This is a genomic window from Enterobacter cloacae complex sp. 2022EL-00981, from assembly GCF_028737495.1.
GTDB classification, from domain to species: Bacteria; Pseudomonadota; Gammaproteobacteria; order Enterobacterales; family Enterobacteriaceae; genus Enterobacter; species Enterobacter cloacae.
Window position 1 is genome coordinate 1 of sequence record NZ_JAQZRK010000035.1, and the last position, 49897, is coordinate 49897.

The following is a 49897-nucleotide window of genomic DNA, read 5'->3' on the forward strand; positions in this document are numbered from 1 at the left end:
GTCCGAAGGATTTTGCGCTGAGACAAGGCGGCAAGCGAAGGAAAGGAAGGAGCATACTGAGGTATGTGACTGACTTTACGAGAGCAGCCAACGCAGTATCAGCCCAAAAGACACAGGACAGAGCACAGGAATTTGCCTGGCGGCTGTAGCGCGGTGGTCCCACCTGACCCCATGCCGAACTCAGAAGTGAAACGCCGTAGCGCCGATGGTAGTGTGGGGTCTCCCCATGTGAGAGTAGGGAACTGCCAGGCATCAAATAAGTGAAGAGGCCATCCGAAAGGATGGCCTTTTTGCGTTTCTGCGTTGCACAAACTAATCCCCCACAACGTACTGCTTATACGGTAAACTACCTGCGTTTTTGCATCAGGATAGCGCCTATGAACCACTCCCTTAAGCCCTGGAATACCTTTGGTATTCAACGGAATGCTAATCACATTGTACGCGCCGATACGGCCCAGCAACTGCTGGATGCATGGCAACGCGCAACAGAAAACAACGAACCCGTACTGATTCTGGGCGAAGGCAGCAATGTCCTGTTTCTCGATGATTTTGCCGGGACGGTCATTATTAACCGCATCATGGGAATTGAGGTCGAAGAGTGCGCCGATAGCTGGCGTTTGCGCGTAGGTGCCGGCGAAAACTGGCATCAACTGGTGCAATATACCCTCGAAAAAGGGATGCCGGGACTGGAAAACCTGGCTCTCATCCCGGGCTGTGCGGGATCATCGCCCATTCAAAATATCGGTGCGTATGGCATCGAACTCAAACACGTGTGCGACTATGTCGACTGCATTGAGCTGGCGACCGGTACGGCTCAGCGTTTAACGGCAGAGCAGTGCCGTTTTGGCTACCGTGACAGCATCTTCAAACATGAATATCAGGATCGCTACGTCATTGTCGCTGTGGGCCTGCGTCTGTCCAAAACCTGGCAGCCGGTGCTGACCTATGGTGATTTAACGCGCCTCGATCCGGCAACCGTCACCCCTCGCGATGTGTTTGACTCGGTTTGCCATATGCGCATGACCAAACTGCCCGATCCCAAAGTAAACGGAAATGCCGGCAGTTTCTTCAAAAACCCGGTCATAAGCAGCGAAAACGCGAAAGCATTGCTGGCTAAATGGCCTACTGCCCCGCATTACCCGCAGGCGGATGGCAGCGTGAAGCTGGCCGCAGGGTGGCTTATCGATCAGTGCCAGTTAAAAGGTACTGCCGTGGGCGGCGCAGCGGTTCACCGTCAGCAGGCACTGGTGCTGATCAATCAACACGATGCGACCAGCGACGACGTGGTGCAACTGGCGCACCATGTGCGTCAGCAAGTGGGTGAGAAATTTAACGTCTGGCTGGAGCCGGAAGTCCGCTTCATTGGTCGTACGGGTGAAGTGAATGCTGTGGAGGCTATCGCGTGAAGGACAATACCATCCCGTTAACCCTGATTGGCATCCTTGCCGACGGTGAGTTTCATTCTGGCGAGCAATTAGGTGAGCAGTTGGGCATGAGCCGTGCTGCCATTAATAAACATATTCAGACCCTCCGCGACTGGGAGGTTGATGTCTTCACCGTGCCCGGAAAAGGCTACAGCCTGCCGGAGCCTATTCAGCTCCTGAATGAAGAACTCATCCGCAGCCAGATAGGGCAGGGTAACGTGGCCGTATTGCCGGTCATCGATTCGACAAACCAGTATCTGCTGGAGCGGATAGGCGAGCTGGAATCAGGGGATGCCTGCGTTGCAGAGTACCAGCAGGCCGGGCGCGGCCGTCGCGGGCGTAAATGGTTCTCACCGTTTGGCGCAAACCTCTATCTTTCCATGTACTGGCGCCTTGAGCAGGGGCCTGCCGCCGCAGTGGGTCTGAGTCTGGTGATTGGTATCGTTATGGCGGAAGTTCTGCATGAACTTGGTGCGGATAAAGTACGGGTAAAATGGCCAAATGACCTTTACCTGAACGATCGTAAGCTTGCCGGTATTCTGGTCGAACTGACGGGAAAAACTGGCGATGCGGCGCAAATTGTCATTGGTGCCGGTCTCAATATGGTAATGAGAAATGTGCAAAGCGATGTGGTGAATCAGGCGTGGACCAACCTGCAGGAAGCGGGGATCACCATCGATCGCAACACGCTTGCCGTGCGTATGATAAAAGAGCTGCGTACCTCCCTGTCTCTCTTTGAACAGGAAGGGCTGGCATCGTTCCTGTCTCGCTGGGAAAAACTCGATAACTTTATCAACCGACCGGTGAAACTGCTGATTGGTGATAAGGAGATCTACGGTATCTCTCGCGGCATTGATGCACAGGGTGCCCTGCTCCTGGAGCAGGATGGCGTCATCAAGCCCTGGGTGGGCGGTGAGATCTCCCTGCGCAGCGCTGAATAAATGAGTATGCGCCCTACAGGATATTCCGCGAGCCTGAAAATGCTCGTCTGGCTCGCGGAACAATAATTCCCTCTCCCCGAGGGGAAGAGGGTCTGGAGAACTTACTGCGGATAAGGTACCCAGTCTCCGCCGTTCAGGCGAACGTACGGTTTGTTCTGGTACTGAATGACAACCGCATTCGCATTCTCTGACACTTCCGCGGTTTGCGGCAGATTGCTGGTGAGCTGATCCCAGTTCACGCTATCTTCCACAAACAGCTTACCATCGACCGCGCGGGCCACAAGCTCAGAGATGGCCAGATAGCTGACTGGCTGAGTGATCTCAATCGGTGCGCCCTGATGCGGTGCCTTCATACCAAAGAATTTAATCCCGGCAGGCACGTTGGTAATGGACGGGCTGGGGATATCGCGCAGGCCGGACACCTGCATTCTGTCGCCTTTCAGCGCCCCACCGTGCTCCGGAACGACAACCACCATCACTTTACGGCCAGATTTTTCCAGCTCAGTGAAGAACGCATCCAGCTCATCAAAGAACTTCTGCGCACGCACTTTGTAATCCGCCGTTTTGCTCACGCCCGGGAAATGGTTACCGTCGTGAAGGGGCAGGGTGTTATAGAACGTGGCGCTGCGCGGATTGCTGTCTTTTTCAATGGTCTGCAGCCAGCGCTGTAGCACGGCGGTATCGTCATAGACTGGCGAGCCGTCGAAGCCCAGCAGCGTGACCGGCAGCCCGGTTTGATCCATCAGCGGTGCCTGCATACCCCCTTCTTCACGTACCTCTTTCAGGAAGTTACCGAACTGACCGTTATGCCCCAGCATCAGATGCTGCGTAAAGCCCAGTTTCGCCAGGTTATCGAACAGATAACACTGGTTGCCAGCGGGCTGATACAAATTCTTGTGCGATGGCTGGCCGCAGCTTGCTCGCAGCAGGCGGATGGCCGCCGGGCCGCTGTACGAGGTGGCAGAGTTAAAGTCTTTAAACTGGATATCGAAATGCGACCACAGCGGGTGCGACATTAAACCAGCCGCATCAACGTCAGCCCAGGAGAGGGAGCAGATGTTAATTACCAGCAGTTCAAACGGCTGAGCATCCGCCGGGAGTGCATCCGGGAATTTAGTCTGACGCTTATCTTCCGCGGTGTAGAAGCTGGAAAGCCAGGCATTCAGGTTGGTTGAGGTCGGCGGTGCGGTCTGCGCTGGAATATCGCCCACCACCGGCGTGTCGCCAGCCGTGGCAACGGTTGCTGCCGCGCTTCCTCCGGTGGTGGTCACCGTGCTGGTCGGTTGACCGGCAGGCCACAGGGAAAAACTTGGCCCTGCCAGCGTCAGAACGTTCAGCCAGATCATAATGGCAACGACAAACACCGTGACGCGGATCCACTGTGACAGAAACAGCCAGGCAACCAGCAACACAAAGACCGCGCCAATCATCTGCCAGTTAATAAAGCGCTCGGTCAGGTCGAGGATATAGCTGGCGCTAAACCCGGCGACCTGCGACCCCTGGCTCATGATGCTGTCCGGCCCCGGCAGCCAGGTATCATGCCAGAACAGCGCAAAACCCAGCGGGATGGCAACCCAGTGACGCAAGCGATGCAGCCTGATATTGGGCAGCGGCATCAGCAGGAAGGCCATAAACACCAGGTTCAGCAGAGGATGGAAGTTCAGATAGCCAGCCCACAGCAGACCAAACTTCACCAGAAAGTAGAAGTTCCAGCCGGAAAGGCCGCGCCAGTATTGCCACAGAGGCGATGGTGACGAAGCGGTATAAGTTGAGTTAGTCATGTTTTCGGTCTGCCTTGACGTGTGTTGCCCGTGTCAGTGTTCCGGCTGGTTTGACATAGCGAGGTTTGCCAAACGCCATTCTGGCCGTATCGCGAATACGGCGCAGTGAATGGCGTGCATAATAACCAAGCGGGAAAAAGATCAGCGCACAGAATACAACCAGTTGAATGATATCGCTGATATTCATGATGGTGCGTTCTCCCCATTCTCAGTTAATAAGCGAAGGGGTTCCGGAACCCGACGCCAGATATGGCCGTCATGCCGTGCATTGAGGATCGGTTTGACATCGCTCGTGACAGGTAGCGGTTTCACCCAGTTTTCAGGCGCGAGGGCACGCATCTGCACCAGCTCAGCGCTGATCAGATTGTCTTCGAACCAAATCATACGGTTTGAGAAAATATCCCCGGTAGGCAGCGGGAAGATATGGTTCAGCGCGGTATCGAGATCGTTCACCCGACAAAAAGACAAAAACAGAACCAGGCGGTTGTCGCCAATCGTCATGATGTCCCCGGTACGGTTCGGGCGGCATAAGGTGAGCGCCTGTTCCACGCGGATCCCCGGTACAGGTCGCAGGGCAACCATTACCCCTTTCCCGTCTGCAGGAAGCAGCGTGTTGTTCATCATGTTGCCAACGGCATCGCAGAAGGTATCCCATTTCTGATAACCACGCAGTTTCATCGGCTGCGTCATGGAAAGCAGCGTGGAAATATCTTCCGGTACGTGGCGGTTGAACTGCTGCCCCTGGACACTTTCGATAAGCGTCAGGCAGCGTGACAGAGGGGCATTCCACGGGATAACCATGTTTGCGCCACAGCCCAAAAGCAGACGTTCGTCCGTGGCACGCAGGCTGGTATTGTTTTCGCGTACCACAATTTTTAACGCGCTGCCGCGTTGACGACGTAAGGTATGAATTTGTCGTGCCAGCATTTCAATCTGGTTGTTCTGCATCAGCGAGAAAACAAGGGTTGCCGCCTGCGTCGTGCGGGCTTCATGAAAAAGCGCTTCATTGGACTCAAACAGGGACCAGTTTTCAGACAGCGCGGGCGCCCCCTCCAGTACCGCAATATGGCTCAGGATCCGTTTTTCATCGCTGCGCGGTTGCACCACGGTTTCTTCTTGCTGGGCAAGGTGCCACTCGCCGTCAATATGTTTAAGCGTAAGCTGCTGTCTGGCGCTCACGCCTTTTTCATTACACCAGAATGCAATATCGTAGAGATAGCTGCCCGCCTGGTCGCGTAGACTCGCCAGGCCGAATAGCGAGCGATACTCCGCCATTAAAAGTGAGAACAGCTTATCGTTATTACTGCCGGGATTGATTATCAATAGCGTGCAATTTTGAAATTTTGCCCATTTATTGATTTTTTCCAGCCACTGCAGCAGTTTCTCCGTCGGGATATTTTGCAGGGCGTTATGTGAACATTTAAGAATCAATAAAAAGCGGTCTGGATTGATGGAACACTGAATGTCGCGGGACAAATAGTATAGACTATCTGCTTCCGACGGCATGGAAAACAAGCGTACCGTCTGTGGACCGCGGTCTCGCTCAAGCGTAATAATTTGCTTCGGGTCTTCGCCCATACTAATGACAGCGACCCGGGAGTCCTTACCCTGCGCGGCAATTGTCTGGTTTACCAGACTGATAGCATCTTCATTACGATCCGAATTAACCCACCAGACTCCTCCGACTGGCATGTGGCGCAATTCGTCCCATAATGACTGGATGCCAATAGAAAATATGGAGTCCACGGTGTCCCTCTTTTCGTCTAATTTATCTGTATATCAGTTTACTAGCGAAAGCGTAGAAATAAACCTAACATTGAAATTAAAGAGCATCAGATTTAGCATGTAAATGAAATTTCACAGGGCAGGAAGCCTCGCGACTTCAGAGAGTAAAACGATACTCAAAGGGATGGAAAAAAATGGATAATAACGAACCCGGAACCCCAGTCGATTCGACCCTGGGTTACACATTCCAAAACGATTTTCTGGCGCTGACGCAGGCCTTTTCTTTACCTGAAATAGATTACACCGATATTTCCCAGCGGGAACAGTTGGCTGCGGCTATTAAACGTTGGCCGTTATTAGCTGAATTTACCCAACAACAATAAGGGAGCCATTGATGGCCATACTCGGATTACAGGGCGTCCGTGGTGGAGTGGGTACAACATCCGTTACCGCGGCGCTGGCGTGGTCATTACAGCTTTTAGGTGAATCGGTGCTGGTGATTGACGCCTGCGCCGACAATTTGCTGCGTATGTCATTTAACGTCGACTTTACCCGTACAGAGGGTTGGGCCCGCGCGTTGCTTGATGATAAAGACTGGCGTGATGCGGGTCTGCGTTACACCTCCCAGCTCGATCTCCTGCCGTTTGGTCAACTGACCACGACAGAGCGTGAGAATGAAGCCGCCTATCAGCGTTTATTTTCGCAATTCACACTCGCGCTGCAGAGCCTCAAAGAAAAAGGCCATTATCAGTGGATCCTGCTGGATCTGCCGCACGGTGCCGGCACGCTGACCCGACAGCTGATTGCCCAGTGCGACCACGTGCTCTCCATTGTGAACGTCGATGCTAATTGCCATATCCGTTTACATCAGCAGGGGTTGCCCCAGAATAGCCATATCCTGATTAACGATTTACGCATTGGCAGCCAGATCCAGGACGATCTGTATCAGGTCTGGCTGCAAAGCCAGCGTCGTCTGCTGCCGATTGTGATCCATCGTGATGAGGGGATGGCGGAATGCCTCGCCTCCAAACAGCCACTTGGCGAGTATCGTAGCGATTCGCTGGCGGCAGAAGAGATCCTGACGCTGGCGAACTGGTGTCTGCTGCACTTCGCCCAAGAGGCGGATCTTGCCAGGGGTACGGTATGAGTCGACTCGCCAGCTGGTTACTCATCCCGCCGGTTAGTTCGCGTTTAAGCGACCATTACCGGCATTATCGCCGGCATGGTGCCTCGGCATTTAGCGCCGCGTTCGGCTGTTTCTGGATGATTCTGGCCTGGATGTTCATCCCCCTCGAGCACCCCCGCTGGCAGCGCATTCGTGCGCGACACAGTGAATTGTATCCGCACATTAATCCTGACCGTCCACGGCCGTTAGATCCGGCGCGGTACATCATTCAGGCCATCTGGCTGGTGGTTACGTCGCCGCGGCAGGAGAAAAAGACGCCGCACTGGCGCAGCTTCAGCCGGGTCCAGCTTTTACGCGAACGCTATCATCAGTGGCTGGACAGGCTGCCTGACCGCGTGGGCGATAAGACCAGCCATCTGGATAACCATAAAGAACTCGGGCATCTGCACCCGGGTTTACGGCGTTTTATTCTGGGCGTGATTGTTGTCTTCTCGCTCATTCTGGCGCTGGTCTGTATCACGCAACCCTTTAACCCGCTGGCGCAGTTCACTTTCCTGATCCTGCTGTGGGGCGTGGCGCTGCTGGTGCGGCGTATACCGGGACGCTTCTCCGCCCTGATGTTGATTGTGTTATCACTGACCGTCTCCTGCCGCTATATCTGGTGGCGGTATACCTCAACGCTGAACTGGGATGACCCGGTCAGTCTGGTATGCGGTCTGGTGCTGCTGTTTGCTGAAACGTACGCCTGGATTGTGCTGGTGTTGGGCTATTTCCAGGTGATCTGGCCGCTCAACCGCCAGCCGGTTCCGCTGCCAAAAGATACGTCGCAGTGGCCGACTGTCGATCTCTTTGTGCCGACCTATAACGAAGATCTGAGCGTGGTGAAAAATACCATTTACGCCGCGCTGGGTATCGACTGGCCCAAAGATAAGCTCAAAATCTGGATCCTGGATGACGGCGGTCGGGCCGCGTTCCGTGAGTTCGCGCAAGAGGTGGGCGTTGAGTATATCGCCCGTACCTCTCACGAACATGCCAAAGCCGGGAACATCAACAACGCGCTGAAGTATGCGACAGGGGAGTTTGTCTCCATCTTTGACTGCGACCACGTGCCGACGCGCTCATTCCTGCAGATGACGATGGGCTGGTTCCTGAAAGAGAAAGCGCTGGCGATGATGCAGACGCCGCACCATTTCTTCTCGCCGGATCCGTTTGAACGTAACCTCGGCCGTTTCCGTAAGACCCCGAACGAAGGCACGCTGTTCTATGGCCTGGTGCAGGACGGCAACGACATGTGGGATGCGACCTTCTTCTGCGGTTCCTGTGCGGTTATCCGCCGTAAACCACTGGATGAAATTGGCGGCATCGCGGTTGAAACGGTTACCGAAGATGCCCATACCTCGCTACGCCTGCACCGTCGCGGCTATACCTCGGCCTATATGCGTATCCCTCAGGCGGCCGGTCTGGCGACGGAATCCCTGTCGGCGCATATCGGCCAGCGTATTCGCTGGGCGCGCGGAATGGTACAGATTTTCCGTCTTGATAACCCGCTGTTGGGTAAAGGCCTCAAGCTGGCGCAACGTCTGTGCTACGTCAACGCCATGTTCCACTTCTTATCCGGTATTCCGCGGCTGATCTTCCTGACCGCGCCGCTGGCGTTCCTGCTTCTTCACGCCTATATCATCTACGCGCCCGCGCTGATGATTGCGCTGTTTGTTCTGCCGCACATGATCCACGCGAGCCTGACCAACTCGAAGATTCAGGGCAAGTATCGCCACTCATTCTGGAGTGAAATCTACGAAACGGTGCTGGCCTGGTACATCGCGCCGCCAACGATGGTGGCGCTGATTAACCCGCATAAAGGCAAGTTTAACGTCACCGCGAAGGGGGGCCTGGTGGAAGAGGAGTATGTCGACTGGGTGATCTCCCGTCCGTACATCTTCCTGGTGCTGCTGAACATTGTGGGGGTAATTGCCGGTATCTGGCGCTACTTCTACGGTCCGGAAAACGAAATCCTGACGGTGTTCGTCAGTATGGCATGGGTATTTTACAACCTGATTATCCTTGGCGGCGCAGTGGCGGTGTCGGTGGAAAGCAAGCAGGTACGTCGCGCGCATCGTGTTGAAATCAGCATGCCTGCGGCGATAGCCCGTGAAGATGGTCATCTCTTCTCCTGTACCGTTCATGACTTCTCCGACGGTGGTCTGGGTATCAAAATCAACGGACAGGCGAAGGTGCTGGAAGGGCAGAAGGTTAACCTGTTGCTTAAGCGTGGCCAGCAGGAATATGTCTTCCCGACACAGGTTGTGCGTGTGGCAGGCAATGAAGTGGGTCTGCAACTGATGCCGCTGACCAGGAAGCAACATATTGATTTTGTGCAGTGTACGTTTGCCCGCGCGGATACGTGGGCTCTCTGGCAGGACAGCTTCCCGGAAGATAAGCCTCTGGAAAGCCTGCTGGATATTCTGAAGCTGGGGTTCCGTGGCTATCGTCACCTTGCAGAATTTGCCCCGTCGTCGGTGAAAATAATTTTCCGGTCACTTACTTCGCTGGTTTCCTGGGTCGTGTCGTTCATTCCTCGTCGTCCTGAGCGGGATGAGGCGAAGCAGGCGGACCCGGTTATGGCTCAACAATGATGATAACGCGATGAAAACAAAACTTTCCTGGTTATGTGCAGTGGCAATGGGGATGAGTACGCTCCCTGCAACAATGGCTAACGCAGCGCCTGATAACGCCGCGGCCACGCCAGCTCCTACGGTGCCTGTGGTGTCGCAAGCGACCGAACCGGTTGTCACCGCGGCGCCCGGTCAAACAGAAAATCTCGTTCCCAACCAGCCGACAGCGGGAAATACCCTGCCGGCCGACGCGCAGGTTGTGGGGCAGGTGATGCCGGGCGTTCCGGGGGCTAATGCGCCTGTTGTCACGGAGAGTGCCCCGTCGCGGGACGTGAAGCTCACCTTTGCGCAGATTGCGCCGCCTCCGGGCAGCATGGTGCTGCGCGGCGTCAATCCTAAAGGCGGCGTTGAGTTTGGTATGCGCAGCGATGAGGTCGTGTCGAAGGCGGTGCTGAACCTGGAATATACCCCTTCTCCTTCGCTGCTGCCGACCCAGTCTCAGCTGAAGGTCTACCTGAATGACGAGCTGATGGACGTGCTGCCGGTCACCAAAGAGCAGTTGGGTAAGAAAACCCTGGCTCAGGTGCCGATCAACCCGCTGTTTATCACCGACTTTAACCGTATCCGTCTGGAATTCGTGGGCCATTACCGTGACGTGTGCGAAAACCCGGCCAGCAACACGCTGTGGATGGATGTCGGGCGTAACTCATCGCTGCAGATGACCTACCAGTCGCTGGCGCTGAAAAACGATCTCTCCGCGTTCCCGGTGCCGTTCTTCGATCCGCGTGATAATCGCCCGTTAAACCTGCCGATGGTCTTTGCGTCCTCACCGGACGTCACGGAGCAACTGGCAGCGACCATCGTGGCCTCCTGGTTCGGCTCCCGTTCCGGCTGGCGCGGGCAGAATTTCCCGGTTATGTATGACAAGATCCCTGACAGAAATGCCATCATCTTTGCGACCAACGCGAAGCGTCCTGCTTTCCTGCGTGAGCACCCGGACGTAAAAGCGCCGACCATCGAGATGATAAGCCACCCGGATAACCCGTATGTGAAACTGCTGGTGGTTTTCGGGCGTGATGAGAAAGACCTGGTTCAGGCGGCAAAAGCGATTGCGCAGGGGAATATCCTGTTCCGCGGCAGCAGCGTGGTTGTCGATGAGGTCAAGCCGCTGCTGGCACGTAAACCTTATGACGCGCCAAACTGGGTACGTACCGACCGCGCCGTCACCTTCGGGGAGCTGAAAACCTATGAAGAGCAGCTACAGTCGACAGGGATTGAGCCGTCTCCTGTCAGCCTGTCGCTGAACCTGCCGCCGGACCTGTATCTGCTGCGCACCACCGGTATCGATATGAACCTCAACTATCGTTACACCGCGCCGTCAACCAAAGACAGTTCGCGCATGGATATCAGCCTGAATAACCAGTTCCTGCAGTCGTTTAATCTGATGAATAATCAGGAAACGAACCGTCTGCTGCTGCGTTTGCCGGTACTGCAGGGGCTGCTGGATGGTAAAACCGATGTCTCCATCCCGGTGCTGAAGCTCGGGGCGGTAAACCAGCTGCGCTTTGATTTCCAGTACATGAATCCAATGCCGGGCGGTTCGGTGGACAACTGCATCACCTTCCAGCCGGTGCAGAACCACGTCGTGATTGGCGATGAATCGACCATCGACTTCTCGAAGTACTATCACTTCCTCGCCATGCCGGATCTGCGGGCATTTGCTAACGCGGGCTTCCCGTTCAGCCGTATGGCGGACCTGTCTGAATCCATTGTTGTGATGCCAAAAGCGCCAAATGAAGGGCAGGTGACGACTCTGCTGGACACCATGGCGACCGTAGGCGCGCAAACGGGCCTGCCGGCGATTAACGTTACCCTGACGGATGATGGCACTCAAATTCAGAACAAAGATGCGGACATCATGGTGATCGGTTCCATCCCGGATAAGCTGAAGGATGAGAAGCGTATCGATCTGCTGGTTCAGGCAGCCCAGTCCTGGGTTAACACGCCGCTGCGTCAGACCGAGTTCCCGAGCATCATGCCGGATATCAACGATCGTAAAGCCAGCGCGCAGACGGCTGTCACGTCTCAGGGGGCGATGGCGGCCGTGGTCGGCTTCCAGTCACCGTATAACGATCAGCGTAGCGTGATTGCCATGCTCGCAGACAGCCCGCGTGGCTACGAACTGCTCAACAGTGCGATGAACGACAGCGGTAAACGTGCCGCGATGTTCGGCTCTGTGTCGGTGATCCGTGAGTCGGGCGTGAACAGCCTGCGCGTAGGCGATGTGTACTATGTAGGGCATCTGCCATGGTTCGAACGTCTGTGGTATGCGCTCTCTAACCATCCGATTCTGCTCGCTATCCTGGCCGCCGTCAGCGTGGTGCTGCTGGCCTGGGTGCTGTGGCGTCTGCTGCGTATCATCAGCCGTCGTCGCCTGAATCCGGATCATGAGTAAGATGTGATGAAAGCCTTTCGCTGGTGTGTCATTGCGTTGATGCTGGCGGCGGCGCCTCTGCGCGCCGCCTGTACCTGGCCTGCCTGGGAGAAATTTAAACAGGATTACATCAGCGAGGGCGGGCGGGTCATTGATCCCAGCGACACGCGTAAAATCACTACCTCGGAAGGGCAAAGCTACGCGCTGTTCTTTGCCCTCGCCGCGAATGACCGTAAAGCGTTCGACAAGGTGCTGGCATGGACGCGGGATAACCTTGCCGGGGGGCATCTCGACGACACGCTCCCTGCCTGGTTATGGGGGCAAAAAGACAAAGACACTTGGGCGGTTATCGATACCAATTCCGCCTCGGATGCCGATATCTGGATCGCCTGGTCCCTGCTTGAAGCGGGGCGGTTATGGAAAGACGCTGACTATACCCGTACGGGCAAGGCGCTACTCGAGCGTATCGCCCGCGAAGAAGTGGTGAAAGTACCTGGCCTCGGTCTGATGCTGCTGCCCGGTAAAGTTGGCTTTGTCGATGAGAACGCCTGGCGTTTTAATCCCAGCTATCTTCCACCACAACTCGCAAGCTACTTCACGCGTTTTGGCGCCCCGTGGACCACCCTGCGTGAGACCAATCTGCGCTTGCTGCTGGAGAGTGCGCCGAAAGGTTTTTCGCCGGACTGGGTGCAATACCAGAAAAACAAAGGCTGGCGGTTACAGCAGGAGCCGCCGCTGGTGGGGGGATATGACGCCATCCGCGTCTATCTCTGGGTGGGGATGATGAACGATAACGATCCTCAGAAAGCCCGGCTGCTGGCGCGCTTCAGGCCGATGGCCGCCACCACAACAAAACAGGGTGTACCACCGGAAAAAGTGAATGTGGTGAGTGGAGCACGCACGGGCAATGGCCCGGTCGGCTTCTCTGCCGCCATGCTGCCTTTTTTACAACAGCGTGATGCGCAGGCCGTCCAGCGCCAGCGCGTGGCTGACCACTTTCCTGATAATAATGCTTACTACAGTTATGTACTGACTCTCTTTGGACAAGGATGGGATCAGCATCGTTTTCGTTTCACCACAAAAGGTGAATTAATACCGGATTGGGGCCAGGAATGCGCAAGTTCACAGTAAATCTACTCAGTTTATCGCTTGGCCTGGCGCTGATGCCGCTGGCTCAGGCCGTCAACTCTCCACAGCAGCAACAGCTGCTGGAACAGGTGCGCCTGGGGGAATCGACGCAGCGTGAAGATTTGGTGCGTCAGTCGCTCTATCGTCTTGAGCTGATCGACCCGAACAACCCTGACGTTATTGCGGCACGTTTTCGCTATCTGCTTCGTCAGGGCGACAACGCTGGCGCACAAAAAGAGCTGGATAGACTGAAAGGGATCGCCCCCGGTTCCAGCGCGTACCAGTCCTCGCGCAACACGATGCTACTTTCCACGCCGGATGGCCGCCAGCAGTTACAGCAGGCTCGCTTACTCGCCACGACAGGCCATACCCAGGAAGCGATTGCTGCCTATGACAAGCTGTTCGACGGCAACCCGCCGGGCGGCGACGTGGCAACGGAATACTGGAATGTGGTGGCGAAAGATCCCGCCCGCCGCAATGCGGCCATTAACCAGTTGAAAAAGATTAACAGCAGCAGCCCTGGCAATACGCAGCTGCAGTCGACGCTGGCCCAGCTGCTGTTCCAGACCGGGCGCCGTGATGAAGGCTTCGCGGTGCTGCAGGAGATGGCCAAATCCAGCAATGGCCGCAGCCAGGCGTCGGATATGTGGTATGCGCAGATCAAAGACCAGCCTGTCAGCAGTGCCAGCGTCTCCGCGCTGCAAAAGTACCTGAGCGTATTCAGTGACGGTGAGAACGTAACCGCAGCGCGTTCACAGCTTGAAGCGCAGCAAAAACAGCTCGCCGATCCAACTTTCCGTGCGAAAGCGCAAGGCCTGGCGGCAGTGGATGCCGGACAGGGTGATAAGGCGGTGGCGGAACTGCAAAAGGCGGTCAGCGCAAACCATGCCGACAGCGAAGCCATTGGCGCGCTGGGCCAGGCATACTCCCAGAAAGGCGACCGTGCTCGCGCGGTGGCACAGTTTGAAAAGGCGATCGCCCTCGATCCGCAGAGCGATAACCGCGGCAAATGGGACAGCTTGCTGAAGGTGAACCGTTACTGGCTGCTGATCCAGCAGGGGGATGCGGCGCTGAAAGCGAATAACCCGGCACAGGCGGAGCGCTATTATCAACAGGCGCGCACTATCGACAATAGCGAAAGTTATGCGGTGCTGGGGCTGGGCGATGCCGCAGCGGCACGTAAAGATAACGACGCCGCCGGGCGCTATTATCGCCAGGCATTACGCATGGACAGCGGCAACAGTAACGCGGTCCGCGGACTGGCCAATATTTATCGCGCACAGTCACCGGAGAAAGCCTCGCAGTTTATCCAGTCGCTCTCCGCCAGCCAGCGTCGCAGCATTGATGATATTGAACGTAGCCTGACCAACGAACAGCTCTCCGCCCAGGCCGAGCAGCTGGAGAACCAGGGCAAATACGCCCAGGCCGCCGAGGTTCAGCGTCGTCGTCTGGCGCTCTCTCCAGGCGACGTGTGGATCACCTATCGCCTGTCGCGCGATCTCTACAGCGCGGGCCAGCGCAGTCAGGCAGATACCCTGATGCGTCAGCTTGCCAGCCAGAAACCGACCGACCCGGATCAGGTGTATGCCAACGGGCTCTATCTTTCCGGTAACGACCAGGATCGTGCCGCGCTGGCCCATCTGGAGACGCTGCCGCGCAGCCAGTGGAACGGCAATATTCAGGAGCTTGCCGACCGCCTGCAAAGCAATCAGGTGCTCGAAACCGCCAATCGCCTGCGCGACAGCGGCAAAGAGCAGGAGGCGGAAAATCTTCTTCGTCAACAACCTGCTTCTACCCGTATCGATTTAACCCTGGCGGACTGGGCGCAGCAGCGGGGCGATCTCAGTGCAGCAAAAACGGCATACAGCGGCGTGTTGCAGCGCGAGCCACAAAACGAAGATGCGATCCTCGGCCTGACCGAAATCTACAGTGCGCAGGGCGACAAAGACGCTGCGCGTGCCGAACTGGCGAAACTGCCTGCGACGCAAAATGGTCAGCCGTTGTCGCTCAACATGCAGCGCCGCATCGCGATGGCGCAGGCGGGGCTGGGTGATTCTGCTGCGGCAGAAAAGACGTTCAACAGCATCATTCCGCAGGCAAAATCACAGCCTGCATCAATGGAAAACGCGCTGGTGCTGCGTGATGCGGCACGTTTTCAGACGCAAAACGGCCAGCCTCAGCAGGCGCTGGAAACCTATAAAGATGCCATGGTCTCCTCTGGCATCACCACCACCCGTCCGGCAGACAATGACACCTTTACGCGCCTGACGCGTAACGACGAAAAAGATGACTGGCTGAAGCGCGGCGTGCGTAGCGATGCCGGTGATTTGTATCGCCAGCAGGATGTTAACGTTACGCTGCAGCACGACTACTGGGGCTCCAGCGGTACCGGCGGCTACTCCGACCTGAAAGCCCACACCACCATGCTGCAGGTGGATGCGCCGCTCTCTGATGGACGGATGTTCCTCCGCAGCGATCTGGTCAATATGGATGCCGGTTCGTTTGCCACTAACAACGGCACCTACGATCCCAAATGGGGGACCTGTGCCGAAACGCCATGTCGCGGCAACACCAGTCAGACGTCAAACGGCGCAAGCGTGGCCGTGGGCTGGCAGAATAAAACCTGGGCATGGGATATCGGCACCACGCCAATGGGCTTTGACGTGGTGGATGTGGTCGGCGGGGTGAGCTATAGCAACGATCTCGGTCCTATCGGCTACACCATTAACGCCCACCGTCGCCCGATCTCCAGCTCTCTGCTGGCCTTTGCCGGGCAAAAAGACACCAATACCGGCACCACCTGGGGCGGCGTGCGCGCCACCGGCGGTGGCGTGAGCATCAGCTACGATAAAGGCGAGGCGAACGGCATCTGGTCAAGCCTGAATGCGGAATCGCTGACCGGGAAAAATGTAGAGGATAACTGGCGCGTCCGCTGGATGACCGGTTACTACTACAAGCTGATTAATAAAAACAACGAGCGCCTGACTGTCGGTGTCTCTAACATGCTCTGGCACTACGATAAAGATCTGAGCGGCTATACCCTGGGTCAGGGCGGCTATTATAGCCCGCAGGAATATGTCTCCTTTGCGCTGCCGGTCACCTGGCGTAAACGCACGGAGAACTGGTCCTGGGAGCTGGGCGGGTCTGTCTCATGGTCTCACTCTAAAACCAACGATGTGCTGCGCTATCCCCTTCAGGGACTCATTCCCGTCGATGAGCCAGGCCGCTACACCGACAGGGGGGCGATGGAAACCGGCAGCAGCTCCTCAGGCACCGGTTATACCGCGCGGGCCATTGTCGAGCGCCGGGTCACGTCCAACTGGTTTGTGGGTCTTGGCGTGGATATTCAGGAAGCGAAAGACTATACCCCAAGCCATGCGCTGCTCTATGTACGCTACTCCGCCGCAGGCTGGCAGGGTGATATGGACTTACCGCCACAGCCGCTCATTCCCTACGCGGACTGGTAATCGGATTTTACTTAATCCATTTGTAAGTCTCTCTTAAAAGTGCGGCGATCGGGTATACTCAGGCGCGCCAGGTTTACACCCTGGTGCGCCCTGCGCTTCGAGTTCTGTGGAGAGTCATTTTGCGTGTCAGCCGTTCCTTAACGATCAAACAGATGGCGATGGTTTCTGCTGTCACCTTGCTGTTTGTACTGCTATTTTGCGTCATTTTGCTGTTTCATTCCGTACAGCAGAATCGCTATAACACGGCTTCGCAATTAGAAAGTATTGCCCGCTCGGTGCGTGGCCCGCTTTCGGCTTCTATTCTGAAAGGCGATATTCCCGAAGCGGAAACCATTTTAAAACGTATTCAGCCTGCGGGCGTCGTCAGCCGCGCAGACGTGGTGCTGCCGAACCAGTTCCAGGCGCTGCGGATGAGTTTTATCCCCGAACGTCCCGTCCCGATGATGGTGATGCGCCTGTTTGAACTGCCGGTACAAATTTCGCTACCCATCTACTCGCTCGAACGCCCTGCGAATCCGCAGCCGCTGGCCTATCTTGTTCTGCAGGCGGACTCGTACCGCATGTATAAATTCGTCATGAGCTGGTTTATTACGTTAGTGACCACTTGCTTACTTATGACGCTGATACTGAGCGTGGCGCTGACCTGGTGCATTAACCGGCTGATTGTCCACCCGCTGCGGCGTATCGCCCGGGAGCTGAACGCGCTTTCTCCCCAGGAGCAGATGGGTCATCAGCTTGAGCTGCCCCGCCTGCATCATGACGATGAGATCGGCATGCTGGTGCGCAGCTACAACCTCAACCAGCAGCGCATTCAGCGTCAGCAGGATGAACTGAACAGTAGCGCCACCCGTTTCCCGGTGTCGGAGCTGCCTAATAAAGCGTTCCTGATGGCGATGCTGGAGCAGACCGTGGCGCGCCAGCAGACCACGGCGCTGATGGTCATCGCCTGTGAAACCCTGCAGGATACCGCTGGGGTGCTCAAGGAGAGCCAGCGTGAAATGCTGTTGCTGACGCTGGTCGAAAAGGTTAAATCGGTACTTGCTCCACGTATGGTGCTGACTCAGGTCAGCGGTTATGACCTGGTGGTGATTGCGAACGGCGTGAAAGAGCCGTGGCATGCGATCACGTTAGGTCAGCAAGTACTCACTGTCATTAATGAGCGGCTGCCCATTCAGGGTATTCAGCTTCGCCCCAGCGCCAGTATCGGGATTGCCATGTTCTATGGCGATCTGACCGCAGAGCAGCTCTATCGTCGCGCCTTCTCGGCGGCATTCACCGCCCGTCGCAAAGGGAAAAACCAGATCCAGTTCTTCGACCCGGATCAGATGGAAAAGGCGCAGCAGCGTCTGACAGAAGAGAGCGACATCCTCACCGCGCTGGATAACCACCAGTTTGCCCTCTGGCTCCAGCCGCAGGTCAATTTGCTGACGGATGAAGTGGAAAGCGCGGAAGCGCTGTTGCGCGTGCAGCAGCCGGATGGCAGCTGGGAGCTGCCGGAAGGGTTAATCGAACGTATTGAGTCCTGTGGTCTGATGGTCACGGTGGGCTACTGGGTGCTTGAGGAGTCATGCCGCCAGCTTGCCGCCTGGCAGGAGCGTGGTGTCAACCTGCCGCTGTCGGTCAATCTCTCTGCCCTGCAGTTGATGCATCCCACTATGGTCTCGGAGATGCTGGAGCTCATCAATCGCTACCGGATCCAGCCGGATACGCTGATTCTGGAAGTGACGGAAAGCCGTCGTATTGACGACCCGAATGAGGCGGTCGCGATCCTCAAACCGCTGCGCAACGCCGGTATCCGCATCGCGCTGGATGATTTTGGCATGGGCTATGCCGGACTGCGTCAGCTTCAGCACATGAAAACGCTGCCGGTGGATGTCCTGAAAATCGACAAAGCGTTTGTCGATGGGCTGCCGGAAGACAGCAGCATGGTGAAGGCCATTATTCAGATGGCGCGTAGCCTCAACCTGAATCTGATTGCTGAGGGTATCGAGACGGAAGCGCAGCGCCGCTGGCTGGCTGAGGCGGGTGTCGGGAAAGGCCAGGGCTTCCTGTTTGCCCGTGCCGTCCCGTCGGATGTCTTTGAACAACGGTACCTTTCCGGCGCTGGCAATAACGCAAAAGTGTAATTTTGTTGCTGGCTTGTGCGAGCCAGCTCAAAGTTCTTAACATTTGTGTTTCAAATTTGAACTGAGTTTATTTCTGTCCTGTTATGCGGGTGTTATTTTAGAGCCGCAGGTTAACCATAACCTTACAAAGCCTGTGGTTTTTCTTCCCAAGGACATTCTATGAAAACCTCACTCTTCAAAAGTCTTTATTTCCAGGTCCTGACAGCCATCGCAATCGGTATTTTACTGGGTCACTACTACCCGGAACTGGGTGCGCAAATGAAACCGCTTGGCGACGCGTTCGTTAAGCTCATTAAAATGGTCATCGCCCCGGTGATCTTCTGTACGGTGGTGACCGGTATCGCTGGCATGGAAAGCATGAAGGCGGTAGGGCGTACCGGTGCAGTGGCGCTGCTTTATTTCGAAGTGGTCAGCACCCTGGCACTGATTATCGGTCTGATCATTGTTAACGTGGTGCAGCCTGGCGCTGGCATGAACGTCGACCCGTCGACGCTGGATGCCAAAGCGGTGGCGGTTTACGCTGAGCAGGCGAAAGATCAGGGCGTGGTCGCCTTCCTGCTGGACGTCATTCCCGGCAGTGTGATCGGGGCGTTTGCCAGCGGAAACATTCTGCAGGTGCTGCTGTTCGCCGTCATGTTTGGTTTTGCCCTGCATCGTCTGGGCAGCAAAGGCCAGCTGATCTTTAACGTCATTGAAAGCTTCTCGCAGGTCATCTTTGGCATCATCAATATGATCATGCGCCTGGCGCCGATTGGTGCCTTCGGGGCAATGGCGTTCACCATCGGTAAATACGGCGTCGGCACGCTGGTACAGCTCGGTCAGCTGATCATCTGCTTCTATATCACCTGTATTCTGTTTGTGGTGGTGGTGCTGGGTTCGATTGCCCGCGCGGCCGGTTTCAGCATCTTCAAATTTATCCGCTATATCCGCGAAGAGTTGCTGATTGTGCTGGGGACCTCCTCCTCTGAGTCGGCGCTGCCGCGCATGCTCGATAAGATGGAGAAGCTGGGTTGTCGTAAATCGGTGGTGGGGCTGGTGATCCCGACGGGGTACTCCTTTAACCTCGACGGTACCTCGATATACCTGACCATGGCGGCAGTGTTTATTGCACAGGCAACCAACAGCCATATGGATATCTTCCATCAGATCACCCTGCTGGTGGTGCTGCTGCTCTCGTCGAAAGGGGCTGCGGGCGTAACGGGCAGTGGCTTTATCGTGCTGGCGGCGACCATTTCCGCTGTGGGACATCTGCCGGTGGCCGGTCTGGCGTTGATTCTCGGTATTGACCGCTTTATGTCTGAAGCGCGTGCGTTAACCAACCTGGTGGGTAACGGCGTGGCTACGGTTGTGGTGGCAAAATGGGTTAAAGAGCTGGATCACAAAAAGCTCGACGATACGCTGAATAATCGCTCTTCTGATAGCAAAAACCCGGGTTTATCCTCCTGATTTTCCGCTAAATTCCCGCATTCCCTTGTCGGAATGCGGGCTCCTGCGCATAATGACTGTTCGTACCTGTCATAATTCGACAAGATTTTTTTTGGGTATATTGCACTTCTCACCGTGACGTTTTGCCGAACGCGCGGTCTAATCGACGTGTTTTCATCGTCATCTTTTAGAGTGAAGCGCGTCGCGAGACACTCTTTTTAACCAGGAATGTTGATCAGGGGTTCACATGCAGGGCACAAAAATTCGACTCTTAACCGGCGGTTTGCTGATGATGGCAGCAGCCAGTTATGTGCAGGCAGATGCGCTCCAGCCAGACCCGGCATGGCAACAAGGGACCCTGGCGAATGGTTTTCAGTGGCAGGTGTTAGCCACGCCGCAGCGTCCCAGCGATCGTATTGAGATCCGTTTGTCTGTGAATACCGGCTCCCTCACTGAAAGCACCCAGCAGACCGGCTTTAGCCATTTTATTCCCCGACTGGCGCTCACCCAGAGCGGCAGTTTACAGGCTGTTCAGGTGCGTTCGCTCTGGCAGCAGGGCATTGACCCGAAGCGTCCATTGCCGCCAGCCGTCGTCTCGTATGACTACACCATGTTTAACCTGAGCCTGCCGAATAACCGTAACGATCTGCTCAAAGAAGCCCTTACGTATCTCTCCGATGCCACTGGCAATCTGGCGATCACGCCGGAAACCGTTAACTATGCGCTGAGCAACAGCGATATGGTGGCGACCTGGCCTGCGGATACCAAAGAGGGCTGGTGGCGTTATCGCCTGAAAGGCTCAGCGCTGCTTGGGCACGACCCGGCAGAGCCGCTGAAACAGCCGGTCGATGCCGAACAGGTAAAATCGTTCTATCAGAAATGGTACACCCCGGACGCGATGACGCTGATCGTGGTCGGGAATGTGGATAGCCGCGCGGTGGTTGAGCAGATCAACAAAGCCTTCGGCGAGCTGAAAGGCAAGCGTGAAACGCCTGCTCCTGTCCCGACGCTCTCTCCGCTGCGGACAGAGCCAGTCAGCATCTCCACTGATGCCGTGCGTCAGGACCGGCTCTCCATGATGTGGGATACCGCCTGGCAGCCTATCCGAGAATCCGCCGCGCTGCTGCGCTACTGGCGTGCGGATCTGACGCGTGAGGCGTTGTTCTGGCACGTTCAGCAGAGCCTCAGTAAGAACAGCGTGAAGAACATTGCGCTGGGCTTCGACTGCCGGGTGCTGTTCCAGCGCGCCCAGTGCGCCATTAATATCGAATCGCCTGGCGATAAGCTGAATGCCAATCTGGGCGTGGTGGCGAAAGAGCTGGCAAAAGTGCGCAAAGAGGGCCTGTCTGAAGAAGAGTTCAACGCGCTGGTCGCGCAGAAAAAGCTGGAACTGCAAAAGCTGTTTGCCACCTATGCCCGCGCCGATACGGATATCCTGATCAGCCAGCGTATTCGCTCCTTGCAGAATCAGGTGGTGGACATCGCACCGGAACAGTACCAGAAGCTCCGTCAGGACTTCCTGAATGGGCTGACCGTCGATATGTTAAATCAGGATTTACGTCAGCAGCTGTCGCAGGATATGGGATTAGTCCTTCTGCAGCCGAAAGGCGAGCCGGAATACAACATGAAGGAGCTGCAGGCGACATGGGATTCAATCATGACCGCCGCGCCGCAACCTACACAGGCGGCAACGTCTGATGATCTGCATCAGGACGCGACGGATATTCCGCAGGGGCAGTAATCCTAAAAAATTCCCTCTCCCGGTGGGAGAGGGTCAGGGTGAGGGCATCAGCCCGCACCTTATTTAAGCAGGCATCGCCTCACGCGGAATAATCGCCCCGCGATACTGAATCACCGTGCTGGCCGTCAGGTGCCCGCGCTGTGCAGCCGCTTCAGGCGTGCCGCCCGTCAGGCGCACCGCCAGATAGCCCGCGCTGAAGGAATCACCCGCCGCCGTAGTATCTACCACTTTGTCCTTCGCCAGTTTCACCGCCGGGACGTCAATCACCGCTTCACCTGCTACGGCCACCAGGCACGATGCCGCGCCGCGCTTAATCACCACTTCGCTCACGCCAGCGGCCTGGGTGCGCGCAATAACCTCATCAACAGGTTTCTCGCCCCACAGGGCATCTTCGTCGTCGAGCGTCAGGAACGCGATGTCGGTGCACTGCAGCATCTGCTGGTAAACCTGCTGCGTCTCTTCACGGCTGGCCCACAGGCGCGGACGGTAGTTGTTATCAAAAATGACCTTCCCGCCATTGGCGCGGCATTCGCGCAGCAGCGACAGCAGCTTTTCACGACTGGTCGGGCTTAAGATGGCGAGGCTAATCCCGCTCAGATAGAGATAATCAAACGTCGCCAGCGTTTCGCAAATGGCGGCTGCGTCGCCGCTTTCCAGCCAGTATTTGGCCGCAGCTTCGTTTCGCCAGTAGTAGAAGGTGCGCTCGCCGGTATCATCGGTTTCAATGTAATACAAACCCGGCAGGCGGTTTTCCATGCGCTGAATCAGCGAGGTATCAATGTGTTCGCTCTGCCAGGCGTCCAGCATTTGCTGGCTGAAACTGTCCGTACCCAGTGCGGTGACGTAGTTCACGGCGAGGGCCTCCGGCGGCACCTGACGGGCAATATACACGGAGGTGTTTAAGGTATCGCCACCAAAACCGCGGCTAACGTCCGCGCCTTTTTGTGACAGCTCAATCATGCATTCGCCAATAACGGCAATTTTTTTGGACATAATCATGAACCTGAACAGAGTATTTAAAAGCAGTGTGCGCTGTGTGAATTATCAGGTCAACTATATTAAAACATCGTTCCATTATTTTTTTTGAGCCAGCGCGTGTTCCTGTTCATTTCTGTCATCTTAATTTCATTTTCCCGGTGAATTGAACATAAAGTTCTCAATTATCGCGCCGATAACCCAGTGACGAGTCCAGAAAGGCCATCCCAACAACAGGACATCTGAAATGAAGTCAGAGCAGGTTATCCAGCGGCTGAGCACTACGCCTGAGGCAAGTATTGAGAACTTGCAGGAGCATCGCTACTGGCTGCAATGTGAGCGTGTGTATACCTACCAGCCGATCTATCGTACCGACGGTCGACTGATGGCGATTGAAATTTTGACGGTCGTTACACACCCTTCTAACCCTTCACAGCGTATCGCGCCGGACCGCTATTTTGCCGAAGTCGCCGTGCGCCAGCGCCTGGACGTGCTGGAAGAGCAGTTGCGCATGCTGGAAACGAAAAAGGCCTTTTTCGAACAGCACGATATTCTGGCCTCGGTCAACGTGGATGGCCCAACCCTGCTGGCGCTGCGCCAGAACGCGAAGTTGCAGGAGCTTATCGCCACCCTGCCGTGGATGCGCTTTGAACTGGTGGAGCATGTCCGCCTGCCGCAGGAATCCTCCTTTGCCTCGATGTGTGAATTTGGCCCCCTGTGGCTGGATGACTTTGGCACCGGCATGGCGAACTTCTCCGCCCTCAGCGAAGTGCGTTACGACTACATCAAAGTGGCCCGCGATCTGTTCATTATGTTGCGCCAGACCCCGGAAGGGCGGAATCTGTTTACGCTGTTATTACAGCTGATGAACCGCTATTGCAAAGGCGTCATTGTGGAAGGTGTGGAAACGCTGGAAGAGTGGCGCGATGTGCAAAACTCACCCGCCGCCGCCGCGCAAGGCTATTACCTCTCACGTCCGGTGCCCATGGATACCCTCGACGGTGTGATAACCAACCTCTGAACCGCCCGTTTCCCTTTGTCTGGACTATAGTTTTACAGGACAGGTCATCAGGAAAAGGGGATCAAAATGACTAAAACAACCAGGGTAATCTCCTGGACAGCAGGGATTTTCTTGTTGTTGATCGTGGTCGCTATCATCATTATTGCGACATTCGACTGGAACCGTCTTAAGCCGACCATCAACCAGAAAGTCTCAACTGAACTGAACCGCCCCTTCGCGATACGCGGTGATTTGGGCGTGGTCTGGGAACGTCAGAAAGAAGAGACCGGCTGGCGAAGCTGGATCCCCTGGCCGCACGTTCACGCCGACGACATCGTTCTGGGTAATCCGCCGGATATTCCTGCCGTCACCATGGTGCATCTTCCGCGGGTTGAAGCCACGCTGGCACCGTTAGCGCTCCTGACAAAAACCGTCTACCTGCCGTGGATCAAGCTTCAGCAGCCCGATGCACGCCTGATCCGTCTCTCGGAAAAAAACAATAACTGGACCTTTAACCTCGCCAGCAGCGGCGAGAAAGATCCCAATGCCCAGCCCTCTTCGTGGTCATTCCGTCTCGATAACATTCTGTTCGATCGCGGGCGGATCGCCATCGACGATAAAGTCAGCAAGGCCGACGTGGAGATCCTGGTCGATCCGCTGGGTAAGCCGCTGCCGTTCAGTGAAGTGACCGGCACCAAAGCGAAAGGGGATAACGCCAGCGCGGGCGATTACGTTTTCGGCCTGCGGGCCACCGGGCGCTACAACGGACAGCCACTGACCGGCACCGGTAAAATTGGCGGCATGCTGGCGCTGCGAAGCGCAGGTACCCCGTTCCCGGTGCAGGCGGACTTCCGTTCCGGCAACACGCGAGTCGCCTTTACCGGCACGGTCAACGATCCCATGAACATGGGCGGGGTTGATTTGCAGCTCAAGTTTGCCGGAGATTCGCTGGGGGAGCTCTACGAACTCACCGGCGTGCTGCTGCCGGATACGCCGCCGTTTGAGACGGACGGGCATCTGGTGGCCAAACTCGATACGGAAAAATCATCTGTCTTTGACTATCGGGATTTCAACGGCCGTATCGGCGACAGCGATATCCACGGTACGCTGACCTACACCACTGGCAAACCGCGTCCGAAACTGGAAGGGGATGTGGAGTCCCGCCAGCTGAGGCTTGCCGATTTGGGCCCTCTGATCGGCGTTGATTCCGGCAAAGGCACGAAGTCGAAAGAGGTCAAAAAAGACCTTCAGCCCGCGGGGAAAGTGCTGCCCTACGATCGCTTTGAAACCGACAAGTGGGATGTAATGGATGCGGATGTGCGCTTCAAAGGGCGAAAAATCGAGCACGGCAGCACGCTGCCGATCAGCAACCTCTCAACCCATATTCTGCTTAAAAATGCCGACTTGCGTCTGCAGCCGCTGAAGTTTGGCATGGCGGGCGGAACCATCTCCTCTAACATTCATCTGGAAGGCGATAAAAAGCCGATGCAGGGTCGGGCTGATATACAGGCGCGCAGGCTTAAGCTGAAAGAGCTGATGCCCAACGTGGAGCTAATGCAGAAAACCCTCGGTGAAATGAACGGTGACGCGGACATTCGCGGGGTGGGGAACTCCGTGGCGGCGCTGCTCGGGAGCAGTAACGGCAACCTCAAGCTACTGATGAACGATGGGCTGGTGAGCCGCAACCTGATGGAAATCCTGGGGCTGAACGTCGGGAACTACATCATCGGGCAGATCTTTGGTGATGATGAGGTGCGGGTGAACTGCGCGGCGGCGAATCTGGATCTGGTTAACGGCGTGGCGCGGCCGCAGATTTTTGCCTTCGACACGGAAAACGCGGTAATCAACGTGACCGGAACCGCCAGCATGGCCTCTGAGCAGCTTGATTTAACCATCGACCCGGAAAGTAAAGGGATCCGTATCATCACCCTGCGCTCGCCGCTCTACGTGCGCGGCACCTTCAAAAATCCGCAGGCGGGGGTAAAACCCGGGCCGCTGATTGCACGCGGTGCGGTGGCGGCAGCGCTCGCAACGCTGGTCACGCCAGCCGCGGCGCTGCTGGCGTTGATTTCGCCATCAGAAGGGGAAGCCAATCAGTGCCGGACGATTTTGTCACAGATGAAGAGGTAAGGTGCGGTCTGTATTTGCCGGGTGGCGGCTACGCCTTACCCGGCCAACGATTCAAATGTAGGCCGGGTAAGCGCAGCGCCATCCGGCATTAGCTTAAAGCGCCTGATGCTTAGTCTCGTGCGTCAGCAGCAGCGCAATCAGCGTCAGTGCCGCCATGGCCGCCAGATACACGCCCACGTAGAACAGGCCATAATTTGCCTGCAGCCAGGTGGCGATATACGGCGCAACGGACGCTCCCAGAATCGACGAGACGTTATAGGAGAACGACGCGCCGGTATAACGCACTTCCGTCGGGAACAGCTCCGGCAGCAGCGCGCCCATCGGGCCGAAGGTTAATCCCATCAGGCTCAGACCAATCAGCAGATACGCCATCACCAGCGCCGGGCTGCCCGAGCCTAACAGCGGCGGGAAGACAAACAGGGCGAACAGAATGATAAGCATCGTGATGGTGATCATGCTGGAGCGACGGCCAAATTTATCCGCCAGCAGGCCGGCAATCGGCACCATGACGCCAAACCCAATCACCGCCATCATCAGCATCCACAGCACTTCGTTACGCGGCAGACCCAGCCCAACCGGCGCGGCAGCGGTGCTGAACGTCATGGAGTAGACGGTCATGATATAGAACAGCGTATAGGTAGCCAGCATGATAAAGATGCCCAGCACGGTCACGCGGACATGTTTGGTCAGCAGCGTGCCCAGCGGCACTTTTACCTGTTTTTTTGCCGCCGCCACTTTCGCGAACACCGGCGTTTCGTGCAGAGAAACGCGAACATACAGACCAATCAGCACCAGCACGGCCGAGAAGACGAACGGAATACGCCAGCCCCAGCTCATAAACTGTTCATCGGTCAGCAACCAGGAGAGCAGCAGGAAGGTGCCGTTCGCAAAGAAGAAGCCAATCGGTGCGCCAAGCTGCGGGAAGGAGCCATACAGCGCCCGTTTACGCGCCGGGGCGTTCTCGGTCGCCAGCAGTGCCGCGCCGCCCCATTCACCGCCCAGACCCAGACCCTGACCAAAACGCGCCAGCGCCAGCAGCACCGGTGCCAGAATGCCAATGGTCTCGTAGGTGGGCAGCAGGCCGATGGCGACGGTAGAAATACCCATCGTCAGCAACGAGGCCACAAGCGTCACTTTACGCCCGATGCGATCGCCAAAATGACCAAACAGCGCAGAGCCAATCGGACGCGCGACGAAGGCGATAGCAAAGGTTGCCAGAGACTGTAGCGTGGCCGCCGTCGGGTCGCCCTGCGGGAAGAAAATATGCGGGAAGACGATGACCGCTGCGGTGGCATAAATGTAAAAGTCGAAGAACTCGATGGCGGTGCCAATCAGCGAGGCGACGACAACTTTATTGCGTGAGTTGACCGGAACGTTTTCGCTCCCGGAATCGAGTGTTGTGGCGGTTGCTTGCATAATATTTTCTTATTTTATGTCGGACGAAAGGCCATATTACGCACAGCAAAAGCGACATTTCAATCTGTAACAAAGCCGCGAACCGGTGATAAAAGCAACAAAAAGCGGATAATGTTCAGACCAGCCAAAACACTTCCATGAAATGCTTCACAGATTTTAAATATCAGTGGATATAACTGGTTTTCAGTTAAATAAAAGTTACGGACTGGATATATATGCTGAAATGATGAATCGGGCTGAAACTTTCAGCCCGAAAGGGGGAATTAGCGGTGGGTTTTCCCCGGCATGCGCGTGTCGCCTTTATATTCGGCGGTGGCAATCCACGCCGCGCAGAACAGCGTCAGGCGGGCAAAGAAGTAGAAGAACGCCATCAGCCCCAGAACGGAGCCAAACGCGGCGCCAGAAGGGGATTTCACCAGTGACGGCAGGGTATAAGTCATCACGATCTTAATCACCTCAAAGCCTATTGCCGCGAGCAGTGTTCCGCGGATCAGCGCTTTTTTGCGCGGACGATGACGCGGCAAGCGCCAGAAGATCCAGAAGAACAGCAGGTAGTTGGCGAAAATGGAAATCGCCAGCCCGATGCCGCGCCACGCAGGCTTGAGCCAGTCGATGTAATCCAGATAGAGCGCGGAGATAATCATCTGCTGCGCGGAACCGGCGACCGAGGTGATGGAGAGCGTGACGACCAGCGCCACCAGCAGACCAATCAGCGAAACAAAATCGCGGAAATACTTAACCCAAATTTTCTCCTGATCCTGAGGCTTACGCTCCCATACTTCGCGCGACTGGGCGCGAATGGCCTCGCGCAGGTTACCCATCCAGTTCACACCGGAATAGAGCGCAATCAGCAAACCGACAATACCCACCGTGGTGCGCTGCTGCACGGCAGTATTGATGGTGCTTTTTAGCGTGGTGGCGAGGGTCGGGTCACTGACGTTATTCAGGATCTTATTAAAAATATCCTGCAGCAGCGTCGGGTGAGACGCGAGCACAAAACCGGCTGCCGCGAACGAGACCATCAGGATCGGGATCATCGACAAAAAGGAAAAATAGGTAATCGCTGCACCAAACTGATTCCCCATCCGGTCGTTGAAACGTTCCGCGGCGCGTATCAGGTGCGCAATCATGGGGATCTGCTGAACTCTCTCCGCCAGCGTAGTGACCGTCCCCAGCGCTTTGCTGGCTTTGCCGGGTGTGCTGGGCTCTTCGGGCCCGGTCTCCATCTTCTTGATGGGATCATAATCTAATTGTTGAGTCGGTCGTTGCGGGTTATTTTCCGGCGTCACGCGTTTTTTCCTTTTCGTTGAGCTGGATGTCATTGAATTATAGCTTGCGACTAATCCACGTAAGCTTTTGTGATTTCCGTAAGCCACTCCATAAACAGGTGTACCCGGCGGGAGAGGTTACGGCGGTGGGGGTAAATCAGGGAAACCGGCATGGGTTCAGCCCGGTATTGCGGCAGAACTTCAATCAGCTTTTTCGTGCGCAGAGAATCACGAACGCCCACGCGGGGAACCTGGATAATACCCAGCCCGGCGATGCAGGCGGCATGGTACGTCTCGGTACTGTTGACCGTTAAGACGCCGCCCGTTTTAACCCACTGGGTCGCACTGCCGTTATAAAACTCAAAGCCCTGCGGGCGCGTGCCCAGCATCGCGGCGTAGTGGATTACCGCGTGTGAGGCCAAATCGTCCAGCGTTTCCGGATAACCAAACCGCGTCAGATAATCCGGGCTGGCGCAGTTGATAACCGTAAGCTTGCCCAGTGGGCGGGCGATAAGCCCGGAATCTTTCAGGGTGCCGACGCGCACCACGCAGTCAAACCCCTCGCGGATCACATCCACCAGACGATCGCTGCTGCTGAGCTCCAGTTCAATACCCGGATACTGCTGCAAAAACGCAGGCAGTTTGGGGATGACTAAATTTCGTGCAACCCCCACCGGCATATCGACGCGTAGCCGCCCGCTGATACTGGAGGGATCGTGCTGAAACATACCGTCCAGTTCATCAAGGTTCGCCAGCAGATCTTTTGCCCGTTCGTAATAGACCATGCCGTCCTGCGTGAGGCTGACGCGGCGCGTGGTGCGGTGCAGCAGCTGGGTGCCCAGGCGGTTTTCCAGCGCCTGAATCTGCCGCGACACGCTGCCTCTTGGCAGGGTCAACGTCTCCGCTGCGCGGGAAAAACTCTCCAGCTCCGCGACCCGAACAAACAACTGCATTGCGTTAATTTTATCCATCGGTAGCGCTCATTGTTGTTGTAAATGAAACAGTGAAGCGTTCTGTCACATCTTTATTGATCTTCTATCAGCTAATAAGCTCTTTCTCAATCTCCCTGACAACCGAAATGAGGTTTCTTATGACTGAACGTATCGCTTTAGTGACCGGTGGTAGCCGTGGTTTGGGTAAAAACGCGGCCCTGAAGCTGGCAGCAGAGGGAACAGGTATTGTCCTGACTTATCATCACAATCAGCAGGATGCGCTGGATGTTGTGCAAGAAATTCAGGAAAAAGGGGTAAACGCGGCGGCATTACAGCTTAACGTCGGAGATATCACCCGTTTCGAACATTTTGCTCAACAGTTGCAGGAAACCCTCCGAACCGTCTGGCAGCGTGATACCTTTGATTATTTATTGAACAATGCCGGAACGGGTTTATACGCCCCCTATACCGAGACGACAGAAGCGCAGTTCGATGAGGTAATGAATGTACATTTAAAAGGGCCGTTTTTCCTGACCCAGCGCCTGCTGCCGTTGCTGAAAGATGGCGGACGGATCCTCAACGTCTCCAGCGGGCTGGCACGTTTTACACAGCCAGGCTCCGCGACCTATGCGGCCATGAAAGGGGCGATGGAAGTACTGACCCGCTATCAGGCCAAAGAGCTGGGCGCACGCGGGATCTCCGTCAATATCATCGCGCCGGGGGCAATTGAAACCGATTTTGGCGGCGGACGCGTACGCGATGACGAGCAGCTTAATCAGTTGCTTGCGTCGCAAACCGCGCTGGGGCGTGTTGGCCTGCCGGATGATATTGGTGATGCCATCGCCGCGCTGCTCAGCGACAAACTGGGCTGGATGAATGCGCAACGTATTGAAGTGTCTGGTGGGATGTTCCTGTAATACGCCTCCTTAAGGGGACGGAACCTCTTAAGGAAATCCTTAAAAGAGATGTGTCCGGATACGGGCAGATATAAAGAACGGCGATGAATTTGTAACCTCTCCGTTCATTGAGTTTTTTCTCAAATAACGCCTCTATACAATCCTCCCTCGCTATTCTCAGAGGGAGAAAAACGATGCGAGTAATCATGTTTGACAGGCAGTCGATATTTATTCATGGAGCGATAAACAGTTTGCAGACGTTAATTCCTGAAATAAATATGACAGGAACCCGTCAGGCAGATGAATTATGGGCGCAGTTGTCCGCGTCGCCATCCGCTATCGTCATGATTGACGGCGCATTAATTCAGAATGAGGGCATCAGCTTTCTGAAAGACATTATCACGCGTTTCCCTGCGATACGTGTCGTGATGGTGCTGACGAAAAAAGAGACCCGATGGGCTGAACAGATGTTTCAGCGCAACGTGAAGGCGATTATTCCCCGCAATGCCAGTCCCGAGCGGTTTGCCGCAGTGCTGGATTCGGTCTCCCGGGGGATGGTCTGTTTTCCCGGCGAATGGCTTGCGCAGCAGGCGTCACACCAGGCGTTGTTATCCTTAAGCGAGCGCCAGCGTGAAGTGCTCAAGTTACTGGCCGCCGGGGAGTCGAATAAAGAGATTGGTCGCACGCTCAATATCAGTGCGGCAACGGTAAAGGCCCATCTGGAGTCACTTTTCCGGCGGCTGGATGTGAAAAATCGCACGCAGGCGGCAATGTGCTATACCCGGCTCACCGCCTGAGCGATGGCGTTTATCGGACACGGTGTGTCACTAAAACTGAACATTAACAACACCAGCGCATCGTGCTGGTGTTGCGTTAATGGCTGGGCGATATTTTCCTGAATTAACGTCTCATAAATCTGAATATCGTTATCTAACAAGCGCTCTGCTTCAGCAACGGTAATAAGACCATGGAACTTCTCCCATTGCTGAATAACGTGACCATACCCAATAACCTCAGTACCGTGCTCATCACGGTATTTTTCCAGAGACAGCCCTTGCTGTTTTTTAATTAATTCAACGGCAGCAGAAGATAGCTTCAACATGGTATTTTCCTCTTTCAGACACTACTGTAGAGGAAATACGGCACGAGACATATCCGCCAAATGGCCGTTGCTCAGCTGATATTTTCCAGATAGTCGCGCTGTAATAAACCGAATAGCCAGTCATTATGCCAGCGGCCGCCAAGGTAATAGCTCTCACGCAACTCACCCTCCAGCCGGAAGCGGGCTTTTTCCAGCAGACGCCGGGAGGCGATATTCCCTGCCGTGACGGTGGCGGTGAGGCGGCGGATCCCCCCCTGGTTAAAGGCATAATCACAGAGTGCCTGCAGGGATTCAAAGCCGTAGCCTTTTCCCTGGGCCGCGGGGGCGAAAAGGAAACCGACTTCGGCGCAATCCGCTTCGTGGTGTTTGTAGCCGGTCACCCCCAGCGGAGTCTGGCTGGCATTATCGCGAACCACAAGGCAGAGCCAGTGCATGCAGCCGGGCGTCCATGGCGTCAGTCGGGAGTCGAAGGCCTCACGAATATCCGCCACAGTGCGATCCTGCGCGACAAAGCGCATCACATCCGGGTCTTGCTGTAGCGCCAGAAAAAAGGGCCAGTCATCTTCCTGTAACGGCGAGCAGATAAGACGCGAGGTGGTTAGCTGAGGCATTCAGATTCTCCTGAAACAATATAAATGATTTTAGGACTGTCACTTTATTTCAACAGAAAGTCAGGTATGGTTAAGCGCGTATAAATAAAAAGAAAAACGGCCGTTCCGGGCCCCTTTTGGATGTCTTCGTGGTCTTTTAAGGAAAACAATGACGCTCAGCACATCACACCATAACCGCGAACAGTTTGAACACTGTCTGGCGGTCATTCGTCAGGCCTCTGTGGAAATATTGCTTCTCCTGAATGTACATGTTTCTGAGGGAAAAGATCCACGCTGGTTTCTGGAGCAGCTGGATAGCGCCCGTTTAGGCCTGGGCGGATGGGGGGCCGTGGCGAAGAAGCTCAACCTGAACGATGCCGAGATGTCAGAATTTACCCTGCAACTGCGCCTGTTGCAGCAGCGCGTACCACAGTATGAAAGCGGGCAGGATGTCAGTGAAAATCAGCTTATTGCGGCGATGCGGTTTGTCACCGCGCTGGAACATCTTCGTCTGCAACAGCCTCTTCTCACCTACAGTACCGAGCTGGCGCCGGGCAGCGATCTTGAACAGCAGCAGGCGCACAAGCAGGTGCGTGCAATTGAACTGATGATTAAAGGGCTTATCCAGCAGGCGTGGCCCGATCAGGTCCGTCTGAATAACCACCTGAAGACCCTGTTTAACGCTGACCGCGTGCGGCGCTGGCTGAAGCTTGGCGACATCAACGATGTGCTAAGCGGCATGATGTTCAGCGAGCTGGCCCAGATGCTGGTGGATAAAAAAGAGTACAGCCGCTACTACGCGTCGCTGTTCAGCGATCCGTCCATGCTGACGCTGCTGGTGGAGCCGCGCAAAACGCTGCAAACCTTCCTTGATGACATCCGCCAGATCCGCAACAACCTTACCGTTCAGAAAGCGTTAACCTCGGCGCAAATCCAGCTACTCGACAACTACTACACCCAAATCACCCGGCCCGTTCAGCGTGCGTTTGAAGAGGGGCGAACCCGCGTCAACCCGGCCGGGATAATGGCGGTGGATGCCAGCGAACTGCACGCTTTCTGGGAAAAAGCACAGAAAAGGGATCGGGTCACCGGCGGGGATTTATTTGAAGTACGTGACACCATAGAAAAACCGACCCAGCGCGCCCCGCGCACGCCAGAACAACGCGAGCAGCTCATCTCCGGCGTGTTATGGGGCGCAGTGGGCGTGATGGTCATTGCGATTGTTGTGGGAGGATTCTGGCTGGTGACCAGCAGCGCGCCAGCAGAGACTGCAGTGGCCGCCACCGAAACGCCTGCGCCGCAGGAGATGCGGGAAACGCCCTCCTCGCGGGAGACGCTGACGCGCATGGGCATTACCTGGGACGAGAATAATTTCCGCTCGGCCATCAACCGCAACGACACCCGCATTGCGCAGCTCTTTTTGCAGGGTGGAATGGACTGGAAGCTCTCATGGACGGAAGAGGCGATGTCATCCAACCATGACGACGTGCTGGAGCTGATGTTGCGCTACCGACAGCACATGGTGGAAGAGAAGCCGTGCCGCCGGTTTATCAATACGCTCACCCATGCCATGGCGAATGGCGAATCGCTGACATCCCTGCGTAAACAGTACCTGAAAGCGTTTTGTACCGTCCCGGCCGTGGTGAAACGCCAGCAGCACGATTTGGATATGGCAACGCGCCGCGCCGAGTCACAGCCGAATGCCAGCACAAAAAAATGGCAGGCTATTCAGTCTGCCATTTATGAGGTGATCCGCTGATCGTAACGCCCTCTCCCGGTGGGAGAGGGCGGGGTGAGGGCACCAGACCGCACCCCACTCAAGGCTCCCCATACAACCCAATCAACCGCCGCACCACGCCATTCGTCCAGCCAAAGCCATCCTGCAATGGATACTCACCGCCGCCCCCTTCGCGTGGGGTACTGCTGGCGATGTGATACTTCTCAATCAGCTTATGGTGAGTCTTATAAAAATGATTCACCGTGTGCAGCCAACTCCAGGCGATCTCATCGCCCAGCGAGTCGTTGCCGTACTGCTTGAAGCCCTGAATGGCCATCCACTGCAGCGGTGCCCAGCCATTGGGTTTATCCCACTGCTCGCCGGTTTCGTACTCAGTCGCCAGGATACCGCCCGGGGTGAGCAGACGTGATTTAACCGCATCAGACAAGCGTTCTGCCTGCTCATGGGTCGCCATTCCGACATACAGCGGCACAATGCTCGCCGCAGAGAACAGCGCCATATTTTCCCGACGCCAGTCGTAATCGCGGTAGCAGCCATTCTCTTCATCCCACAGGTAGCGGTTCACCGCTGCCCGGCGATCGCTGGCTTTCTGGCGGAACAGGTCAGCCGTCTCCTTATCTCCTTTCGACGCCGAGATATTGGCGATAGCGCTTTCCAGCTTGAACAGGAAGGCGTTCAGGTCGATAGGGATAAACTGCGTGGTGCGAATGCTGGCCAGTCGGCCCGGTTCGCGCAGCCAGCGGGAGGAGTAATCCCAGCCGGAGGCCGCCCCTGCACGCAGATCGCGATACACCTCATTGGGTGGTCGACCGGAATGGCGGGCCGTCTCCACGTCCTCAATCCACGATTCGTCGCGCGGAGTGTCACGGTCATCCCAGTAGCGGTTCAGCAATGAGCCATCCGGCATACGCACCGCGCTGCGATAGGCCTGATTCAGCAGTAGCGACTCCGCGCCGTCCATCCAGAAGGCGTGCTCCATTTTGAGGTGCTCAAGGTAGCGCTTCGCACCGCGCACCCCGTCCTCTTCAAACAGCTCCACCATCAGGGCAAAGACCGGCGGCTGGGAGCGGCTGAGGTAGTAGGTTCGGTTGCCGTTCGGGATATGACCGTAACGCTCGATCAGCCACGCGAAGTTATCCGCCATACACTTCAGCAGATCGTTACGGCCGCTCTCGGCCAGCCCCAGCATCGAGAAGTAGGAATCCCAGTAGTAGGTCTCACTGAATCGTCCGCCGGGGACGATATAGGCCTGCGGCAGGGCCAGCAGGGAAGACCAGGGGATATGATCCTGCGGCTCGCGCGTCAGCACGGGCCAAAGGCTGTCGATATGCTCTTTAAGCGACAGCCCCGGGTCGGACACATACTCCGTGCTATAGGTCTCGGGCAGCCAGAAGTGATTCTCCACGAACTGGCGCAGGTCGAAATCCCGGTGGCGTCGCACCTTACGATAGCGGATCAAAATATCCAGCGGATCCATCTTCGGCGCGCAGTCGGGAAAGGTTTTGCTATCCGCAAACAGCCTTGTTGACTGCACATGTTCGAACAGCTCAAGGTAACGGTCAGCGGGGGTCAGGGCATCGGAGGCGGGTAGCCCCTCGATCATTTCTGGCTCCGGCTCCGCCTCAATCATCTCATCCAGTTTCAACTCGCAGGGATCGGTCTCGTAGCGCAGCTCTTCTGCGATCTCGAACGCGATGTTCTCGTTAGCCTGTAGTTTCTGGTTGAACATAATGATAAGGACCTCCGGTTAGGTGTTCTTGAAGACAGGTTTATCCGGGCGTCTTATAAGCGTAGACATTCGCTTCGGTAGATGAGGAGGAATATGTGCGGTAGATCACTCTTTTCGGAGCATTCGTTTTGCAACGATTTGTGAATATAAAAAAGAATGCCCCTCAGTGGAGGGGCATCAGGACTAGCGCATGGTCACAAACTCTTCGGCCGCGGTCGGGTGGATCGCCACGGTATTATCGAAGTCTTTCTTCGTCGCGCCCATCTTCAGCGCCACCGCAAAGCCCTGCAGGATCTCATCCATGCCAAAGCCAATGCCGTGGATACCGACAATCTTCTCTTCCGGGCCCACGCAGACCAGCTTCATGCGGCACGGCTGACGGTGCGAGGTGACGGCGGTATACATCGCGGTAAACGCAGATTTATACACTTTCACCTGATCGTCGCCATACTGCTCGCGCGCCTGCGGCTCGGTTAAACCGACGGTGCCGATAGGCGGGTGGCTGAAGACCACGGTCGGGATGTTGCTGTAATCCAGGTGCTCGTCCGGCTTGTTGTTGAACAGACGCTCGGAAAGGCGACGCCCCGCCGCAACGGCCACCGGGGTCAGTTCAACGGCACCGGTGTTATCGCCCACCGCGTAAATGCCTGGCACGCTGGTGTTCTGGAATTTATCGACGACGATATAGCCTTTTTCATCGGTTTTCACGCCGGTTACGGCCAGGTTGAAGTTGTCATTCGCCGGTTCACGGCCAATCGCCCAGATCAGGCAGTCGACGGTCTGGCTGCGACCATCTTCCAGCTCCAGGGTCAGGCTGCCGTCTGCATTTTTAATCACCGCTTTTGGCACGGCGTTGGTATGCAGGGTTGGACCTTCGGTGTTCATCACTTCTACTAAGGTGTCGACGATCAGCGGATCAAAGCTGCGCAGCGGCGCATGTTTACGCACGAACAGGTGCGCTTCAGCGCCCAGACCGTTAATCACACCGGCCAGCTCGACCGCGATATAACCCGCGCCCACCACCGCAACGCGCTCTGGCAGAGCTGGCAGCTCGAAGAAACCGTCGGAGTCGATGCCGTATTCGGCACCCGGGATGTTCGGGTGGCTCGGACGGCCGCCGGTAGCGATCAGGATATGATCGGCAGTGATCGTCTCCCCGTTCACTTCGATCGTTTTCGCGTCCACAAAGCGGGCGAAGCCGTGGATCACATCTACGTTGTTCTTACCCAACACGTTATCGTACGAGGTGTGAATGCGGTCGATGTAGGCCGTACGGCTGGCGATCAGCTTCTCCCAGTCGAAGTGGTTGATCGTGGTGTCAAAGCCGTAATCCGGGCCATACATATGGATGGCTTCACGGATTTGCGCCGCATGCCACATCACCTTTTTCGGTACACAACCCACGTTGACGCAGGTGCCGCCCAGCGCTTTGGCTTCAATCAGCGCACACTTCTGGCCATACATGGCCGCACGGTTGATGGAGGCGATGCCGCCGCTACCGCCGCCGATTGCGATGTAGTCATAATGCTTAGTCATAGCTTTTATCCTTAATCGTGAATTGCCGCGATTGTATACCTGAAATCAATAGTTTCCACCGATGGCTGCGATTACTCTGGCACGATCCAGCTGACGGTGGCGTGACCTGTCCCGGCAGGTACCAGGGTTTTATGCAGCCACGGCAGAACGTTGTTCATCTGCGCTTCGAGCTTCCATGGCGGGTTAATGACAATCATGCCGGAGGCGGTCATGCCGCGCTGGTCGCTGTCCGGACGGACGGCCAGCTCAATCTGCAGGATTTTGCGAATGCCGGTCGCTTCCAGGTCTTTGATCATGCGCTTGATCTGCGCGCGCAGGACCACCGGGTACCACAGGGCGTAGGTGCCGGTCGCAAAACGTTTGTAACCTTCGTTAATGCCGGCGACCACCGCCTGATAGTCGGTTTTGATTTCGTATGGCGGGTCGATCAGCACCAGGCCGCGACGGGAGACCGGCGGCAGTTTGGCTTTCAGCTGCAGGTAGCCATCGGCTTTGTCCACGCGGGCGCGGCTGTCTTTCTGGAACTCAGAACGCAGCAGCGGGAAATCGCTTGGGTGCAGCTCGGTCAACTGCAGGCTGTCCTGCTCACGCAGCAGCTGACGGGCAATCAATGGCGAGCCCGGGTAGTAGCGCAACTGGCCGTTGCGGTTGAAATGATTCACCACACCAATGTACGGCTCCAGCTCGGCAGGCAGATCGTCCTGCTGCCAGATACGGGCGATCCCTTCGAGATATTCACCGGTACGCTCGGCGTGTTCGCCGCTCAGCTGATAGCGGCCCGCGCCCGCGTGGGTGTCCAGATAAAGAAACGGCTTCTCTTTCTCTTTGAGTGATTCGATGATCAGGCTCTGAACGGTGTGTTTGAGGACGTCGGCGTGGTTGCCTGCGTGAAAGCTGTGGCGATAACTGAGCATGGATGAATGTGTTCCGGGTAGTCAACGTAGGCCCGATAAGCGTAGCGCCAGCGGGCAAAAATAGAGCGTATCGCCACAGTATACAGAAAAGTTTCCACGGCCGCGAAAGCGCAACGCCCGGCATTGAAATCCTCTACACTTAACCCCATTACTGAACCATATGCACAGCGCCGGATGCGCGCTTCATTCATCAAATTCAACAGGACAGCGTTTATGACCAATCCATTACTGACGCCTTTTTCGTTGCCACCGTTTTCTAAAATCCTCCCTGAGCATGTGGTTCCAGCCGTTACGCAAGCGCTGGACAACTGCCGCGCGGCGGTAGAAAGCGTGGTCGCGCAGGGCGGGCCGTACACCTGGGAAAATCTGTGTCAGCCGCTGGCCGAAGTGGATGACGTGCTGGGGCGTATCTTCTCCCCGGTAAGCCACCTCAACTCGGTAAAAAACAGCCCGGAGTTGCGTGAAGCCTACGAACAAACCCTGCCGCTGCTCTCTGAGTACAGCACCTGGGTCGGCCAGCACGAAGGGCTCTACAAGGCGTATCGCGATCTGCGCGACGGCGACCACTATGCTGACCTGAACACCGCGCAGAAAAAATCCGTCGATAACGCCCTGCGTGATTTCGAGCTTTCCGGGATTGGCCTGCCAAAAGAGAAGCAGGTTCGCTACGGCGAAATCGCGGCGCGCCTGTCTGAGCTGGGTAACCAGTACAGCAACAACGTGCTCGACGCCACCATGGGCTGGACGAAGCTGATTACCGACGAAGCAGAGCTGGCGGGTATGCCGGAAAGCGCACTGGCGGCGGCAAAAGCCCAGGCCGAAGCGAAAGAGCAGGAAGGTTTCCTGTTAACGCTGGATATCCCAAGTTATCTGCCGGTGATGACCTACTGCGACAACCAGGCATTGCGTGAAGAGATGTACCGCGCCTACAGCACCCGCGCCTCCGATCAGGGGCCGAATGCCGGTAAGTGGGATAACAGCCCGGTGATGGCAGAAATCCTCGCCCTGCGTCACGAGCTGGCACAGCTGCTGGGCTTTGACAGCTACGCGGACAAATCCCTCGCCACCAAAATGGCCGAGAACCCGCAGCAGGTGCTCGATTTCCTGACCGATCTGGCGAAACGCGCCCGTCCTCAGGGTGAAAAAGAGCTGGCCCAGCTGCGCGCCTTCGCCAAAGCGGAGTTTGGCGTGGATGAGCTGCAGCCGTGGGACATCGCGTATTACAGCGAAAAACAGAAGCAGCACCTCTACAGCATCAGCGACGAGCAGCTGCGCCCGTACTTCCCGGAAAACAAAGCCGTTAACGGCCTGTTCGAAGTGGTGAAACGCATCTACGGCATCACCGCCAAAGAGCGTACCGATATCGACGTCTGGCACCCGGACGTGCGCTTCTTCGAGTTGTATGACGAGAAAAACGAACTGCGCGGCAGTTTCTACCTCGACCTCTACGCGCGTGAGAACAAGCGCGGCGGGGCGTGGATGGATGACTGCGTTGGCCAGATGCGTAAAGCCGACGGTTCCCTGCAGAAGCCTGTCGCTTACCTGACCTGTAACTTCAACCGCCCGGTCAACGGCAAGCCGGCGCTGTTCACCCACGACGAAGTGATCACCCTGTTCCATGAGTTCGGTCACGGTCTGCACCATATGCTGACCCGCATTGAAACCGCAGGCGTGGCCGGTATTAGCGGTGTGCCGTGGGATGCGGTCGAGCTGCCGAGCCAGTTTATGGAAAACTGGTGCTGGGAGCCGGACGCACTGGCGTTTATCTCCGGCCACTACGAGACCGGTGAACCGCTGCCGAAAGAACTGCTGGATAAAATGCTGGCAGCCAAGAACTACCAGGCGGCAATGTTTATTCTGCGCCAGCTGGAGTTCGGCCTGTTCGACTTCCGCCTGCACGCCGAGTTTAGCCCGGAGCAGGGGGCAAAAATCCTCGAAACCCTGGCCGAGATTAAAAAGCAGGTCGCGGTTATTCCAGGGCCAACCTGGGGTCGCTTCCCGCACGCGTTCAGCCACATCTTCGCGGGCGGCTATGCGGCAGGTTATTACAGCTACCTGTGGGCCGATGTCCTGGCGGCGGATGCTTTCTCTCGCTTTGAAGAAGAGGGGATTTTTAACCGTGAAACCGGTCAGTCGTTCCTCGATAACATCCTGACCCGCGGCGGCTCAGAAGAGCCGATGGAGCTGTTCAAACGCTTCCGTGGCCGCGAGCCGCAGCTGGATGCGATGCTTGAGCATTACGGGATCAAAGGCTGATTGCTACGTGAAGATCTGCTTAGTGGATGAAACAGGCGCCGGAGACGGCGCCTTATCTGTTCTGGCCGCCCGTTGGGGGCTGGAGCACGATGAAGAAAACCTGATGGCGCTGGTGATGACGCCAGAGCATCTCGAATTACGTAAACGCGACGAACCGAAACTCGGCGGGATTTTTGTCGATTTTGCCGGGGGCGCGATGGCGCACCGGCGCAAGTTTGGCGGCGGACGTGGTGAGGCTGTTGCCAAAGCCGTCGGCATCAAAGGGAGCTATCTTCCGGATGTGGTGGATGCCACGGCGGGGCTGGGGCGCGATGCGTTTGTGCTGGCGTCTGTCGGCTGCCGCGTGCGGATGCTGGAGCGCAACCCGGTGGTGGCCGCGTTGCTGGATGACGGCCTGACCCGTGGCTACACGGACCCGGAAATTGGCCCGTGGTTGCAGGAACGCTTACAGCTGATCCACGCTTCAAGCCTGACGGCGTTGACCGATATCACCCCGCGCCCGCAGGTGGTCTATCTCGATCCGATGTTCCCGCATAAGCAGAAAAGCGCGCTGGTGAAAAAAGAGATGCGGGTGTTTCAGTCGCTGGTGGGGCCGGATCTGGATGCGGACGGCCTGCTTGAGCCTGCCCGTCAGCTTGCAACGAAGCGGGTGGTGGTGAAACGCCCGGACTACGCGCCGCCGCTGGCGGACGTTGCGACGACCAATGCGGTGACCACCAAAGGGCACCGGTTTGATATTTATTCGGGTACGCCGGAATAAAAAAGCCGGGTGGCGGCTTCGCCTTACCCGGCCTACGTTCAGTGCCATTTGTAGGCCCGGTAAGCGTTAGCGCCACCGGGCTTTTTTGCACTTACTCGTCTTCTTCGTCACGCAGCGGAACAATCAGCATATCCACGTGAACGGTATTGATCAGCTGACGCGCTGAGGACATCAGCTTGCTCCAGAAGTCCTGGTGATGACCGCAAACCACCAGGTCCATATCATATTTCTTAATCGCATCGACCAGCACCTGGCCCAGATCGCCGCTACCGCTTAAGGTTTCAGTGATCGGGTAACCTGCGTTGGTGGACAGCTCGCTCAGGGCGTGGTGTGTCTCTTCGGAGATGCGTTTTTGCATATCGCCGAGATTCACGTCGATCAGACCGGTGTAAAGGTCGGAGTAATTCACATCAACGTGAATCAGCGAAACTTTCGCGTTGTAAGGGCGTGCCATGGATACTGCTTTATCAACCAGCACTTTGCTCTCCGGGGAGAGGTCTACCGCGATGAGAATGTGTTTGTAAGCCATAGTGTTACTCCTTCCTTAAGTTATCGATGACTAAACAGAAAGCCGTCGTCTGATGCTTTCATTACGGCCCAGTTAAACATATTTTTCAAGCTTTGGTGTTGATAACGATTAACCTTGTGGCAAAAAAATTAACGGATCTCCTACACTATTTAATGAACCGTTCGGATATTAAAACGCGAACCGGATCGACTTTTGGTCATTCTTTCACTGAACTGTCTGTCAGGGCATTGGGGTGCGGTAGCTCAGAAGCCTTGCTTCGTGGGCGGACGCCGGGGAGGATGTATGATTAGCACCGTCGCATTGTTTTGGGCGTTATGCGTAGTTTGCATAGTGAATATGGCGCGCTACTTCTCATCGTTACGTGCGCTGTTAGTGGTACTTCGTGGTTGCGATCCGTTGCTTTATCAGTATGTGGACGGTGGAGGGTTCTTCACCTCGCATGGACAGCCCAGCAAACAGATGCGCCTGGTCGGGTATATCTACTACCAGCGCTACCGGGATCATCACGATGAAGAGTTTATCCGCCGCTGCGAGCGCCTGCGTCGCCAGTTCATTTTGACCAGCGCCCTGTGTGGCCTGGTCGTCGTCAGTATGATTGCCTTAATGATTTGGCACTGAGCATAAAAAAAGCGGGTCAGTTTCCTGACCCGCTTTTTTGTCGCCTTCAGCCGATTAAATCAGCTTCAGCGCAATCCAGTACAACCCACCCGAGAGCAGGATAGACGCCGGAAGCGTAAACACCCAGGCCATCAGAATGTTGGTCACGGTTTTGCGTTGCAGACCGCCGCCATCAACAATCATGGTACCTGCCACGGACGAAGAGAGGACGTGGGTGGTGGAGACCGGCATACCGGTGTAGCTTGCCAGACCGATAGAGACCGCCGCCGTCATCTGCGCGGACATGCCCTGCGCATAGGTCATGCCTTTCTTACCGATCTTCTCGCCGATGGTGGTTGCCACACGACGCCAGCCAATCATCGTACCGATACCCAGCGCCAGCGCGACAGCCATGATGATCCAGATTGGCGCGTACTCAATGGTGTTGAGCATATCGCTTTTCAGTTTCTTGAGCAGACGCTTGTCGTCAGCATTTACGTCTGGCAGCTTCGCGACTTTGTCGGTCACGTCAGAGATGCAGAGCATAATGCGACGCAGCTGACCACGCTGTTCAACGGCCAGTTTGTCGTAGCTTTCGATATCGCCCAGCATGCCTTTTGCACGTTCCAGCGCGTTAATCGCGTTTGCCGGGTGGCAGTGGAACTCGCCCGGCGCGGTGGTCGCACCCGCTTCAGGCGACGGGATCAGCTGGTCAACGCCGGTCGCTTTTTTCAGCAGTTCAGGGTGCTGCTGGAAATAGGTTTCAACGTTATTGACCGCATCACGGGTACGGGTGATTTCATAACCGGAGGCATTCATGTTAACCACGAAGCCCGCCGGTGCAACGCCAATCAGAACCAGCATCACCAGACCGATGCCTTTCTGCCCGTCGTTCGCGCCGTGAGAGAAGGCCACGCCGATGGCGGAAATGATCAGGGCGATACGCGTCCAGAATGGTGGCTTTTTCTTGCCGTCTTTCTTCTCACGCTCTGCTGGCGTCAGGTGGATACGCGCACGTTTTTTCGTGTTGCTCCAGTAGCGACGCAGGATGAAAATCAATCCACCCGCAACCACCAGACCGACGATAGGGGAGATGATCAGAGAACCGAAAATACCCAGTACTTTAGGCAGGTTAAGCGCATCAACAACCGAGGTACCGGTCATCAGGGCGTTGGTTAACCCGATACCGATAATGGCGCCGATGAGGGTGTGAGAACTGGATGCAGGCAGGCCGAAATACCAGGTACCGAGGTTCCAGATAATTGCAGCAAGCAGCATTGAGAACACCATAGCGAGGCCATGGCCAGAACTTACGTTAAGCAGCAGATCCGTTGGCAGCATATGCACAATGGCATACGCAACGCTCAGTCCGCCCAGAAGGACACCAAAAAAGTTAAATACCGCCGCCATAACGACCGCCAGTTGCGATCGCATTGCGCGAGTGTAGATAACCGTTGCTACTGCGTTTGCAGTGTCGTGGAAGCCGTTGATCGCTTCGTAAAACAGTACAAAAACCAGAGCAAGCAATAATAAAAGCCCGGTATGTAAATCCAGGCCGGCAAACAAATGTAGCATAGGACGTTACGCCATTTTGAGGACATGAACGCGGCGCATTATCCAGGACAAATGCGCGGCGGGCAAAGTGAAATATAGACTTTTTTTGACATACCACCTGATTTGGGAAAAGTGCCTGAAAGGATATTCTTTAAATTTCAATGAAATGGCTTTGTAATATCTTTTTACGCTGGTGTGACCACAGAGGAAACTTTACAATCCGCGGCAGTGAACAAAGAGGGTTTTGACGTGGAAAGGTTTGATGCCGTGGTAATTGGCGCCGGTGCGGCGGGTATGTTTTGTGCGGCGATGGCCGGACAGGCGGGTCGTCGCGTGCTGCTGCTGGATAACGGTAAAAAGCCTGGGCGCAAGATCCTGATGTCTGGCGGCGGGCGCTGCAACTTTACGAACCTGTATGTCGAACCTGCGGCCTATCTGAGCCAGAACCGCCATTTTTGTAAATCTGCGCTGGCGCGTTATACCCAGTGGGATTTTATCGATCTTGTGGGTAAGCACGGTATCGCGTGGCATGAGAAGACGTTGGGGCAGCTGTTCTGTGACGACTCCGCGCAGCAGATTGTCGATATGCTGGTGGCCGAGTGCGAGAAGGGCGGCGTGGTAATGCGCCTGCGTACGGAGGTGCTGGACGTATCCCGCGACGAGCAGGGCTATACGCTGCAGCTCAACGGCGAAAGCGTCAGCGCCGATAACCTGGTCATTGCCAGCGGCGGTCTGTCGATGCCGGGGCTGGGCGCCTCGCCGTTCGGCTACAAAATTGCCGAGCAGTTTGGCCTGAAGGTGCTGCCAACGCGTGCGGGACTGGTTCCTTTTACTCTGCACAAACCGCTTCTGGAACAGCTTCAGACGTTGTCTGGCGTTTCTGTTCCTTCCGTTATTACCGCCGAAGACGGAACGGTGTTCCGCGAAAACTTGCTCTTTACCCACCGCGGCCTCTCCGGCCCGGCGGTGCTGCAAATCTCCAGCTACTGGCAGCCGGGCGAGTTCGTCACGGTTAACCTGCTGCCCGAGTGCGATCTGGATGCGTTCCTCAACGAACAGCGTGCGGCGCACCCGAATCAGAGCCTGAAAAATACCCTCGCGATGCAGTTGCCGAAGCGTCTGGTAGAGTGTTTGCAGGGGTTAGGGCAGATCCCGGATGTTTCCCTTAAGCAGCTTAACAGCCGCGAGCAGGAGACGCTGGTAGAGACCCTGACAAACTGGCGCGTGCAGCCCAACGGCACCGAAGGCTACCGCACGGCGGAGGTCACGCTGGGCGGTGTCGACACGAATGAGCTCTCCTCGCGCACGATGGAGGCACGCAACGTGCCGGGCCTCTACTTCATCGGTGAAGTGATGGATGTGACCGGCTGGCTGGGCGGGTATAACTTCCAGTGGGCGTGGGCCAGTGCCTGGGCGTGTGCGCAGGCGCTGGCCGATGTCCGAGGACAATAAAGTTGTACACAAAGCACTAAAGTTGTAACCATTCTCAAAAAACGACGCTAATGTTGTATACTTACTGAATGTGTGGTTATAGGGTTGGAGACTATAAAATGCACATATAGGTACGTATCAATGTCGTTTTTAGGGTACGATCATGGCTAGGGGTAGGCGTCTCAAATCCTATTTGGATTATGAAAATGCGCTAGGTGACGGCATAGGAGTGGGCTATGGCCAAAGTTATCAGCCCTGGCTTAGAGCTCAGGACGTTAAATCCCGTGGAAACCGTTCGATAGTCTTTGGCCTTAAGACGTTTCGAAACCATCATCTCCTTTCTTCTGTCGAAAGTAACTTTTTCTATCTGGCTGAGTTTAATGACTCGGTGATTGATATCCGGGAACAATTCCCACTCTTTCCTCTCCGGCTTACCCAACAAATAGCAAATCATCTACATTTTCAACATCCTATGGTGAGGGGAGTAAGAGGAGTACCTGTCGAAGTTCTGAATGTTATGACAACCGATTTTTTACTGACCTTGAGAACTCCTGAAGGCGGACTTCGATACAAAGCTATAGCAGTAAAACATAACGAGAGCATACCTGAACGCGAAGCCCAAAAACTTGAAATAGAGAGGATGTTTTGGCAGTTGATTGATGTTGAGTTTCAAATTTATGTTGGCTCGGAACTCAATAACGTCGTCGGTAAAAACATTTGCTGGGCTACTTCTGTATTAAGAGATGGTTCTGAATTTTATGATAAATATCCTCTTGATAAAATCCTATGGAAGCTTAAACCAGATGTTTATCCCATAGTAGGACTACGTGCAATGATTTCATCAATCTTTGGGGTAGATGCACAAGAAGCGATGATGTTATTGCAGGCAATGATTGGATTAAAAATGATAAATGTTGATTTATCATATCCAATACTCGAAACCGGTCTGATAAAGATAATTTCCAATGACCACTATATAGGACTGAACGCAAATGGATATTATTAGGAATTCAGTCTGGCTCTCTCAAGGCACTGATTTGCTTGCAGAGGGACTTTACCGTGTTTTGGATTTTGACAGAAAGGTCGATTTGTTAATTTTGTTTAAAATAAAATCAGAAAGAACGGGTAAGCCAATCCCTTTCTCATTTTCAATGTTTAAATATTATATTGAATCAAATAGCATAACTTGTAAAGATTATATATATCCTTCATATATGTTAGTAGATGAGAAAGAATTAACAGATAAAGACAGAGGAAGGCGAGATGAAAATTACAATATCATTAAAGATCTTGTAGATGACAGAATGTTTCTGTTCGACTATGCATTACATAAAAAGTCGCACCTTTTAATGGATTACTCAAGAAATAAAAAAATATCACAATATACTATCAGAACGCTTCTGGCGTTGTATTGGCGACATGGGCAGGATATTTATGCATTGCTACCCGCATTCTCGAACTGTGGCGCCGCTGGGAAAAGTAAAATCAAACATGAAATTAAACTTGGGAATTCCAAAAAAAACAGAGCATTACCTAATGAACGATCACGTGTTTTCATTCTTAATGAAAGAGATATAAATAATATTAGAAAATCTCTCATTACGTATCATTATAAAGTTAACGGAGATACGATAAAGAAAACATTAGAGAGACATATTGATTTGTATTTTAGGGATGAAATTAAAACAGCAAACCTAGAAAATAGAGCTCCATATGTTCCTTCTTTAAAACAATTTTCATACTGGAATAAAAAACTCTTCACTAAAGATTTCTCGATAAATAAGAAGAACACGAAAAAAGAAATAGACCTCAAAATGCGGGCGCTTTTAGGTAGTGTGGCTAATACAACTGTTTTGCCGGGTGATGTTTTCGAAATAGACTCAACTGTCGCTGATGTACATCTTATTTCGAGTTTAAACAGACGAAAAGTCATTGGGCGTCCTACTATTTATACAGTGGTGGATCGTGCAACAAGAATGATTGTTGGCCTTCATGTTTCTTTATACCATGCTTCATGGCGAGCCGCCCGACAAGCGTTAGCAAATTGCTTTATGCCAAAAAAAGAATATTGTAGATTATTTGGAATCTCTATTACTGATGATGATTGGCCTTGTTCTCACATTCCATTAACATTGATGTGTGACAACGGGGAGATGATTGGTCTTAAACCTCAGGAAGAGATGACCCCCCTGACAAAACTTGAGTTTGCGCCAGTCGGTAGAGGCGACAGAAAAAGCATTGTTGAACGCTGTTTCGGCATTCTGAATGATGAGGTTATTCATAGGCTTATTGGAACAACACGAAGGGGAAAGATTGTTAAAGGAGAGCCAACACCGCAATCCAGGGCTTGTTTAACGATTCAGGAGGTCACGTCTTTACTGATTCGGGAGATACTTGCACATAATCAGAGAACGTATGAGGAACTGGCTTATATCAATCCCTTACTGATTGAAAATGATCTCGTAATATCACCAAAAAATAGTTGGATGATAAGCTTAAAGCACGGGAGATTCAGCGCAAGAGCCGTTGGGGCCGACGAAGTGATCGCACGATTGTTAATCCCTGTGAACGCTAACATTACCGCCGGTGGGATTCAGTACAATAATCTTTTTTATGAATGTGATCCTGAAATTGCATCAGGTGTCAGAGTATTTGGAAGAACCACTTGTGAAGCAAGAATAGATGACAATTGCGTAGATTATATATATGTAAGATTTGACAAAAATAGCATTTTCAAAAAACATTACCTACTTAAGAAAAGAGATGTATTTAAAGGGAAAGCTCATCTTGATACAGATGTAATGGCTGATTGGGTAGATACTCAAAAAGAAATTAATTTATTTACTCTGGATTCGCTCAGCAATATCAATAATAAAGATGAATTTAACAGGAAAGGTAACGAAAGATTAAATGAAATATACGAATCTCGCCGGGTACATGGTAAAGATATTAAAAAGAACAGGAAAAATGAACTTGATTCATTAGGGCGAACTCATGTTGCTAATGGAAGATCTGAACCCCTACTTCCTTCATCCAGTAATGTTCTGCTTTTGCCTGGCCGGGAGGAGAAACAAAGATGGTTAAAAGGTAAGAAGAAGACTGAGGACGCAGAATAATGAATCTTATACGGCGCGTTTCAGCGATATATAAAGAACAGGAGTTACCTGAGTATCGTGGCAATCCCTTAATTGAAGCACTTCCTGAAGCGCTTACGGAAGATGAAGTACTTCTGGAAATGAGTTATTTCCCCGAAATTGACGAAAAAATCCGCTGGACTGCCCCGGCGAATGTTAGAGAGCAGTATGTCGAACGTATAAAGAAATTCCGTTGCCCTCAAACCAATCTTATCCAGGCTTATAAGATGATCTTACGGGCACTTAGGGAAAGCTATGCAGCTCGTAATCCTTTAAAAAGCGGAACAATTCAATATCTTCATTACTATGGAAATGAGCGTCCTGATATTGAGCCAGAAAGTGGATATTTTAAATCCCAGGCTGAAACTATTACGATAGTTGGAATGAGTGGTTCTGGAAAAACTACCATGATTGAGCAAGTCATGGATCATTTCCCTCAGATTATAGAACACAGCAGCTATAAAGGAGTTTTTCCCGGCTTCAGTAAGCAAATTGTATGGGTAAAGATTAATTGTCCATACAATTCAAGTGTGAGAGACCTTTGTGAAGAGATTTTACAAAAATTAGATGATGCAATTGGTATTGAACGAACTACACCTGAGATTAGAAATGGTGCTCTGGCTCGCCAGATTGCACAAAGAATTAAATCATCATTTTTGGGTATCCTTGTTATTGATGAAATGCAGAGGCTTAAATTTTCAAGAACCGGGGGTGAGAGTAAGTTGATTGATTTTTTACATGAAATTGTAGATTCCATGGGGGTATCTATGGTTTTTTGTGGAAATCATCCTTTTGACGAGACGCTGACAAAGAAAATGAGAATTGCCAGGCGGGCAGAGTCTGGTGGTTACATGAAAATTAAGAATGTTAGATACGATTCACAAGACTGGCAATCGTTTATTCATTATTTATGGCCATTACAATGGACAAATGTTGAAACTCCATTAAATGATGAGTTAAACGAAAAATTATTCATTTTATCTAAAGGCAATATTGGATTGGCTCAGATGATTTATCGGGGGGCACAATTAAAGGTTATCGGTAGCGGCAATGAAATCATCACTGGCGCAGTCTTGTCGGCCTCTGTACCGGTACTCGTGAGTCATACGGAGGAATATAAGGATACTCCACTCCCGGGGGCCGCGACTGAAGATGAGGAAGCTAAATGGCTCTCTGCATCTAATGAGGGTGATGCTTCGGCTAAAATCATGGCAGAGAAGTCCCTAAAGTCTTTGATCCCTGGGGATATAGACAGGCCACAGCACAAGGAATTCGTAGGAAAAATAGACGAGGTTTTGCGCAATTTCGACGAGAAAATACTGTCTCTTGACCACGATCTTGTTATCAACAGAACTGAATCGCCACGGATAATCTAGACACTTCCGAGCCGTTGATAATACTGGTTTTCATATTCTGTCGGTGACATCTGTTCGCTAGAACCATGCCGACGCTTACTGTTATAAAACATTTCGATGTAATC

38 protein-coding genes and 1 rRNA gene are annotated in these 49897 nt (G+C 54.5%); 24 read left to right on the plus strand and 15 right to left on the minus strand.

Annotation, left to right across the window (positions count from 1 at the left end):
• The first annotated feature begins 135 nt into the window (after nt 1-135).
• The 3 genes from rrf to birA all read left to right on the plus strand — a co-directional run bounded on the left by rrf (nt 136) and on the right by birA (nt 2365).
• A 5S ribosomal RNA gene (rrf, locus tag PUZ33_RS21650) occupies nt 136-251 on the plus strand.
• A gap of 126 nt (nt 252-377) precedes the next feature.
• Nucleotides 378-1406, plus strand: coding sequence for a UDP-N-acetylmuramate dehydrogenase (murB, locus tag PUZ33_RS21655; protein WP_058680820.1), 1029 nt, complete (start codon nt 378-380; stop codon nt 1404-1406).
• The gene (birA, locus tag PUZ33_RS21660; protein WP_062676752.1) at nt 1403-2365 is read left to right on the plus strand and encodes a bifunctional biotin--[acetyl-CoA-carboxylase] ligase/biotin operon repressor BirA; all 963 of its coding nucleotides are present in this window, start codon (nt 1403-1405) and stop codon (nt 2363-2365) included. Before murB ends, birA begins: the two co-directional genes overlap by 4 nt.
• Nucleotides 2366-2466: 101 nt before the next feature.
• Here the strand turns inward: birA and bcsG are convergent, their stop codons facing one another.
• The 3 genes from bcsG to bcsE are packed head-to-tail and all read right to left on the minus strand — an operon-like array spanning nt 2467 to nt 5892.
• Entirely contained in the window at nt 2467-4146 is a 1680-nt protein-coding gene (gene bcsG, locus PUZ33_RS21665) for a cellulose biosynthesis protein BcsG (RefSeq protein WP_013099223.1), read from the minus strand.
• Complete coding sequence (bcsF, locus tag PUZ33_RS21670) at nt 4139-4336, minus strand: cellulose biosynthesis protein BcsF (RefSeq protein ID WP_028027931.1); 198 nt, start codon at nt 4334-4336, stop codon at nt 4139-4141. The genes bcsG and bcsF overlap by 8 nt, the downstream gene beginning before the upstream one ends.
• The gene (gene bcsE, locus PUZ33_RS21675) at nt 4330-5892 is read right to left on the minus strand and encodes a cellulose biosynthesis c-di-GMP-binding protein BcsE (RefSeq protein ID WP_058650545.1); all 1563 of its coding nucleotides are present in this window, start codon (nt 5890-5892) and stop codon (nt 4330-4332) included. Before bcsE ends, bcsF begins: the two co-directional genes overlap by 7 nt.
• A 173-nt stretch (nt 5893-6065) precedes the next feature.
• Between bcsE and bcsR the strand changes: the two genes are divergently transcribed.
• The 9 genes from bcsR to PUZ33_RS21720 all read left to right on the plus strand — a co-directional run bounded on the left by bcsR (nt 6066) and on the right by PUZ33_RS21720 (nt 21930).
• Nucleotides 6066-6254: a cellulose biosynthesis protein BcsR gene (bcsR, locus tag PUZ33_RS21680; RefSeq protein WP_013099220.1), complete on the plus strand. Its 189-nt coding sequence runs from the start codon at nt 6066-6068 to the stop codon at nt 6252-6254.
• An 11-nt stretch (nt 6255-6265) separates the two neighbouring features.
• Entirely contained in the window at nt 6266-7018 is a 753-nt protein-coding gene (bcsQ, locus tag PUZ33_RS21685; protein WP_058680821.1) for a cellulose biosynthesis protein BcsQ, read from the plus strand.
• A complete protein-coding gene (gene bcsA, locus PUZ33_RS21690) occupies nt 7015-9630 on the plus strand; it encodes a UDP-forming cellulose synthase catalytic subunit (protein WP_029883686.1) in 2616 nt (871 codons plus the stop codon). The genes bcsQ and bcsA overlap by 4 nt, the downstream gene beginning before the upstream one ends.
• 10 nt (nt 9631-9640) lie before the next feature.
• Nucleotides 9641-12064, plus strand: a complete 2424-nt coding sequence (gene bcsB / locus PUZ33_RS21695; protein ID WP_058680822.1) for a cellulose biosynthesis cyclic di-GMP-binding regulatory protein BcsB — start codon at nt 9641-9643, stop codon at nt 12062-12064.
• 6 nt (nt 12065-12070) lie between these two features.
• The gene (gene bcsZ / locus PUZ33_RS21700; protein ID WP_029883688.1) at nt 12071-13174 is read left to right on the plus strand and encodes a cellulose synthase complex periplasmic endoglucanase BcsZ; all 1104 of its coding nucleotides are present in this window, start codon (nt 12071-12073) and stop codon (nt 13172-13174) included.
• On the plus strand, nt 13156-16638 hold the full coding sequence (bcsC, locus tag PUZ33_RS21705) for a cellulose synthase complex outer membrane protein BcsC (RefSeq protein ID WP_058680823.1): 3483 nt from the start codon (nt 13156-13158) through the stop codon (nt 16636-16638). Before bcsZ ends, bcsC begins: the two co-directional genes overlap by 19 nt.
• Before the next feature lie 119 nt (nt 16639-16757).
• Complete coding sequence (gene hmsP / locus PUZ33_RS21710) at nt 16758-18764, plus strand: biofilm formation regulator HmsP (protein WP_058680824.1); 2007 nt, start codon at nt 16758-16760, stop codon at nt 18762-18764.
• A 159-nt stretch (nt 18765-18923) separates the two neighbouring features.
• Nucleotides 18924-20210 carry a dicarboxylate/amino acid:cation symporter gene (locus tag PUZ33_RS21715; protein ID WP_013099213.1) on the plus strand — a complete coding sequence of 429 codons (1287 nt, stop codon included), beginning with the start codon at nt 18924-18926 and terminating at the stop codon, nt 20208-20210.
• Between the two features lie 226 nt (nt 20211-20436).
• Nucleotides 20437-21930 carry a M16 family metallopeptidase gene (locus PUZ33_RS21720; protein ID WP_013099212.1) on the plus strand — a complete coding sequence of 498 codons (1494 nt, stop codon included), beginning with the start codon at nt 20437-20439 and terminating at the stop codon, nt 21928-21930.
• A 63-nt stretch (nt 21931-21993) separates the two neighbouring features.
• Here the strand turns inward: PUZ33_RS21720 and PUZ33_RS21725 are convergent, their stop codons facing one another.
• Nucleotides 21994-22923, minus strand: a complete 930-nt coding sequence (locus PUZ33_RS21725; protein ID WP_058680825.1) for a sugar kinase — start codon at nt 22921-22923, stop codon at nt 21994-21996.
• Between the two features lie 229 nt (nt 22924-23152).
• Here PUZ33_RS21725 and pdeH point away from each other — a divergent pair, with 229 nt between their 5' ends.
• Both pdeH and PUZ33_RS21735 read left to right on the plus strand, forming a co-directional pair.
• Entirely contained in the window at nt 23153-23926 is a 774-nt protein-coding gene (gene pdeH, locus PUZ33_RS21730; RefSeq protein ID WP_013099209.1) for a cyclic-guanylate-specific phosphodiesterase, read from the plus strand.
• A 66-nt stretch (nt 23927-23992) separates the two neighbouring features.
• The gene (locus PUZ33_RS21735) at nt 23993-26035 is read left to right on the plus strand and encodes an AsmA family protein (RefSeq protein ID WP_058679116.1); all 2043 of its coding nucleotides are present in this window, start codon (nt 23993-23995) and stop codon (nt 26033-26035) included.
• A 93-nt stretch (nt 26036-26128) separates the two neighbouring features.
• Here PUZ33_RS21735 and PUZ33_RS21740 read toward each other — a convergent pair whose 3' ends face one another.
• The 3 genes from PUZ33_RS21740 to PUZ33_RS21750 form a co-directional block, all read right to left on the minus strand.
• Nucleotides 26129-27451 carry an MFS transporter gene (locus PUZ33_RS21740; RefSeq protein WP_252107861.1) on the minus strand — a complete coding sequence of 441 codons (1323 nt, stop codon included), beginning with the start codon at nt 27449-27451 and terminating at the stop codon, nt 26129-26131.
• A 263-nt stretch (nt 27452-27714) separates the two neighbouring features.
• Complete coding sequence (gene yhjD, locus PUZ33_RS21745) at nt 27715-28740, minus strand: inner membrane protein YhjD (RefSeq protein WP_013099206.1); 1026 nt, start codon at nt 28738-28740, stop codon at nt 27715-27717.
• Between the two features lie 50 nt (nt 28741-28790).
• Nucleotides 28791-29690, minus strand: coding sequence for a LysR family transcriptional regulator (locus tag PUZ33_RS21750; protein WP_020686106.1), 900 nt, complete (start codon nt 29688-29690; stop codon nt 28791-28793).
• Between the two features lie 119 nt (nt 29691-29809).
• Here PUZ33_RS21750 and PUZ33_RS21755 point away from each other — a divergent pair, with 119 nt between their 5' ends.
• Nucleotides 29810-30568, plus strand: a complete 759-nt coding sequence (locus PUZ33_RS21755) for an SDR family NAD(P)-dependent oxidoreductase (protein WP_058680827.1) — start codon at nt 29810-29812, stop codon at nt 30566-30568.
• Between the two features lie 173 nt (nt 30569-30741).
• Nucleotides 30742-31344 carry a helix-turn-helix transcriptional regulator gene (locus PUZ33_RS21760; protein ID WP_038420781.1) on the plus strand — a complete coding sequence of 201 codons (603 nt, stop codon included), beginning with the start codon at nt 30742-30744 and terminating at the stop codon, nt 31342-31344.
• Here PUZ33_RS21760 and PUZ33_RS21765 read toward each other — a convergent pair.
• Nucleotides 31323-31649, minus strand: a complete 327-nt coding sequence (locus tag PUZ33_RS21765; RefSeq protein ID WP_013099202.1) for a lysozyme — start codon at nt 31647-31649, stop codon at nt 31323-31325. The genes PUZ33_RS21760 and PUZ33_RS21765 overlap by 22 nt on opposite strands.
• Nucleotides 31650-31720: 71 nt before the next feature.
• Complete coding sequence (locus PUZ33_RS21770) at nt 31721-32260, minus strand: GNAT family N-acetyltransferase (RefSeq protein WP_058680828.1); 540 nt, start codon at nt 32258-32260, stop codon at nt 31721-31723.
• Between the two features lie 148 nt (nt 32261-32408).
• Between PUZ33_RS21770 and PUZ33_RS21775 the strand changes: the two genes are divergently transcribed.
• Nucleotides 32409-33998 carry an STY4199 family HEPN domain-containing protein gene (locus PUZ33_RS21775; RefSeq protein WP_013099200.1) on the plus strand — a complete coding sequence of 530 codons (1590 nt, stop codon included), beginning with the start codon at nt 32409-32411 and terminating at the stop codon, nt 33996-33998.
• A gap of 58 nt (nt 33999-34056) precedes the next feature.
• On the opposite strand, the gene PUZ33_RS21780 is transcribed toward PUZ33_RS21775, so the two are convergent.
• The 3 genes from PUZ33_RS21780 to PUZ33_RS21790 all read right to left on the minus strand — a co-directional run bounded on the left by PUZ33_RS21780 (nt 34057) and on the right by PUZ33_RS21790 (nt 38156).
• Complete coding sequence (locus PUZ33_RS21780; protein ID WP_013099199.1) at nt 34057-35706, minus strand: alpha,alpha-trehalase; 1650 nt, start codon at nt 35704-35706, stop codon at nt 34057-34059.
• 183 nt (nt 35707-35889) lie between these two features.
• The gene (gene gorA, locus PUZ33_RS21785; protein ID WP_020687710.1) at nt 35890-37242 is read right to left on the minus strand and encodes a glutathione-disulfide reductase; all 1353 of its coding nucleotides are present in this window, start codon (nt 37240-37242) and stop codon (nt 35890-35892) included.
• Between the two features lie 71 nt (nt 37243-37313).
• Nucleotides 37314-38156 (minus strand): 23S rRNA (adenine(2030)-N(6))-methyltransferase RlmJ, encoded by an 843-nt coding sequence (locus PUZ33_RS21790; RefSeq protein WP_058680830.1) that lies wholly within the window; start codon nt 38154-38156, stop codon nt 37314-37316.
• A gap of 213 nt (nt 38157-38369) precedes the next feature.
• Between PUZ33_RS21790 and prlC the strand changes: the two genes are divergently transcribed.
• Together prlC and rsmJ are read left to right on the plus strand one after the other, a co-directional pair.
• Nucleotides 38370-40412, plus strand: a complete 2043-nt coding sequence (gene prlC, locus PUZ33_RS21795; RefSeq protein WP_063161221.1) for an oligopeptidase A — start codon at nt 38370-38372, stop codon at nt 40410-40412.
• Between the two features lie 7 nt (nt 40413-40419).
• The gene (gene rsmJ / locus PUZ33_RS21800; protein WP_058680832.1) at nt 40420-41172 is read left to right on the plus strand and encodes a 16S rRNA (guanine(1516)-N(2))-methyltransferase RsmJ; all 753 of its coding nucleotides are present in this window, start codon (nt 40420-40422) and stop codon (nt 41170-41172) included.
• A 91-nt stretch (nt 41173-41263) separates the two neighbouring features.
• Here the strand turns inward: rsmJ and uspA are convergent, their stop codons facing one another.
• Entirely contained in the window at nt 41264-41701 is a 438-nt protein-coding gene (gene uspA, locus PUZ33_RS21805; RefSeq protein ID WP_003861223.1) for a universal stress protein UspA, read from the minus strand.
• Nucleotides 41702-41983: 282 nt separating this feature from the next.
• Between uspA and uspB the strand changes: the two genes are divergently transcribed.
• Nucleotides 41984-42319, plus strand: a complete 336-nt coding sequence (gene uspB, locus PUZ33_RS21810; protein WP_003861224.1) for a universal stress protein UspB — start codon at nt 41984-41986, stop codon at nt 42317-42319.
• A gap of 54 nt (nt 42320-42373) precedes the next feature.
• On the opposite strand, the gene pitA is transcribed toward uspB, so the two are convergent.
• Nucleotides 42374-43873 carry an inorganic phosphate transporter PitA gene (gene pitA, locus PUZ33_RS21815; RefSeq protein ID WP_013099193.1) on the minus strand — a complete coding sequence of 500 codons (1500 nt, stop codon included), beginning with the start codon at nt 43871-43873 and terminating at the stop codon, nt 42374-42376.
• A 228-nt stretch (nt 43874-44101) separates the two neighbouring features.
• On the opposite strand from pitA, the gene PUZ33_RS21820 reads away from it, so the two are divergent.
• From PUZ33_RS21820 to PUZ33_RS21835, 4 genes are all read left to right on the plus strand, one after another.
• On the plus strand, nt 44102-45304 hold the full coding sequence (locus PUZ33_RS21820; RefSeq protein WP_044159598.1) for an NAD(P)/FAD-dependent oxidoreductase: 1203 nt from the start codon (nt 44102-44104) through the stop codon (nt 45302-45304).
• Between the two features lie 142 nt (nt 45305-45446).
• Nucleotides 45447-46289: a TnsA endonuclease N-terminal domain-containing protein gene (locus tag PUZ33_RS21825; protein WP_000090707.1), complete on the plus strand. Its 843-nt coding sequence runs from the start codon at nt 45447-45449 to the stop codon at nt 46287-46289.
• Complete coding sequence (locus PUZ33_RS21830) at nt 46276-48399, plus strand: transposase (protein ID WP_252107858.1); 2124 nt, start codon at nt 46276-46278, stop codon at nt 48397-48399. Before PUZ33_RS21825 ends, PUZ33_RS21830 begins: the two co-directional genes overlap by 14 nt.
• Nucleotides 48399-49793: an ATP-binding protein gene (locus PUZ33_RS21835; protein ID WP_337995333.1), complete on the plus strand. Its 1395-nt coding sequence runs from the start codon at nt 48399-48401 to the stop codon at nt 49791-49793. Before PUZ33_RS21830 ends, PUZ33_RS21835 begins: the two co-directional genes overlap by 1 nt.
• Here the strand turns inward: PUZ33_RS21835 and PUZ33_RS21840 are convergent.
• Nucleotides 49790-49897: IS3 family transposase (locus tag PUZ33_RS21840; protein ID WP_131729156.1), on the minus strand; the 108-nt coding region annotated here is incomplete at its 5' end. The two genes, PUZ33_RS21835 and PUZ33_RS21840, sit on opposite strands and share 4 nt — an antisense overlap.

What these genes read in the sequence shown, in the direction of transcription:
- murB (WP_058680820.1), top strand. Translation starts at nt 378, where the DNA reads ATGAACCACTCCCTTAAGCCCTGGAATACCTTTGGTATTCAACGGAAT.
- bcsG (WP_013099223.1), bottom strand. Translation starts at nt 4,146, where the DNA reads ATGACTAACTCAACTTATACCGCTTCGTCACCATCGCCTCTGTGGCAA.
- bcsR (WP_013099220.1), top strand. Translation starts at nt 6,066, where the DNA reads ATGGATAATAACGAACCCGGAACCCCAGTCGATTCGACCCTGGGTTAC.
- bcsQ (WP_058680821.1), top strand. Translation starts at nt 6,266, where the DNA reads ATGGCCATACTCGGATTACAGGGCGTCCGTGGTGGAGTGGGTACAACA.
- bcsA (WP_029883686.1), top strand. Translation starts at nt 7,015, where the DNA reads ATGAGTCGACTCGCCAGCTGGTTACTCATCCCGCCGGTTAGTTCGCGT.
- bcsB (WP_058680822.1), top strand. Translation starts at nt 9,641, where the DNA reads ATGAAAACAAAACTTTCCTGGTTATGTGCAGTGGCAATGGGGATGAGT.
- bcsZ (WP_029883688.1), top strand. Translation starts at nt 12,071, where the DNA reads ATGAAAGCCTTTCGCTGGTGTGTCATTGCGTTGATGCTGGCGGCGGCG.
- bcsC (WP_058680823.1), top strand. Translation starts at nt 13,156, where the DNA reads ATGCGCAAGTTCACAGTAAATCTACTCAGTTTATCGCTTGGCCTGGCG.
- PUZ33_RS21715 (WP_013099213.1), top strand. Translation starts at nt 18,924, where the DNA reads ATGAAAACCTCACTCTTCAAAAGTCTTTATTTCCAGGTCCTGACAGCC.
- PUZ33_RS21720 (WP_013099212.1), top strand. Translation starts at nt 20,437, where the DNA reads ATGCAGGGCACAAAAATTCGACTCTTAACCGGCGGTTTGCTGATGATG.
- PUZ33_RS21725 (WP_058680825.1), bottom strand. Translation starts at nt 22,923, where the DNA reads ATGTCCAAAAAAATTGCCGTTATTGGCGAATGCATGATTGAGCTGTCA.
- pdeH (WP_013099209.1), top strand. Translation starts at nt 23,153, where the DNA reads ATGAAGTCAGAGCAGGTTATCCAGCGGCTGAGCACTACGCCTGAGGCA.
- PUZ33_RS21735 (WP_058679116.1), top strand. Translation starts at nt 23,993, where the DNA reads ATGACTAAAACAACCAGGGTAATCTCCTGGACAGCAGGGATTTTCTTG.
- PUZ33_RS21740 (WP_252107861.1), bottom strand. Translation starts at nt 27,451, where the DNA reads ATGCAAGCAACCGCCACAACACTCGATTCCGGGAGCGAAAACGTTCCG.
- PUZ33_RS21750 (WP_020686106.1), bottom strand. Translation starts at nt 29,690, where the DNA reads ATGGATAAAATTAACGCAATGCAGTTGTTTGTTCGGGTCGCGGAGCTG.
- PUZ33_RS21755 (WP_058680827.1), top strand. Translation starts at nt 29,810, where the DNA reads ATGACTGAACGTATCGCTTTAGTGACCGGTGGTAGCCGTGGTTTGGGT.
- PUZ33_RS21760 (WP_038420781.1), top strand. Translation starts at nt 30,742, where the DNA reads ATGCGAGTAATCATGTTTGACAGGCAGTCGATATTTATTCATGGAGCG.
- PUZ33_RS21765 (WP_013099202.1), bottom strand. Translation starts at nt 31,649, where the DNA reads ATGTTGAAGCTATCTTCTGCTGCCGTTGAATTAATTAAAAAACAGCAA.
- PUZ33_RS21770 (WP_058680828.1), bottom strand. Translation starts at nt 32,260, where the DNA reads ATGCCTCAGCTAACCACCTCGCGTCTTATCTGCTCGCCGTTACAGGAA.
- PUZ33_RS21775 (WP_013099200.1), top strand. Translation starts at nt 32,409, where the DNA reads ATGACGCTCAGCACATCACACCATAACCGCGAACAGTTTGAACACTGT.
- PUZ33_RS21780 (WP_013099199.1), bottom strand. Translation starts at nt 35,706, where the DNA reads ATGTTCAACCAGAAACTACAGGCTAACGAGAACATCGCGTTCGAGATC.
- gorA (WP_020687710.1), bottom strand. Translation starts at nt 37,242, where the DNA reads ATGACTAAGCATTATGACTACATCGCAATCGGCGGCGGTAGCGGCGGC.
- PUZ33_RS21790 (WP_058680830.1), bottom strand. Translation starts at nt 38,156, where the DNA reads ATGCTCAGTTATCGCCACAGCTTTCACGCAGGCAACCACGCCGACGTC.
- prlC (WP_063161221.1), top strand. Translation starts at nt 38,370, where the DNA reads ATGACCAATCCATTACTGACGCCTTTTTCGTTGCCACCGTTTTCTAAA.
- uspA (WP_003861223.1), bottom strand. Translation starts at nt 41,701, where the DNA reads ATGGCTTACAAACACATTCTCATCGCGGTAGACCTCTCCCCGGAGAGC.
- uspB (WP_003861224.1), top strand. Translation starts at nt 41,984, where the DNA reads ATGATTAGCACCGTCGCATTGTTTTGGGCGTTATGCGTAGTTTGCATA.
- pitA (WP_013099193.1), bottom strand. Translation starts at nt 43,873, where the DNA reads ATGCTACATTTGTTTGCCGGCCTGGATTTACATACCGGGCTTTTATTA.
- PUZ33_RS21825 (WP_000090707.1), top strand. Translation starts at nt 45,447, where the DNA reads ATGGCTAGGGGTAGGCGTCTCAAATCCTATTTGGATTATGAAAATGCG.
- PUZ33_RS21830 (WP_252107858.1), top strand. Translation starts at nt 46,276, where the DNA reads ATGGATATTATTAGGAATTCAGTCTGGCTCTCTCAAGGCACTGATTTG.
- PUZ33_RS21835 (WP_337995333.1), top strand. Translation starts at nt 48,399, where the DNA reads ATGAATCTTATACGGCGCGTTTCAGCGATATATAAAGAACAGGAGTTA.